The sequence below is a fragment of the Pseudomonas sp. B21-035 genome, from assembly GCF_024748945.1.
In the GTDB taxonomy this organism is placed as follows: domain Bacteria; phylum Pseudomonadota; class Gammaproteobacteria; order Pseudomonadales; family Pseudomonadaceae; genus Aquipseudomonas.
Window position 1 is genome coordinate 5674364 of the sequence record NZ_CP087179.1, and the last position, 57252, is coordinate 5731615.

Genomic DNA, 57252 nt, shown 5'->3' on the forward strand with positions numbered 1-57252 from the left:
CCAGCGCCGTCGCCACCCTCAACCACCAGGGCCTGCACGGCGTACTGGCGATCGGTAGTCGCGACCCGCAGCATTACAAGAGCACGGTCGGTACCCTGTTCCTCAGCTACATCGCCGAAGTACTCGGCCGGGTCGTCCCGCGCCATACCCAGACCCTGCGTCCGGTGCGCTAGTGGAACGCCAGCTGGAGGCCTTCTGCGCGCACTTGCGCAACGAGCGCCAGGTGTCCGAACACACCCAGCTGGCCTACCGACGCGACCTCGAAAGCGTCCTGGCGTTCTGCACCAAGAGCGGCATCGACAGCTGGAACGCCCTGCAGATCCAGCACCTGCGCCAACTGATCGCCCGCCAGCATCACCAGGGCCAGTCCTCGCGCAGCCTTGCCCGCCTGCTCTCAGCGGTGCGCGGTTTCTACCGTTACCTCAACCGTGAAGGCCACTGCAGCCACGATCCGGCCAACGGCCTGTCGGCGCCCAAGGGCGAACGGCGCCTGCCCAAGACCCTCGACACCGATCGCGCCCTGCAACTGCTGGAAGGTGCGGTCGAGGATGAATTTCTCGCCCGCCGCGACCAGGCCATGCTCGAGCTGTTCTACTCCTCCGGCCTGCGCCTGTCGGAGTTGACCAGCCTCAACCTGGAGCAGCTCGACCTGCCCGGCGGCCTGGTGCAAGTCCACGGCAAGGGCAGCAAGACCCGCGTGCTGCCGGTCGGGCGCAAGGCCCGCGAGGCGCTGGAGCAATGGCTGGTGCTGCGCGCCGGCAGCGGCCCGCAGGACGGCGCGGTGTTCGTCAGCCAGCAGGGCCGGCGCCTGGGCCCACGGGCCATTCAACTGCGGGTGCAAGCCGCTGGCGCCCGCGAACTGGGCCAGAACCTGCACCCGCACATGTTGCGACACTCCTTCGCCAGCCACTTGCTGGAATCGTCCCAGGACCTGCGCGCCGTGCAAGAGATGCTCGGCCACGCCGACATCGCCACCACGCAGATCTACACTCACCTGGACTTCCAGCACCTGGCCGCCGTGTATGACAGCGCCCACCCCCGGGCCAAACGCAGTAAGGGCAGTGACTCATGAGCATCAAGCTGATCACCTTCGACCTCGACGACACCCTGTGGGACACCGCACCAGTGATCGTCAGCGCCGAGACCACCCTGCGCGACTGGCTGGCAGCCAATGCGCCAACCCTGGGCGCGGTTCCGGTCGAGCACCTGTATGCCATTCGCGAGCGCCTGGTGCAGGCAGAACCCGGGCTCAAGCACCGCATCAGCGCCCTGCGCCGGCGCGTACTGTTCCATGCCCTGGAAGAGGTCGGCTACAGCGAGAACAAGGCCCGTGAGCTGGCCAACGAAGGCTTTGAAGTGTTCCTCCACGCCCGCCACCAGATCGATATCTTCCCTGAGGTGCAGCCGGTGCTGGAGATCCTCCGTCACCACTACACCCTGGGCGTGGTCACCAATGGCAACGCCGATGTGCGCCGCCTGGGCCTGGCCGATTACTTCAAATTTGCCCTGTGCGCCGAAGACCTAGGCATCGGCAAACCCGACCCGCAACCCTTCCTCGAAGCCCTGCGCCAGGGCGAAGTCGAGGCGACTGCGGCGGTGCACATTGGCGATCACCCCGGCGATGACATTGCCGGGGCCCAGCGCGCCGGCCTGCGGGCGATCTGGTTCAACCCCCAGGGCAAGGCCTGGGAAGCCGAGAACCGCCCTGACGCGGAGATCCAGCGCCTGTCGCAGTTGCCTGAACTGCTCAACAGCTGGCGTTAAATCTGTGGGAGCGGCGGTGCGGCGACCCGACTTGACCCGCGATTGCGGACTGTCAGCGCACATCGCATCGCCGGGCAAGCCCGCTCCCACATTTCGGCGAACCAACCATTACAGACACAAAAAAGCCCGCAGCGACGGCGGGCTTTCTTGCTGACGGGGCCACTCAGATAGGGCGGCTACCGTACTTGTTGTCCGGCTTCTTGGGCGGATCGGCGACCACGTTGGCCTCCACTTCCTGCACCTTGCCACCACGGGAGAGAAACTCTTCCATGGCCTTGGCCAGGGCATCACGCTCCTTCTGCTTGGCTTCCATGCTCGGCATGTCTTCTACCGAGACTGCCGCCGACTTCGACTTGCCTTTGGCTACGGGAGCCGGGCTGTCGTCGCCGCTGTCGTCAGCCACATCATCGGCTGCCGCTTCGAGGCCTTCATCGCCTTCGTCTTCATCGCCTACTTCGAGGTCGTCATTTTCCAGATCGTCGTCGCTCATGTTCTACCTCATGACTTGCGAAAAGCAGATTAGTTATAGACCAGCAACGTCGAAAATCGACAGCTGCCAGAAAAAATTCAAGCGCCGCAGGCAGGCTGCGGGCCGTGGTTGCGCCACAACGAATGGCGAGAACCGGGCAAACCCCACGTCACGGGCGAGGTCTGTACAAATAAAGAGCGGGCGGCGGTAATGCGCCGACATACCCTGGCATGATCGACTCGCTTATTGGCAAGCCTAGCAAAGGGTACGGAAGTTTGCGGACAGCTCGTCAGCACCCTTCGGCGCGCATTCTAGCGTGCTCAGAGAAAAAGCAAAGTGCCTAAATTTCACTGAGCGCTGTAAGTTTTCTGCCCACGTCGCACGCAGCCATCTAAGCGCGGCAAGAAACCGTTTGCGCCTGAGAGAAGTGACAAAATCCGGACAAAAAAATGCCCGGCAAGCCGGGCAAGATTTTTTCGAGGACGTTACAGGTTGTAGCCGCGCTCGTTGTGTTGCGCCAGGTCGAGACCGACCGACTCTTCTTCTTCGTTGACCCGCAGGCCCATGACCAGATCCAGCACCTTGAGAATCACGTAGGTGACGATCGCGGTGTAGATCACGGTAAAGCCGACGCCCTTGGCCTGAATCCAGACTTGCGCGCCGATGTCTTCGACGGTGCCGAAGCCGCCCAGTGCCGGGGCTGCGAACACGCCGGTGAGGATCGCGCCGACGATACCGCCGATGCCGTGCACGCCGAAGGCATCCAGGGAGTCGTCGTAACCCAGCTTGCGCTTGAGGCTGGTGGCGCAGAAGTAGCAGATCACGCCCGCCACCAGGCCGATTACCAGGGCGCCCATCGGCCCGACAGTGCCGGCAGCCGGGGTGATGGCCACAAGACCTGCGACCACGCCCGAGGCGATGCCCAGTGCGCTTGGCTTACCGTGGGTCAGCCACTCGGCGAACATCCAGCCCAGGGCCGCTGCGGCGGTAGCGATCTGGGTCACCAGCATGGCCATGCCGGCGGTGCCGTTGGCGGCAGCGGCGGAGCCTGCGTTGAAGCCGAACCAGCCAATCCACAGCATGGCCGCGCCCATCAGCGTATAGCCGAGGTTGTGCGGCGCCATTGGCGTGGTCGGGAAGCCCTTGCGCTTGCCCAATACCAGGCAGGCCACCAGGCCGGCAATACCGGCGTTGATGTGCACCACGGTGCCGCCCGCGAAGTCGAGCACGCCCCAGTCCCACATCAGGCCGCCGTTACCGCTCCAGACCATGTGGGCGATGGGCGCGTAGACCAGGGTGAACCAGATGGCCATGAAGATCAGCATCGCCGAGAACTTCATGCGCTCGGCAAAGGCGCCGACGATCAGCGCCGGGGTGATGATCGCGAAGGTCATCTGGAAGGTGATGAACACCGCTTCAGGGAACAGCGCCGCCGAAGAGGTCAGGCTCGCCGGGGTCACGCCGGCGAGGAACGCCTTGGACAGACCGCCAACGAAGGAATTGAAGTTGACGACACCTTGCTCCATACCGGTGGTATCGAAGGCCAGGCTGTAGCCGTAAACCACCCACAGGACGCTGATCAGGCCGGTGATCGCAAAGCACTGCATCATCACCGACAGCACGTTCTTGGAACGCACCATGCCGCCGTAGAACAGGGCCAGACCAGGGATGGTCATGAACAGCACCAGGGCTGTAGCGGTCAACATCCAGGCGGTGTCGCCGGAGTTGAGCACGGGGGCTGCCGCCTCCTCTGCCAGGGCCAGGCCAGGCATTACGAGGGACAAAAGGGCTCCTAGCCCTGCGAACTGACGCAGAGTCATATTGTTATCTCCTGGGGCGTTGGGGTTTGGTGAGGCTTTTTTTAGATCGCGTCGGTATCGGTTTCGCCGGTACGGATGCGAATCGCCTGCTCCAGATTGACCACGAAAATCTTGCCGTCACCGATCTTGCCGGTGTTGGCCGCCTTGGTGATCGCCTCGATGACCCGGTCCAGATCCTTGTCGTCGATGGCGACGTCGATCTTCACCTTGGGCAGAAAATCGACCACATACTCAGCGCCGCGATACAGCTCGGTGTGACCTTTCTGCCGGCCGAAACCTTTGACTTCAGTGACAGTAATGCCCTGCACGCCGATTTCGGACAGCGACTCGCGCACGTCGTCCAACTTGAACGGCTTGATGATGGCAGTGACTAGCTTCATGAAACTCTCTCCCGAATTGGTGGACTTGCCCCAGGAAAACAAACCCGACTCAAGTCTAAGCGCAGTGCCTGGCTTTGTAACGCGTCGTCATGGTGACTGCATCAGTGCATGGGTCATGAAGGACATAGCAGAAACCTTGCCAGAATGGTTAAAGCCCAGAATTACAGGGACTTAGGTTGCACAACCCGACTTGGCCAGTCGCCAGCACGGGTTTGCTGCACAACAACGGTGCGCGGCGTTTCGCCGCCATGCGCGAAAAGCGTGCAGCATTGGGGCGCTGAGGCTGCGTGTTACACTGGCGCCCCATTGCATACTGTGGACAGCCGAACATGCTCGCGCCCAAAGCCTTTCTTGATGCCCTGAGCGACCAGGCCTCGCGCCTGTTCAGCGGCGACACCTCGCAGCCTCGCAGCGAAATCGAAAGCCAGTTCAAAGCCCTGCTGCAAAGCGGCTTCAGCAAACTCGAGCTGGTCAGCCGGGAAGAATTCGACAGCCAGATGGTCGTCCTGGCCCGCACCCGCGCCCGTCTTGAGGCGCTCGAAGCCAAGGTCGCGGAAATGGAAGCACGCCTGAACCCGCCTGCTGCCGAGTGAGCTTGCGATGACGCCTTCTACTGAGTACCCGGTGCTGTTGTTCTCCTATGGCACCCTGCAGGACAAAGCTGTGCAGTTGGCCAACTTCGGCCGTGAACTGGTCGGCCAGGAGGACCAGATGCTCGGTTACAGCCAGGCCTGGGTGGAAATCACCGACCCGCAAGTCCTGGCCACCAGCGGCAAGACCCACCACCCGATCGTCACCCCCAGCAGCAATGCCGACGACAGCGTACCCGGCATGGTCTTGCAGATCAGCGAAGCCGAACTTGCCGCGGCGGATGCCTATGAAGTGTCCGACTACAAGCGGGTTGCGGTGACCCTGGCCTCTGGTCTGACGGCCTGGGTTTACGTGCGCGCCTGAGCGACGCGGTAGTGGTCAAGGCGTCGCACATAACGCTCGGCGTGGCTGGCTGTACTGGCCTCATCGCGGGTCAAGCCCGCTCCTACAAGCCTGAGAACAGTGCTGAACCTGTCGGAGCTGGCTTGCCGGCGATCGAGTGCGCAGCGCTCGCACTAGTGGTCCTGTAAAAACCAGACTCACTCTTCCCCGCCCCGATCCGCTCCACCCCACTACGCTTGCAGAGCCGCAGGACGCGGCTTTGTCTAGATCATGGAGCGTTCATGTCCCTCGCCCTTGTCCACAGCCGTGCCCAGGTCGGTGTTTCGGCCCCGGCGGTCAGTGTTGAAGCGCATCTGGCCAATGGTCTGCCGGCACTGACCCTGGTTGGCCTGCCGGAAGCGACCGTGAAAGAAAGCAAGGATCGGGTGCGCAGCGCGATCCTCAATTCCGGCCTGGAATTCCCCGCCCGGCGCATCACCCTTAACCTTGCTCCCGCGGATTTACCCAAGGATGGCGGACGCTTTGACCTCGCCATCGCCCTGGGGATCCTTGCCGCCAACGGCCAGTTCCCGATTGCAGCGCTTGGCGAGGTGGAATGCCTGGGTGAACTGGCGCTGTCCGGGGCAATCCGCTCGGTGCAAGGCGTACTGCCCGCTGCCTTGGCGGCACGAGAAGCCGGCCGGGCCTTGGTGGTGCCGCAAGAGAATGCCGAAGAAGCCTGTTTAGCATCGGGCCTGGTAGTGTTTGCAGTCAGTAACCTGCTGGAACTGGTCGCCCACTTCAACGGCCAGAGCCCGCTCAATCCCTACGCTGCCAACGGCCTGTTGCTGCAGATCCGCCCCTACCCCGACCTCAACGAAGTACAGGGCCAGCAAGCCGCCAAGCGCGCACTGCTGGTTGCCGCCGCCGGTGCGCACAACCTGCTGTTCAGCGGCCCACCGGGCACCGGCAAGACCCTGCTCGCCAGCCGCCTGCCCGGCCTGTTGCCACCGCTGGATGAACGCGAAGCGCTGGAGGTGGCGGCGATACAGTCGGTGGCCAGCCATGTGCCGCTGAGCAGTTGGCCGCAGCGGCCGTTTCGCCATCCGCATCACTCGGCCTCCGGTGCTGCGCTGGTCGGCGGTTGTAAAACACATCAAAGAATGATTTTCTACATCAAAAAATGATAACTTCACATTTTTCTGTGATAGTGGATTCGATACTGAATGGGGGTGCCGTTTTTTGAAGAGCTATCCGAAGGGGCAAGACCGTGGCAAATCCTAGGCGCTCGCAACCTGCTGATCGACCATGATCAAGGAAGAATACAGGTAGAGATTTTCTGCTTTTCACCACCCGTTGATCACATTTCTCCGAAATATCGGCGCAAAATCAAAGCATTCAAAGCCCCACTCAGCGCTCTCAGGCACCTCGCCGCAGGTTCAGTGTGGCGTGAGGGAGTCAGAGTACGCAATCAGTTCTGGATTCATCATGTAGCCGACATTATTGTTCGCAAGTGCGAGTTAATCTCGAGCGACAGTTGCGAATCCACAGAAGAGTTGCTTGCTAAGCTTAGAAAATCTAAAAACCCGCATGCAACATTTTTGAAGTCCATAAATTATTTACGCTATGAACATAGGCGAAACTATATTTACATCCCTTGCTCAGAGGTATTAAGAAATTTCCTAGCGCCCACATCCCGTGTCCTTAAAATGATAGTGACAGGCAATGTAGAGAATCTGCTGAATCCAAATAAATGCGCCAAATTAGCGCCATTACTAGATGTAGAACGGCGCGCCATTGAACTTTACCGATCCAGCGAAGCCGGGTTGTCGGCTGCTCGACACCCTTACAAGTCAATAAAACTTACACACCTAGCTAATGTCAGACTCAAACGTCACGCCCCTTTTTTGCTGAGTGCAAAATTACCATTTTTAGGAATTCACGCACTTTGGACGTACAGGTCAATGACTGTCGAACTGGAAGGAAAAATGGAGGGAGTGATGCTAGCGTTACTAGAGAATGAACCCCAAGGTAAGAGGGCAAGCGCTTATCGAGAAATTTACCAAAAAAGCTGGGACTTAGGACCTCATCAAATACATCCGAGTGACATTTTGTGGCCACTCGCCCCAAAGAGAACAGTCCTAATGCCACTTACTGAAGAGAGTATAGAGTCGCAAGCCCAAGCAGAGTTTTAACTTGCAAAAATTTCCGCCCTATAATCCCGAATTAAAAACTTTCAAAGCAGCTTTAGATACAATTTTAACCTTAACGGAACCATCACTGATGGACGACAGGCAACAGCGCTGCCCATGTCTGTTTTTAACCAGTAGCTGTTCACTCTAGACCTGAAGATCGAAAGCCATTGATCCAGGCACATGAACAGATGGCCAGGTCAAGGTGCCCCAAAATTTCGGGATAGTCGGCCTTGGGCGCTTCCCGACGACGGCCCAAAATGCCGGCTTTGATACACCCGACGGACACAGGGGCCGGCTACCGAGACCGGAAAGCCTACCTGGACAGGCAGCTAAGGCCCGGCTCGATATCCATGCTCGAGGTCGTAATGCAGAAGCTCACTCCAGTGGTCCTCTACCCCGATGCAGGAACCACAGCAAATGGGTGGCTCTACGGCGCTTACTTGACCCACACCTCGCCTATCCGCTGTAACTGATCAATGCGCTTGTAGGTCTCGTAGAGCGAGATCATGTCGCCTTGCGACATGATCTCCAAGGGAGAGCGGCCCTCGAAGAATTCATTCTGGTTTTTGAAACCAAGAAATCCTTGAACATTCATCTGATTGGTAAATACGCTCCGCAGCGCGGCATGAATCCCCAGCACCAACCCAATACGCTGATGCTGATCCAGGTCCAGCCTTCCACCGGCTCCACTACCCTGAGAAACCCGACGGTAGGTGGAGCGTGAGATCCGCAAAATTTTGCACGCTTGAGCAGCTGAGGCCTGCCATCCTCCGATGATCCGAAGCGCCGTTCTCAGGCCGATCGCGGACTGTTCTTGAGTGAGGCGTTGATCAGCCATCATGCTGCATACTCCCTCTGTCTCTGAACAGTTTACCTCTGGCAGCCAGATGGTATAGCTCATCACGCTGGGTTGCCTTGAGCCTTTACCGTCGACAGGTACGAGTGTGTGCCTCTGCCGCTAGCGGTTACTGCGGCAGTGGGCGCCCCCCCCGTGGTCGCCCACTGCCGCGATCCCTATTGCGTGCTCTCTGTTGAAGCCGTAGCAATCCTTCGGTCGAGTGGCCGGGATGCGGAGCGCTTGGCTGGCGGTATTTCTGACTGGATCGCCGCAGGACAAAAGGTGGATGTCGCGCGATAAGCCCGAGATCACGGCTACTCGCTTCCGAGTTTGAGCTCCAACTTTATAATAAAATTAGAGGCTACCAATTCCGCCCCACTAACTATCTGGACTTGAATGTTCGCTTAAATTACAAACAAGAACATACCTGAAATCCCGTCCGATATCGGCCACGCTAGTGCTCGCAATATCAGCCGATAAGAATTTCCACATAAGGCATCCTCGAAAATTTTCGCCATTAGCGAAAAAATAAACAGGAAAGCCTCGGGAATACCAGGCCTCCTGCAATAACTCTCTACCAAATATTTTACGTCAAAAATCGGACGAAGTGATTATAATATTCTCCGGCCTTCCCAGTTGAACAAACAACATCGAATCTAGGAATTGGAAATTATTTTTCCAGAGCAAACTACCTTGTTCCTGATCGTATCCCAGAGCTTCGCAAATGGAAGACTTAAATTCCTCAAACCAGCCTCCATCCTCATTCATATTGATCGACATATTAGCATCAACATGAATTCTATAATATTCCTCTTCAGACAGCAGTCGCATTTCGTTCTTTAATAAATCTAGAACATCTCTGACGTATGACATGCGCAGCAACCCAGTCACTACTTCTCGCCAATTATAATTACGTCTAGCAAGGACTAAAGGAAGATAGGTTGCAACACGCTCAAGAAGTCTGACTACGAACACTGTGGCATGAGCAGAATCAACTGGGGCGAATGTTCCAATCACGCTTTCCGCACCAGATTCGAGGAAGCCATTTGCAACCGAAGCATGTGATCCCTCAACCGGATGCGTACTGCACGCCGCCAAAACAACAATCGGAGGGACCCTAGCCTCCTGATAGATATGCCAAATGTCTAAACGCTCTCCTCCGACCTCCAGCCAGGCAATATCTTCTTCCCCACCATGATTACCATGGCAATCGAAGATAACCATCAGCCCCTTAAACTTGTTGAGCGCACCAACCAACTCTTCCCGACTATTTATATCAACGATACTAACCCGCAACCCTTCAAGCTTACCTTGCTCAACCATATAGTTAACGGCAGACGTTAAGTGATCGCGAATGGGATCGCCGCCTGTAAAAGAGCGCAAAATTAAAATGTCACACAAAGCAGCGTATGGATATACCTTTTTGGTTCGAGACAAAAGCGTACTAATCGCCACATTACCCGGAGTGGACGGGACCCTTGATATCTCGTGAGAGTACATTATAGGGAGATTATCAATGGCGACCCACTCCACAGGCAGATCACATACGCAAAGCACTTTACTTTTATTTGCAAAGCTCACTTGCATAAGCTCTATGCCAGCATCATCTTTTACAGACCTACTATACTCCTCGAACTGCAGGTTAAGCTTCTGACGACGCTTTTTATTATTAGAATTAATGAGCTGACCTATTGCACGCAGCTTTGCGTGGTGCAGCATAACTGAATTGGGCAGCCGCAAGGCTGGTATACACTGGATTGCTGAAGCCAGCCCGATTACGGTCGTAAACAGCTTAAGCTCGCTCTGCTTTTCGTGCAGCAAGGGTCCCAATACTTTATCAGCATACGGATTGAATATTTCCCCACCGGACTGCATACCAATATTGCCATAGCCTCTATTTCGTACAATCGCGTTTTTTAAGAAGTTTCTCTTAACATTATCAAGCTTCCTATTGAGCTTGTTCCAGAGCGCGCCATCGGCTCGATAGAGATATGTGTAAGATGACGGACAGTATACTAATGAGTCGTTATTTCTTAGAGGCGATTCGCGCCATTGTTTTGGCCTCAACTCATCAATTTCATGAGCCAACTCAGCCATACCAAGAACATGTTCTTCAATTGAGTCCGATGGTTTTACCGGTGTCATTTTTATCTGATACCCACAGCTCGCGAGAACACGCATCATGGGTTCAGTACAGTTATGCCCCCTGGCCTCAAAAACTGGATTAGATCTTGGACCGGACCTTAAGCGCTCTAAGAGCTCCTTAGCCTGTCGAATCTCATCATTATGTTTTGCCGCTTTAGAAAGCATGGTAGACGCTAAGTCATCAATAGTTTTCTTATCAAGGTCATAGATGCATATAGCGTCATCGATTTTCGCGATTGAAATATGAACAGGCTTATCGGCCACTCCTTCCATGGCCTCACTGACCTGACGTGCCGTCAGCTCACTACTCCACAAGACCAGGTTGCTTTCCGTTGATATTCTTAAATAACCAGAAAGCAAATCAGCTCGTAAAAATTGAATATTGGAACCACCACCTAGGAGCCTTGCAAGAACATATTGTTCACTAGGCAACAATGGATCTATCAAGTCATGCGGAAAAAATGTCAAGGCATGAAGAATTTGAGCATATTCAGGAAACCAAAAGTCTGAAAAGCCCTGGAAAAAAGTTGTCCGACGCTCACGCGTGTCGTCTGGAACAACCACCATATGCGTAATCATACTCGTTGCCAAAGCCGCCTCCTGCAGAATTTTTTGTTCACCAGCATTAACGAATGTAGCCGACGCCATACCTGCCTACTAACGCTTTAGAAGAAGCCACGCTATCTTGCGATAGTATCATAGCTAGATCAACCACACTGCCAACGCGATTTCCGCCTTTTTGCAAACGAGATCCCCGCCGCAGCTTAAGACAGGTCTACTGCCAAAGTTGCCCTATAAAGTTATTGCCATAGACCGCTGGAACCGTTGGGCCGAATGACTAATCCTGGACGAGACCTGTAGACTTGCACAACGCAGCAGTTAAATGGCTCGTGTACCCTATACTCAACCACAGAGTGTGACTAGGGAAGCCATGCATTGCCTCGTCCACGCCTCCATATGACCATTAAACTTATAACGTCGCAGCAAAAATATTCCTTCAAGCCTTGCCTAATCTGGAGGCGAAAGCTTTATATATCACGCAGAGAGATTTCACTGAAAAGTTATCTTCTGCTAACTTTTTTCGGTGAAGAAATTTTGGATAGGCTTGCTCATGCACGCTCAGGCCTTGAAAGAGCTCCGCTTCACCGACCTTTGGTACTACATTTTTTGCCGTCTTTTTAGGCAGCTTTTTTCTGTCCATATAATACAGGCGCCCTAGATTACCTTGCTGACCACTGGCCCTTTGATGAGCGACAAAGCAGGTCAGACCGAAAGGACGCTCGAAGCTGAGCGTCCTATTTAGTCGTTAAGACTCTTAAACGCGGGCGTTGATCCAGTCCCAGACGGCTTTGTCTAACCATCCTTGATGAGTGCCGGGCGCTACTTGAGTGACAAAAACCCGGTCATTGCGATCAAGTTTGGATGCCAGATCTTCATAGACTTGCCCAGCAGTATTCGTGCTGCTGATCCAGCGTACTGACTCCAGACCAGCATCCTTGACATTGGTATACCGCTCCAAATGATCAATGAATGCCTTGCGAGCTTGCGAGTAGTTTGAACGCTCATTATTCAAGTTCCACGTAACCAAAAATACAGACATCTACGACTCCTTGTTGTGCCGACTATTGGAGCAATGAGCTTAACTGAAGATCTTTTAATTATCCACGCCAGGCTAGGCCACTCTCAACTCTGGTCTAAGCGCTGGCTTATTGGCGACAAAATAACAGCATCCACCTAGATGTAGTTATCATTGGCAATCTCCAAGCAATGTTGCTCTCCGCATCCAAAAGAATCGTTGTCACTCTGCGGCTAGAAGCAACTCAGAAGTAATTTGATACAAAGTCATAGCGGCGTTAGATCGTTGCTTGGGAAGCACCACTCCGTCTCCAAACTCTTACCCTGCTGCAGGTCTGCGTCTCTCAACAATCGTCTTTCGAAACGGATCGGGCAGAGGCCTTAGGGAAACAATTAGTGGCCGACTACGAGGGTGCGATCCTTCTCGCACGCATCTATCAAGACCCCAGTTTGATTGATGGGGTTACTGCTCGCACAGTCGAGTTGATTTCGAACGCTACCTAAGGTTCTCATTCGACCGCTTGGTCTTCCTTGGGAACGAACTGGCATCAGGTGACTCATAGCTTGATGCCATTCCGTAAATCGATAGAGCGTACCTTCCTTCTTCAAAGATGACTTCGAAGGAGAGTGAAATCCGTTGAAACCTTGGTAACTTTCTTACTGCTGAAATCAAAAGTCAGATGGTGCAGAGTCGAAAGCTAGCAACAAATTCGAGGCCAAGAATAGAATCACCCCCGTGAGTTCCTCAGTCGGTCTTCCTATTGGTAAACCCAGCTACAACTAACCCCATCATGAAAGCACCCAAAAATGCTTCAACCCCGCATATCATTCGCAGTAGAGTGGTCTTCGGGAGTATGTCTCCATACCCTAACGTTGTGAAGGTAACCATAGAAAAATATAGATAATCAAAGAAAGATGAAGGCGCTGGATCTGCTTGTAATTGATCACCCAGCGTGCGATACAGGATAGCAAAGATCAGAATAAAGAATGATGATGAAAAAGCTAATCTATGAAGTTTGACACCATGCCCCCAAAGCGCCCAATCTAAAAGCGAATAAAACCACTGCAATTTATGCTCAGCATAGACTGCCAGATATTTGGGCCTTGAAAAATAACTAACTAGGTATTTCACCTTGCTTTTCAAAAAATCAACTTTCTGCTTGCCTTTGCGATACTTTATGAAATTCGACCATTTTCCAGGATTTCCACGCGGATATAAGTCAGAATACTTGAAATAAGTTCGTGCCCTAAACAGATTTCGCCGATGCGCCAGCTGCTCCTGATACAAATATGTAGCAGCGAATTTTTTTTGCCCGGCTATATTGTATGCGTTTTTTAGGAGCCTGTAAGCATCCTCACTGAAAGTTTCATTCCTCTCCGGACTATATACAATAAGATCCTTTAGATCACAGTTATCAATGAACGGTAAAACCCTACATCTTGCAAAGGACAACCTGAAAAACGTAGAGCTTTCTGCGTAAAAGTTTCCGACCTCGCATTTTTCAAAGTAAAAGTCTTGAATCTTGGAATTTAATATTTTCGTATCTTTAAATCTACAGTACTTGAACCGGTAAAAAGCTTGCTCCGTGTTTTCTATGGTGAGATTTGCAAGGCTTGAGTAACTTATAACATTGAACCCGCCGTATATTACCCCAGCAATCCTAAGGCCATCGAGATCAGCAAAATCCAAATTCATCTCTGATAGAACTGTACAGTCTGGGACTGTTACCTCGCCCAGCTTAAGCAGCTCAGGGCTTCGCCAAATGGAGGTGCGACTATTAGGCCGGACATTCCTCCACGCGCCCATAGAAAAGCGATTAGTATGACCTAAGCCTACGCGAGTCAAATCTACAGGTAGCTCTTTACCTGTTTTAATTTTTATCCACTCAAAATAAGGAGTAAAAAATGCAAGCTTTTCATTTTTTTCGCAATGGCTCTCACGAACGGAGTCCCATTGGGAACTGGATGAATCGCTTTTACTGATGCAAAAGTACTGAGGTGTTCGATATGAAGTAGTTTTTTTTATTACAACATGCTCTCCCTCTCCATTGAAGCAGCACCCAAGTGGCAAACATAGCATTATCTCGTACTCGGAAATCCCGATAGTAGCTAACCAAACATCAAAGTCAGGCAAGGTCTCTCTAAAGTACTCAAATATGACCGGCAGGTCATTTTTAGCTCGCCACTCGTTAAATTGGCCAGGCGACAACTTCCAAAGTATCTCAGCACTAATGTAGTTCGTCATGTCTACCTAAACATCATAATAATCAAGGTGCGCTGTTCCTGCGCTGCGTCGCGCTGGAAAAGGTTAGAAATGGGCACCGCCAGTCAGCGGAAATCGCGATCAGCTGGTGACTCCTCAAAATTGTCGCTAGTGCTATCGAATGCCCCAAAGATCAAACACGCTAAATGACCGGGCATCGATGACCGTCCTATTAGCAACGCTATCGGCAGCTCCAAAACTCTACACACCTCCACGACGAGCAGAGTATGGGCTACTTAATTCAAAGGTTGATAACGTTGACAGGGACGCGCAGAGGCAGGGGAGTGTTGATCCAGTTGCTCTGCGCGAGCGCGCGCATACCAGCAGCCCGCACGCGCAGGTCGCCAGCCAGCGAACGCACGGTGACGATGATGTGCACCGGTAACGCTTCGGTAAGCGCGGGTTCGTAGGCACGCAAAAGCGCAGACGCCTGAAGCCCCCAAACATTTCCGGCTACACCACGCGTGAAGGCTTTGCGATGAACCTTCACCGGAGACCATTTACTCCCGCTGGAGATCTGCGCGCTTTCGTAGCCGCTTTGACCTTCTTCGCTTTCCATCGGCACTTTGCCGGTGATGTTGTCGCCTTCGATTGTCCCGAAGCTCAACTCCACGTTTGCCCTTACGTACTCACTGCCGGCGTTAGGATCCAGGGGGGGAGCATAAACGGCTGTCATGATAATTTCGCCTCGGAATTTACCGTCCTCAATCAGTACATCGGGCATCGGATAGGGCGACTTTCTCCAGCGCATGTTGCCAGGAACCAAGTTCGCTTGGAAAACCAGGGTGAAGCAATCATCTGAATCGTAGAGCGCCCTCAACACGTCATCAGGGCGGCCAGCACCTAAGTAGCGACGCTGGTACGAGTCATAATCAGGTGACGCCAGTTGCGCCGAGTGGATCATGAGCGCTTTGACCAACGACGGCGAGGGGCTCGGGTTGGGACGACCTGCCAGAGCCTGCCAGGCATGTGCAGCCATGCATGAGGCAAGTGGGGCCGCATAGCTTGTGCCGAACGATGGGTACAAGTGGCCCTGCGGGGCCAATACTTTGAGGCTGGACGTACCTGCGGCCCATGGAGCATGGACGCCTCCGCCAACATGGGTAATGTCCGGTTTTGGCGTGAACACAGGACCCGGCCCGCAGCGTGAATAGGGTGCAGGGTGACCCGCTGCGGCGAGGCCATCGGTAGCGTCAATGTGCGCTACCGAAGCCACTGTCAGCGACCGCACAGACTCGCCAGGGGTGGAGATCCTGTCTTTGAGCGCCGCTGGTGTCGGCCAGTTACGACGCGGGAGGTCGTTGTAATTTCCCGCCGCCACGACGAAAAGCACCTGGTACTTGTCGCTTAACTCATCAAGCGTCATCGACAGGTCGCTGAAGTTGCTCTCGTCGCATGGGTCTCCGCCCACGGACAGGTTCCAGATCTTCACCTCCGGTTTTCGTCGCACGGCCTCCTGTAGGCGCAGCTCCAGATCACTCATGTGGGAGCCAGCTGCCTCAAGCGCGCAGACGTCATGTATGAACGCCGGCGTCGCCGGAATCCATGAATGTTTGTCGTTATAGAAAGAGCCCGCAGCGATCAGCGATGCCACCGCAGTGCCATGCTCGTAGTTGGTGTCTGGCGGGAGGACGTAGGTGTCGCGTGACTTCACGAACGACGCAATCGGAGATCGGTCTTTGCTGACGCCAGTGTCGAACACCGCCACGGTCGGCAACGCTACTTCCTGAGCAGAAGCGTGAGTAGCACTTGTACCGCTTTGGGGGACAACGACCGTGTTCCGCGGATGATAGAACGGCTCGGCGTAGATGGTACGAATGCCCGGCAAGTCAAGCAGCACATCAAGCCCGCTGTCGCCGACACCATCTAGGTCCTGAACGCCAATGATGGGCAGGCCGCGGCCTTGAGCGATCTCGATAAACGGAAGCGAAAGCGACTTCAGCACGACCAAAATGGACTGATAGTTGAGCTCGTTCAGGCTGTCGTGCTGATACTGAAACAGCCTCATGACAGCTCGGCCGTGTTCAAGCAACTGCTGGCTACCTTCAGGGTTTCGACGCTTACGATCCCAGGGTTCGATCGACTCAATCGCGCTTAGATTGCAGCGGATGGCCTGGGTATTCCGCTTGAGAATCACTCGATTGAATTGGGTCAAGCTGTTGGCAGAAGCACCGACTAGCATCTCATCGATCCTGGCATGACCAGCCGGTTCCAGTTCAGCCTCTTGGGCAAGCTGAACAGGCCGGTGGCTTTTGGCGATGCCAGTATCTCGTAGCTTGAGAACTAGGTGCGAGAGTGCTTGGGGATGAAGCGTCTGCTCGTGAGAAAGTGCAGTTGAGGCTTGAATCAGAGCTTTCGAAAGAGCCGCGCGGTATGCGTCATCGACGACTACGAGCTCTTTGCCGCCGCCTCCACCAGTCCGCTCAATCGAAGAGAGGTCTTTTGCCTGAAACGGAATGTGTATGAAAGGGTTCTCAACCCTCGCATTCAACGACTCCCGAGCGGGTACATTCTTGCGAGCCACTGCCGATCTCCTCCTTGAGGATCTTTCTTATTTGCCTAGTCGACAGGTCGTACAATCTTCCAAGCGTCCTCAGAGAGAAGTACCTGGGCGCCCATCCATTAAGCCACCGAATTTCTGACTCGACAGTAGATAGCACTCGGCCAGCACCTAACGCAAGATTCAAACCCAGGCGCCGAAGAAGTTCGTCCTCGTCAATGGCTGACTGATTCGAAAGAACGACCGCTCGCTTAGTGTCGAGGCATACCTGCTCAATATTAGCCCCGGTTATCCCCTTCGAGACCTTGGCTAGGTTGTCCAGATCCAGAGTTTCCGAACTGAACGGCTCCAAGTATTGCTTCCAAAGCAATTTGCGCAGGTACCCATCCGGCTCAGCCATGGGAATGCGGAAGCTGAAGCGACGCCAGATAGCAGGATCGAGTAGCTGGTCATGGTTGGTAGCCGCCACGATGATGGTGCTCTCCGGGACCGCATCGATGTTCTGCAACAACGAGATCACCACACGCTGCAGCTCACCGACATCCCTCTCATTGCCGCGGGCACCGGCTAACGCATCGAACTCATCCAGGAAGAGGACGCATGGCTGCTGCTGCGAATATTCGAACACCCGCCGCAGATTTCGGCTGGTCTGGCCAAGGAGGCTGCTCACCAAGGTGTCACAACGCACGGTCAGCAAAGGCAGCTCCAAGTGCGCAGCGACATACCGTGCAAGCCTGGTTTTTCCAGTGCCAGGTGGGCCATAAGTCAGAAGGCGGCTGGCCGTGGCAGCTCCCACACGCGCCAAATCGTCAAACCGGCGAATATTGGCCAGAAACTCATCCACTCGGCTCGCCACCGCGCTCGAAAGCAGCAGCGACTCCTTGTCCAGCGCGGGGCGACTCACATCCACCGTGTGCATATGACTTTCGCCATCGGTGGGCAAGCTGGAGAAGCTGAAACCATTGGCGGCATCCTGGGCGGTTGCAAGCGCAGTGGGTGCACGTGCCAGTCGCTCTCTAATCATGCGCGCCTGGCGTTTGTCGCCATCGCTTTCAAGCTTGTCGGCCAGAAGGCCGGCATAGTTCGAAGCCATGCTGGCATTCGCCTTGAGGGCCCCATCTAGGATCTTCAAGATTTCAGAGAGGTATTCCACGGAATGATTCGCTCACGGGGTAAACTGTTTCGGAATTGCGCGAGAGTGTAGCGCATTAGGCAGAAACCGTTACGCTTTTATGCGTTATTGATTCGCATAGATCCGGCCATTTTTAGCGTCCGATCCCGCTCTGTACCGTGAGGCCTCACGTACTGGAGCTTTGAACATTTGTACCTTTGGTGTACAGCGGCATACGGCGTTCATGACAATGCCGCGCCTCGCCAGTGACCGGCGCGGCATGACAGCGACTTCACATTGGACAGGCGAAAGGAACCCAGCCATGTACTACCTCATCGACGGCCAACCTGTTTATTGTCCCCAATGCGGCAAACCTATTGCCCCCCGGCTTAGTGGCTGGGAAGCCCAAGACCGGTTCCACAACGGCGATCACCCTTTCCCCTGTGACTGCAATGCACGCTATCTCATCGCCAAGCAAGCCGTGAATAGCGCATTCGATGATGGAGAGGCAGAAGACGGCAGCACAGACCGCCGTCGGAAAGCCGAAACAGAACTGCTCTCTGAGTTGTACGTCATCCTCGGCGCGCTGGATGCCCCGGCCACAGTGCTGGAACAGGTGTTGGCGGCGATCGACGGCGAAGATCTACCGCACCCGACATTAATTCCCTTTGAGAGAGACCAATGAACAGTATTCAGTGGTATGCAGTGTCCAACCCCGATGGAAAGCGCTATCCCGAATGGAGACGCTCATTTGGGGTGAGTGACATGGGAGTCGTGTTCGTCCCCGCGGCGATGGCTGGAGATGAAACCGAGATAAATGTGATGCTGTGTGCTTGCGGCGATGGACAGAGCACTGCGGTGCATCTGGATCGTCACTTTGTGCCAAGCGGTTGGCTGAAAACAGAGTTCCCCAAGCACGTTGAACTGATCGAGCTGATCGAAGGCTACGCGCGAGATCTCCCAGCCGAAATATCCAGGTAATAGGAACGATGGCTGCACGGGGCCAGGTGAGGCTGTTGCCTCGCGTTACACTCCTGGCCCTGGAGTGGCACTACTGAGCGGTCTCAACAGAATCATGCCATCGACCACTTCAATACTGAGCTCGTCGCCTACAACAGCACCGATTGCCTGGAGCATTTCGTCAGGGATATCGATGATAAGGTCGCCGGTGCCGTCTTTCGGGTCTTGGCATTTAACCGTCGTACGCTTGACGTAGGGCCTGCCTGCGCTTGGCATAATCACTTCTCCTGTCGGAAACCACTGGAATCGCGGGGAGCATGACATAGGGGCAGTGGTCCCGGACAAGCGCCTGGAGCTTCTGGCTGACATTCTTTCCACTGTACAAATACCCTGCGAGCGACATCCCTCTTCAAGCCTAGCAAAACACCGAGAGATGAGCCGGAGACGGCCATCCCAGCACCCTGCAGATAGCAAGCTGCAGATTCGACCTCCTCAGCGGGTGGTAGGTACGACCGGGTATCAAGATATTGATCGACCTCAATGCGCAACCAGTACGGCATTGTCGAGAATGAGTCCGTGAGGCGTGAGCGAGTGAGCTTCGCCTGGCTGCAAGTATCATAGAAGAGCGCTGGCCAATGGACCAAAAGGGCCGCTGCAGCGCGTAGCAAAGCGTATCGCACCTCCAGTGACTGATACTCAAAATCTAGATGGGCTACCGGGGCGACTTCCATCCCGATTATCCCGCTCAACACGGCGCGTAATCGTCGACCGTGTCTTCCGCATATCAGGCCTAGAAGTACTCGCAGGCCTGTAAAAAATGACAGACTCAGCGGCAGCCGTTGGATAAAGCCGTTCCAGTCTCCAAGCTGAACCGCACGGGTGATGGTGAGGAGCATCCGACCGGCCGCATTGTTTGCGCAGCCCGTGAGCTTGGGCTGAGTATCGCCTAATCTAAAATTGCATTTGCTACAGATGCTCAACGCACTTCCGGCGATTAGTTTTGAACGACCTATCCCGTGCTGGTGGAAGACTACCGGCGACCCACAGGAGGGGCACATCTGCTCCAGAAAGCAATCGTGCGCTGTGCACACAGTAGAGAGTGCTAAACGCCAGTGGCGCCGATAATACGGTGCCGGATCGAGCTTCAGGCAGATGGGACAGAACTGTATGCCCGCCCTGCGACGGGTGCGGTGATAAAGACCGGTGGGGAGCAGAAATGGGACATCTCCACTTACTACAAAATGTTCAAAAATGAATCCCTCGTAGCAGCCCAAGGTCAGACCTCTTAGCTCCTCGACCGGCCGCCCCGTCGCGGTGGATAAGCAGTCGAGCAGAGCTGACGGAGGATGGCGATCAGAATCGCGATTCCAGATAGGCGCCCTGTACCCCAGCAGATTGGAGTAAAAGGTGTGCAAGGAAAAACCATTAGCAAAAGCCAGCCGCACCATCCAAGAGGTCAGAAGCTCATCCGACAACGGCTGTGGATGGATTGGGAGCATATGCTAGATCCTCGATGCCATTTGCGTCCTATCACTGGGTGAGAGATACCCACACTCGTTCATTACCTCGGCTGTGATCCTTTCCTCACCAGACTCGATTGCGTACTCTGCCGCGGCGTTGAGCAACAGCGACAGCTCCCCTATGTAACCTTCACACATGGCCAAAGCCTTAGCTGCCAACGGCCGCTCATGTAACGCCGACTTCCTTCGCAATGGCAGTAATCGCTCAAAGGACATCAAGAGCTGTAGGAATTCCTTGTTCATTTCCCACTTCGGTAGAAACTCGGGAGGAAACCGGTTCTGGATCTGCGGATCGATGCTGACTGCACGGAGCAGATCGCCAGTGCCGCAACCTACTATGGAAATTTGAAGTTCGTTACCCAGATATTTCAACATGTTCAGAGATTGTTGCTGCCTTACGGACGTACCCGCAAGCATGTTGTGAAGATCATCAATAACAAGAACCTTTAGTTGAATTTCCCTCAAAACCTTTATAACGCGCATGCGCTTAGCATTGGTAGATGATGCAGGATCCTTCTCAAAAAGCCTCCCAAGTATTTCCGAATAGATACTTGCCTCGGTCGGGCTCGGAGGGGTTTCTATTTTGAGCACTGGACACACGATGTGCTCACCACTTGGATTTTCGTCGGGAAAATTGCGCCCTACGAACTTATCAACCAAGTTTGATTTACCGTTATTAGTGCTACCTACAATGAGCATGTTAGGCATGCGTGTTTGCCGCGGATGGACGAGCAACCGGTCGAGTTTTTTGAGGATGGCATTAGCTTGTGGATAACCGATCCATCGTCGGTTGGCAATCCATAGGCTTCGCGCCTCCGCATCCTGCTCAACGAGTTTGAGGGCTTCAGGGTGTAGATATTGATAGCTGGTCATGGATCACCCCAATTCTATGTCGTCAAACGGCGTGATTACTTCGTCAAACGGATCTAAGTCCTCCGGAACTTCGACATGGGAATCAACCTTAGATATCTGATGCACACCCAAAGACTGCCTGCGCCTTTGAGCATTCCGCAGACTCCTCTTTTCTCTGGTCCGTTGAGCCTTCGCTAACCGCGTACTTTCAATAGCATTTTCCTCAATTTTCCGCATCAGCGTAACCCCGTGAAAAATCTTGTCCTCATCGGGCTCGTTATTAGGGTCATTCTTTATACGCTTCAGCGCAGCCTTGAGTTCCCAATAACTGATCGCCGGCCGAGCACTATTCAGGTATGGGATCGGAACGTAGGTTTTTGTGTCTGGGTCCAAGAAGTAAACAACACTTATATCTCTCGGATCGTATGCAAAGATGAATTTTTTTGCTTTGTTTGTATTCTGATCTATCGCCTTGATCCATTTACGCAAAACCGGCGAATAATAATGGATGTAGTTAACCAACGCGCCAGTCTGCTGTATGGTTCTTTCGAGATATGGCGTAAAATCCAAGCGAAACGTCTCCTCATCCTCGACCCTAGCTGGTAGCCCAACCGCAAGCTGTGTGTCCGAGCCATACACAAGCTGAGCGAATTTCTTAATAGGCGGAATGCCACCATTACCTGAATGCTTAGCATTATGGTAGGAATAAACGAAGAAAGTTGTGAACCAAAGCTCCAACTCATCCAAGGTTAAGCACGCTTTCTGTTCCGAATTGTAATCGGCCTTGGCTTTGACGTTTGAAAAGGTCGTCCCTTCCAACGTATGACATTCCGTCATAAAGGTCCGAAAAGCACGCTCTACATGTGGACCATAATTCGGCTGATGCCTAGGCCTGTACTCTAAGACTATGTCATGCAGCGCACAGGCTCTTTGCAACATCGTACCACGAAATTCTTTTGCATTATCGACATGGATTTTTGCCATTTTCCCATGGATTGGCCATTCAGCGAGAATATCCCTCTTAGCTAGCCAATTAGACTTTTCTTGTACCGCATGGGCAATACACAGACCTGCCGAAAGCGCGCTGGGCGGCTCCAGCGTCAGACAAAATCCGGTCACCATCTTTGTAGCAACATCAATGGCAATCGTAAGGTATGGCCTACCTATGGGTAAGCGATGTTGTTCATCAACGATGATTACGTCTACGGGAGTGTGGTCAATTTGTACAACCGCGTTTGGGTATTCGCCACCTGGGAATTCACCCACCGTGGGCAGCATATTATCACGATAGAATTTTGAACCATAGCGCCTTTTGACTTTAAGACCAACCTCTATATTACTAACTCGCGCGTAAATAGTATTCAGATGCGGCTCCGGCAAGCCGCGGGATTTACAAACTTCTCGGATGCGCGTGTACAACTGAGTAACTTTTCGCCGTTCTTTTTTGAGGTAGTACGTCTCTATTTGTTCATCTATGACGCCTTGGACCTCTTTAGTTAAGCGCCCTTGACCTTTGTCGAAGCGAGCGGACTTGGATAGGGAAGATACAAGATTTGTTTTTTCAAATCGCTTCAGCCATCTATAGATGGTGGGAACACTCTTACCCGAGCGCTCCGCAGCATTCTTGACGTCCTCCACACTTCGACGCCCCTGCAATAGCGGTTTGATGATTGCAAACCGCTCAAGGGTCTCATCCCAAGCTGCTCGATCCTGGATTAAATGAGATGAATTTCTCACAGTTTCTACTTCGGGGCTTGATTTAAGGTCCGCACAGCGCACTACCTCGATCGAGGAGTCTTCAATTCTACGGATTACAGCCTCGATCAGACCTTTGAGCTCAATAACAATCGAAGCCGAATCTCTCCAGTAGACCAACTGCCCTGGCCTGATTGTTTTCATCCCACTACCTCCCCGATCGAGAGCACAGTCGTCATGCTTAACGGGATATTCAGGTCGCAACAAACGGCGCCATTGGCGATCAGATGCCACAAGGCAGGGATAAGCTCACCGCGTTCTTTGGGATCAGGCGCTAACATCCCAAGGAGCTTGCTCAGACTGACCTCGTTGCAGCTTTCGAAAACACCCACGATCTGAGCGCGCTGAAACGGGCCAGGCAATCGGTCTCGAAACGGCCACAGAAATTTGACGTTATCCAGATACGGCGTGCGGATTTCTCGCTCCGTGTAGACCTCAAAACGCCACCCCCGCTGAGCGCAGTACGATTTTGCTGCACGAAACTTGGGCAACAGGTTTCGCCACTGCTCGCGAAAATTCGCTCGGTATTTGACTTCATAAAGGATTGGCGGCGGTGATGAAGCCGATTCCTGGAAGGTGATGAGGCCGTCGGGCGTGTACAACCTGTCTTCACCAGCATCGCCCTTGTATTCGATCTTAACGGGCTGAGGCAGGAAGCTGCTGACGCGGCGATCGAAGCGGACAAGCTCCATTAGGTCGCGCTCAAGGGTCGATTCGAACCGCCCCATCAGCGGTACGATGCCTGTGACGCTACGGCCGCTAACGCCGATGCTGCGGACCGGCAAAGTGGGCAGAGCTTTCTTCATTCTCATTGATCTCTAGAAGCTAGCCGTATTTTCTCATTTTACGATGTGTTTTACAGCGGTGGCAGCCGACCGCAACCAGGAGAGATAACCCTGGCCCATCACGGCGTGCTGTTCCTCGATGAGCTGCCGGAGTTCGAGCGGCGGGTACTGGAAGTACTGCGCGAACCGCTGGAATCCGGCGAAATCGTCATCGCCCGGGCCAAGGACAAAATCCGCTTTCCAGCGCGCTTCCAGCTGGTCGCCGCCATGAACCCCTGCCCCTGTGGATATCTTGGCGACCCCACCGGCCGCTGTCGCTGCAGCAGCGAACAGATCCAGCGCTACCGCAACAAACTCTCCGGGCCCCTGCTCGACCGTATCGACCTGCACCTGACCGTCGCCCGCGAAGCCACGGCACTGTCCACCAACAGCAGCCACGGCGAAAGCAGCGCCACCATTGCCGCGCAAGTCGCCGCCGCCCGCGACATCCAGCAACAGCGCCAGGGCTGTGCCAACGCCTTCCTCGACCTGCCCGGCCTGCGCCATTACTGCGGGTTATCCACAGCCGACCAGAGCTGGCTGGAAAGCGCCTGCGAACGCCTGACCCTGTCCTTGCGCGCCGCCCATCGCCTGCTCAAGGTGGCGCGCACCCTGGCCGACCTGGAACAGGCTGAAAACATCGGACGCGGGCACCTGGCTGAAGCGCTGCACTATCGCCCGAGCAACCAGTAGTAATTGCCCGCATTCTGCTCTTAACTTGGCAACAGCCCACCGCACCGAGACCGGTATGTTCGCATTCGCCCAGAGTTACCCGCTGTTGCTCGGCATTACCCTGATCGTGCTCGACCTCACGCTCTGGCAACTGATACCCGTCAATCGCCGGCCCTGGCGCATCGCTGCGCGTTTGCTGGTGTTTTCGCTGTTCACCTGGGTGCTGATCAGCGCCGGGGTCAGCCCGCTACAACCTGCGCCCTGGGTCGAGGATGTGCCGCGTAATCTGCTCGCTACGGTGCTGGGGATTGCCTGGTGGCTGTTTGCGGCGCGTACCGCGACGGTGGTGATTGGCTTGGTGCTGGTGGCCCGTAGCGGCCACACCGGGCGCTTGCTGCAGGATGTGCTGGGGGCGGTGATTTTCCTGGTGGCCATTGTGGCTGCGGCGGCCTATGTGTTGCAGTTGCCGGTCAAAGGCCTGCTGGCAACCTCGGGGGTGATGGCGATCGTCATCGGCCTGGCGCTGCAGAGCACGCTCAGCGACGTGTTCTCCGGCATTGTGCTGAACACCACCCGCCCCTATCAGATCGGCGACTCGATCAGCATCGACGGCACCGAAGGCAAGGTCATCGAGATCGACTGGCGCGCCACCCGCTTGCTGACTGGCAACGGCAGCATGGCGGTGATTCCCAACTCGGTGGCGGCCAAGGCCAAGCTGCTTAATTTCAGCCAGCCCAGCGATGTGCATGGCGTCTCCATCAGCGTCGTGGTGCCGGCCAAGGTACGCCCGCGACGGGTGCTCGATGCCCTGGAAAAAACCCTGCAAGGCACACGTACCTTGCTGACCAGCCCGGCACCGAAAGCCACGATCAAGAGTTCGAGCCTGGAATCGGTGGAGTACGAGGCCAGCGGTTTTGTCAGTGCCATGAGCCAGAAGACCGAGGTGCGTAACCATATGTTCGACCTCGCCCACCGGCACCTGGAAGCCGCCGGCGTAGTGTGGAACAGCGACTCCCAGCAAGGCCAGGTGTGGAACCGTCAGCGCGCCCTGCTCGAAGACGTGCGCATCTTCCGTTCGCTCAGCAACGAGGAAAAAGACAACCTCAGCCAGCGCATGACCGCTGTGGAATACCTGGCCGACCAGGTGATCCTCGGCGTCGGCGACAGCTCGGATTACCTGCTGGTGATTGGCACCGGGGTAGTGTCGGTGGGTGTTAGTGATGGCGACAAGCAGCTCGAAGCCGGGCGCATGGGCCCGGGTGAGGTGCTGGGGGTGGAAGGCCTGCTCGAAGCGGAAGACTCCACTGCCGAGTTCCGCACCCTGACCAGCTGCATCCTCTACCGTATCGATAAGGACGAAGTACGCAGCTGCCTGGAACAACGCACCGAGGTCAAGACCGCTCTGATCAAGTTGCAACGCATCCGCCAGCAAACCCGCCAGTCACTGCTCGAGCAAAAACCTGCAGCCATCAAGAAAGGCGGCTTTCTCAGCTGGCTGCACAAGTAGCGGTCAGAGCACCACGCGCAAGCACTGCCCGGCGTGATACAGCGAGAACCCGGTTTCGTAGAAGCCGGTCCGCAGCGCCGGCGCCGACACCGGTTTCATCGCCGAGAACGGAATCGGCAAGGCATCGGGGTTATCGCACAACAGGTACTGGGCGAAGGCTTTGCCGATCACTGTGCCGGTGGTGTTGCCGCGGCCGTTGTAGCCGGTGACGGCGACGATGCCCGGCGCTGGCTCGAACAGGCGCATCAGGTGGTCCGGGGTGAAGTCGATGCAACCGGTCCAATGCATTTCCCACTCGACTTTGCCCAGTTGCGGGAAGTAATGGTTCTGGATGCGATCGGCCCAGCTGCGGATGAACCAGGCCGGCTTGTTGTCGACCCGCCCAAGGCTGCCGAGCAACAGCCGACCCTGATCATCGCGACGGATGCTGCTGAGCACCGTGCGCGTATCCCATGAACCCTGGCCGTGCTTGAGCACGTTGTCGGCAGCGGCGCCTTGCAGCGGTACCGAAGCGACCTGGTAGTAGTAACCGCGGAAGAACTGGCGTTGCAGGTTGGTCCAGTCGCCCTCGGTGTAGGCGCCGGTGGAGATCACCACCTTGTCGGCACTGACCGAACCCTGGGCGGTTTTCACTCGCCAATTGCTGCCTTCACGCTCCAGGCCTTGCACGGCGGACTGCTGGAAGATCTGCCCGCCCAGGCGCTCGACCGCAGCGGCCAGGCCCTGGGTATACCCCATGGGGTTGATGGTGCCGGCGCGGCGATCGAGCAGCGCGGCGGAAATCTTGTCAGTACCGCAATATTCTTCGCACTTTGCCCCGGTCAGCAGTTCGACATCGGCACCGCGACTGCTCCATTGCTGGTGACGGGCTTGGAGGTCGGCAACGCCGGTGGCGTTGTGGGCCATGTGCAGGGTGCCGCTGTTGTGCGCCTGGCAGTCGATACCCAGGCGTTCGATGGTGGCGAACACCTCGCCCGGCGCTTCGCCCAGCACCTTGTTCAGGCGGCTGCCTTGCTTCTGGCCCAGGGTCGTTTCGACGTCGTCCGGGCGAATCCAGGTGCCGGCGTTGACCAGGCCAACGTTGCGCCCGGAACCTCCGTGGCCGATTTTCCAGGCTTCGAGCAGGATGACTGACTTGCCCTGCTCAAGCAGGTGGATGGCTGCCGACAGGCCAGTGATGCCGCCGCCGATGATGCACACATCGGCCTTGAGTTCGGCGCTCAGCACACGGGATGGCGCGGCGGGCTGGGTGACGTGCTCCCAGAGGCATTGTTGACGCAGTTCTGGCATGGCCGGCTTCCTGTTTTATTCTTGTGCGGTGGTGTTCTGATCGCGGGTCAAGTCGAGACGTCGCACCGCCGCTCCTACACCGATTGGTGTGGGAGCGGCGGTGCGACGTCTCGACTTGACCCGCGATGGGCCCGTCAGTCGAAGACAATCCCCTGCGCCAACGGCAGCTCGCGGGAATAGTTCACGGTATTGGTCTGCCGGCGCATGTAGGCCTTCCACGAATCCGAGCCCGACTCACGGCCACCGCCGGTTTCCTTCTCACCGCCAAAGGCGCCGCCAATCTCCGCACCGCTGGTGCCAATGTTGACGTTGGCAATCCCGCAGTCACTGCCCGCGGCGCTCTGGAAGCGCTCGGCTTCGCGCAGGTCGGTGGTGAAGATGCACGACGACAAGCCTTGCGGCACTTCGTTGTTCAGGCGCAGGGCTTCTTCGAACTCGTCGTAGGCCAGCACGTAGAGGATCGGTGCAAAGGTTTCATGACGAACCACGGCGCTCTGGCCAGGCATCTCGACGATCGCCGGGGCCACGTAGTAGGCATTCGGGTACTGGTCCTGAATCTGCCGCTCACCGCCAAACACCTGGCCGCCTTCATCGCGGGCGCGCGCCAAAGCGTCCTGCATGCCTTCGAACGAAGCCTTGTCGATCAGCGGGCCGACCAGGTTGTCCTTGCGCGGGTCGCCGATACGAACCTTGGCGTAGGCGGCTTTGACCCGAGCAACCACTTCGTCCTTGATCGAGCGATGGACGATCAGCCGGCGCAAGGTGGTGCAGCGCTGGCCAGCAGTACCGACGGCGCTGAAGAGGATGCCGCGCACGGCCAGATCCAGGTCGGCACTCGGTGCAAGAATCATCGCGTTGTTGCCACCCAGTTCGAGGATGCTGCGGCCGAAACGTGCAGCCACCCGCGGGCCGACTTCACGGCCCATGCGGGTGCTGCCGGTGGCGCTGACCAGCGGCACGCGCGGATCGTCGACCAGCGCTTCGCCGGCCTCACGATCACCGATGATCAACTGGCTCAGGCCTTCTGGCGCATCACCAAAGGCTTTCAGGGCTTTTTCGAACAGCGCCTGGCAGGCCAGCGCGGTCAGCGGGGTTTTCTCCGACGGCTTCCAGACCACGGCGTTGCCGCACACCAATGCCAGGGTGGTGTTCCAGGCCCAGACCGCGACGGGGAAGTTGAAGGCGCTGATCACTCCAACCACGCCCAACGGGTGCCAGGTTTCACGCATATGGTGGCCCGGGCGCTCGGAGGCGATAGTCAGGCCATAGAGCTGACGCGACAGGCCGACGGCGAAGTCGCAGATGTCGATCATTTCCTGCACTTCGCCCAGGCCTTCCTGGGTGATCTTGCCGGCTTCGATCGACACCAGCTCGCCGAGCTCGGCCTTGTGCTTGCGCAATACTTCGCCGAACAGGCGGATCAACTCACCGCGGCGTGGGGCCGGGACGTTGCGCCAGGCCTGGAAGGCTTTTTCGGCCTGATCGATCTTGGCGGTTACCTGGGCTTTGCTTTCCAGGTGCACCGCGGCAATCGCGCTGCCATCGATAGGGGTGTGAACGGGATGGTTACCGTGGGTGTAGGCAGTGGCCGGGACACCGAGGCGGTCAAGCAGTCCATCAACCATTTTCTTCTCCTGCATGCGATGAGTGGTTGAAATAGTGATAGGGATCAGTATTAATCCGATCACTCTGGCGCAACAAACGACCTTTATTCTGCATATCATTCCGCCAGGTAATGATCTACTGGCTTAGAGACCGCTATGTCCAAACGTCTGGTGCCATCGATGGCCGCCCTGCAGTGTTTCGAAGCTGCCGCCCGGCACCTGAGCTTCACCCGCGCCGCCGAGGAGCTGCACCTGACCCAGAGCGCAGTGAGCAAGCAGGTGGCCCAGCTTGAAGAGATGCTCCGCCATCATTTGTTTCTGCGCATCCGCCGGCGCCTGCAGCTGACACCAGCAGGCGCGCTGTACCTGGCCGAGGTCAACAAGATTCTCATCCAGGTCGATATGTCCAGCCGTTACATCATGTCCTACGGCGAACAGACCGAAGTCCTCAAGGTAGCCACTCAACCGAGCTTTGGCGTGCGCTGGCTGATTCCGCACCTCAAGGGCTTCGGCAAGCAGCACCCGAACATCCACCTCGACATCCGCAACGAAATGGAACCCTTCGCCCTGTTGCAGGCGACCGCCGACGTGGTGTTCTTCTTTGGCCAGGGCACCTGGCCTGGCGCGACCTGCATCGAGCTGTTCGGTGAAGAAGTGCTGCCGGTGTGTGCGCCAGAGCTGTTGCAGGGGCGCACACTCAAGGACGCCAGCGAACTGGCCGAACTGGTGCTGCTGCAAAGCACCTCGCGCCCGGAGGCCTGGCATGAGTGGTTCCTGGAGCAAGGCCTGCACTCGGCCCACAGCTATCACGGGCCGCGCTTCGACACCTTCTATATGAGCCTCAGTGCTGCCCAGTCCGGCTGCGGCGTGGCCCTGGTACCGCGCTACCTGGTGGCCCAGGAGCTGGCCGAGGGCAAACTGGTGGTGCCCTGGCAGCACAGCATGCGCAGCAATGGCGCGCATTTCCTGGCGTTTTCCGAGCATGCCGCCGAGGTGCCGAAGGTGCGCGCCTTGGTCGACTGGATTCGCGCTGAGCTGGCTGGGCAAGATTGATAATTTTTGGAATGACGCATCGACTTTTTTTCGCTTGTGCAGGTACTGCATTCCTCGCTTTCATGTAAGGGTGCCCACTTACCAGGAAGCTTTCGATGCCCGCTCAAGATTTCGTCAGCCCGGACAGCATTCGCGCGCAGTTCTCGGCCGCCATGTCGCTCATGTACAAGCAAGAAGTGCCGCTGTACGGCACGCTGCTGTCGCTGGTGAGCGAAATTAATCAGCAGGTGATGGCTGAACAACCCGAAGTTGCCCAGGCCCTGCGCTGGACCGGCGAAATCGAGCGCCTCGATCAGGAACGCCACGGCGCCATTCGCGTCGGAACCGCCGAAGAGCTGACGACCATCGGCCGCCTGTTCGCGGTAATGGGCATGCAGCCGGTGGGCTACTACGACTTGAGCTGCGCCGGTGTACCGGTGCATTCCACCGCCTTTCGCGCCGTGCACGAGCAAGCGCTGCACATCAGCCCGTTCCGGGTCTTCACCTCCTTGCTGCGCCTGGAACTGATCGACAACCCGGCGCTGCGTGAACTGGCGCGCGAGATTCTTGCCCGGCGGCAGATCTTCACTCCGCGCGCGCTGCAACTGATCGAACAGTTCGAGCGTGCTGGCGGCCTGAATGCCGACGATGCCCAGGCGTTTGTCGACGAAGCCCTGCATACCTTCCGCTGGCACCGGGACGCCACGGTGACCGCCGAGCAGTACCAGCAACTGCACGACCAGCACCGCCTGATTGCCGATGTGGTGGCCTTCAAGGGCCCGCACATCAATCACCTGACCCCACGCACCCTGGACATCGATGCCATTCAGCTGGGCATGCCGGCCAAGGGCATTCCGCCCAAAGCCGTGATCGAAGGGCCGCCACCGCGCCGCTGCCCGATACTGCTGCGTCAAACCAGCTTCAAGGCGCTGCAGGAAAAGGTCGCGTTCACCGATCAGAACGGGGAAGGCAGCGGCAGCCATACCGCGCGCTTTGGCGAGATCGAACAACGGGGTGCGGCGTTGACGCCCAAAGGCCGCGAGCTTTACGACCAACTGCTCGATGGCGCCCGCGCGGCGCTAGGTGGTGTGCCGGCCGAGGCCAATGCCGAGCGCTACATGAGCCTGCTCAGCGACAGCTTCAAGGCCTTCCCCGATGACCTGGCGCAGATGCGCGAGCAGGGGCTGGCGTACTTCCGCTACTTTGCCACCGAGCGTGGCCTGGCAGCCCGCGGCGATGCTCAGCGGCCGACGTCACTGCAGGCGTTGATCGATGCCGGGCATATCCACTTTGAGGCCCTGGTGTACGAGGACTTTCTGCCGGTCAGTGCGGCGGGAATCTTCCAGTCGAATCTGGGTGATGATGCGCAGAGCGAGTACGGCAGCAACGCCAACCGCGACGCCTTCGAACAGGCGCTGGGCAAGCCGGTGCAGGATGAGTTGGCGTTGTATGCCGAAAGTGAGCGGCGCTCGCTGATGGCCTGTGCGCAGGCGCTGGATATGCCTGGGCTTTGAGGGCCTCATCGCGGGTCAAGCCCGCTCCTACAAAGGTCTGTGGGAGCGGCGGTGCGACGCCTCGACTTGACCCGCGATGGCGTCACCGCCCAACCCGAAACCTGTCCACTTCCTGCCGCAACTGCCCCGCCAACCCCTCAAGCTCACGCGCGGTAGCCGCCAGGTTAGTCGCCACCTCATGCTGCTCGCTGTTGGCCAGGGCAATGCTCTGCAGGTTGCGGCTGAGCACGTTCGCCGTGCTGCTCTGCTCCTGGGTAGCGGTGGTAATGGCGGCAAACTGCTCCCCCGCCGAGCGGCTGCGCTCATCGATCTGCGCCAGCGCTGCGGCAACCTTGGCATTGCGTTCCAGGCCTTCTTGCATCAGGCGGTTGCCCTGCTCCATGGTGCTGATGGCATTGCCGGTTTCCTGCTGGATGCTGCCGATCATCGCCGAGATTTCATCGGTGGCCTGACGGGTGCGCGAGGCCAGGTTGCGCACCTCGTCGGCAACCACGGCAAAGCCCCGGCCCTGCTCACCGGCCCGCGCCGCTTCGATGGCAGCGTTCAAGGCCAGCAGGTTGGTCTGCTCGGCAATCGAGGTGATCACGCCGACGATGCCGCCAATTTCTTCGGAGCGCAGGCCCAGGGTGTCGATCACCGTGGCGGTGCCGGCCAGGGCGCTGGCGATCTGCTCCAGGGACGATGACGCCTGGTCCATCGAGGCACGGCCAATGCGGGTTTGCTGGACGTTGTCCTGGGCCATGCGTTCGGTGCTGCCCATGTTCTCGGCGATGTTCATCGAGGTGGCGCTGAACTGCTCGACAGCGCCGGCCATGCTGGTGATTTCGCCAGACTGCTGCTCCATGCCCTCACAGGCCCCGGAGGACATGCCCGACAAGGCCTGGGCGCGGCTGCTGACTTGCTCCGCTGCTGCGCGAATGTGCTCGACCATGCTCGCCAGGGCTTCGCCCATCTGGTTGAAACTGTGCGCCAACTGGCCGATTTCGTCATCGCTCGATACCCGCAAGCGCGCCTGCAGGTCACCGGCGCCAAGGGCCTGCGCCTGCTGCAAGAGGTCAGCCAAGGGGCGCAGACGGCGGCGCAACAGCCACAGGGTGGCGGCGACCGCCAGCAACATCGCCAGCAAACTGCCGATGGCCAGGCGCGTGCCGACGCTCCAGGTCACTGCGCGGATTTCCGCCTTCGGCATGCTTGCCACCACCGTCCACGGCCCGCCGGCAAACGCCACGGTCACGCTGAACAGCTCTTCGACGCCGTCATGCCAGAAACGCCCTTCGCCCGCAGTGAACCCGGCAAGCGCCTGCGCCGCCTGACTGTCCGCACGCACACCTGCTGGCGGCACCAACCAGTGCTGCTTGTCGTCGAGCAAGGCCAGTGAACCGGTCTGGCCGATACGAAAACGTCCGAGGTTGGCAAACTGAGCCTTCTGCGCGTCGGTGTAGTCGAAACCGACAAACAGCACCGCAATCACCCGCCCGCTGCCGTCACGCACCGGGGTGTACTGGGTCATGTAGTCGCGCTCGAACAGGTTGGCCCGGCCAACGTAGGCTTGACCGGCTAGCAAGCGCGCGTAGGCCGGATGCTGGCGATCCAGCAGGGTGCCAATGGCGCGGCTGCCGTCCTGCTTGGTCAGCGAGGTGCTGATGCGAATGAAGTCGTCGCCGCTGCGCACGAACAAGGTGGCAACGCCTGCGGTCATCTGGCGAAAATCATCCACCTGGCGAAAGTCGTTGTTGAGCAGTTGCTCGCCCAGGTACAGCGCGGGCGTGGAAACCCCGGCAACCGTCACCGACTCCCCTGGATGCAGCTGCAAACCGGCAGCAAAGCGCTTCTCGAACAGCCCGCTGAGGCGCTGGGTGCTTTCGCGCAGGGTACTGTGGAAAGTGTCGAGCTGATCGGCGAGCAGGCGCGCTTCACTGGCCAGGTGTTCCTGGCGGGTATTCAGGTTGGCGTTGTCCAGCGAACGCAGGGCAAACAGGGTGCTACCGGTAATCACCACAGCAAGCACGATGGCAAGGGCGATACCGAGTTGCGAGGCAATCCGGGCACGGGGTTGAGACATGGAAGCTCCTGGCAAGAGGGGCCGGGATCGTCCTGATCACGCTGACCGTCCGCATCGATACGGGAATCGAACCATCTAGGCGTGGCTCTGATGCCTCTGCTTCGGCGGCCTGACGCAATACTTGAGCGTGCAACAGGGTTATCCTGCGCAAACGGTCAACTCGCTCCGATAGACGCTGATGTCCCCAGAATTTGAACCTTGGGCAGGTCCATCGAATCCGCCTCGCCCTGCAGGAAGTCGCTCAGACGCCGCAGCCGCTCGCCACCGGGGCGGGTTCGCGGCCAGACCAGGTAGTAATCCAGGCCGCTGGCAACCGCTGTCGGCCACGGCAGGCTCAGGCGGCCCTGGGCGACGTCTTCGGCAACCATCAGCAGGTCGCCCATGGACACTCCATAACCGCGAGCGGCGGCGATCATGCCCAGCTCCAGGGTATCGAATACCTGGCCGCCCTTGAGCGACACCTTGTCGGTGAGGTCCATGCGCGCCAGCCAGCTGCGCCAGTCGCGCTTGTCGGGGGTTGGATGCAGCAGCTCGACACCGGCCAGGCGCCGCTCGTCCCACTGCCCTTCCTTGAGCAGCTCGGGCGCGCCTACCGGGATCAGCAGCTCGGAAAACAGCCGCTTGACCTCCCAGTCCGGCGGAAAGTGACCGTCGCTGAGCAATACCGCGCAGTCGAAAGGCTCATGGTTGAAATCGACATGATCGACATCCATCCAGGCGCTGGTCAGTTGCACTTCGTTGCCCGGCTGCAGGTGGCGAAAGCGACTGAGGCGCGCCAGCAGCCAGCGCATGGTCAGGGTCGAAGGGGCTTTCATGCGCAGGATGTCGTCTTCACTGCGCAGGGTGTTGCAGGCCCGCTCCAGCGCGGCAAAGCCTTCGCGCACCCCTGGCAACAGCAAACGCGCCGCTTCGCTGAGTTGCAAGCTGCGGCCATTGCGCACGAACAAACGGCAGGCAAAGTGCTCTTCAAGGGTGCGGATGTGCCGGCTGACGGCACTCTGGGTTATCGATAACTCATCTGCGGCGCGGGTGAACGAGCTATGCCGGGCCGCCGCTTCGAAGGCCCGCAGTGCATACAGAGGCGGTAAACGGCGAGACATGGCGGCGGGCTCCGGGTTATCCACAGGCAATCGACTGGATCATACTCCCATGAGTTTTAATCATGCCAACCATCGCTATTATCCTTTTGTGGATAACCGCACCAAGCCTCAGACTTTCACGCTTTGAATCTATCGCGTAAGAAAAGGACGACTCCATGCAGGCTGCGCCTACCCAAGAACTCAAGGCTTTGCTGCGCCTGGCCGGGCCGCTGATTGCCTCGCAGTTGGCGCACATGCTGATGGTGCTCACCGACACTCTGATGATGGCCCGCATCAGCCCGCAGGCCCTGGCCGGTGGCGGCCTGGGCGCGGCGAGCTATTCGTTCGTGTCGATCTTTTGCCTGGGCGTGATCGCCGCCGTCGGCACCCTGGTGGCGATTCGCAAGGGTGCTGGCGACATCGCCGGCGCCACCCGCCTGACCCAGGCCGGGTTGTGGCTGGCCTGGGTCATGGCCCTGGTGGCGGCTTTGGCGCTGTGGAACCTGGAGCCGGTACTGCTATTGCTCGGCCAGAGCCCGAACAACGTCGAGGCGGCCGCGCAGTTCCTGCTGCTGCTGCCCTTCGCCCTGCCCGGCTACCTGAGTTTCATGGCCCTGCGCGGCTTTACCAGCGCCATTGGCCGCTCGACGCCGGTGATGGTCATCAGCCTGATCGGCACGGTGGCCAACTTCCTGCTCAACTATGCGCTGATCGAAGGCATGTTCGGCCTGCCGAAGCTGGGCCTGGTGGGCATCGGCCTGGTGACCGCAATCGTTGCCAACTGCATGGCCGTGGCCATGGCGCTGTATATCCGCTGGCACCCGGCCTATGCACCCTACCCGATTCGCCAGGGCCTGAGCCGCCCGTCATGGCCAGCCCTGCGTGAGCTGTGGCGCCTGGGCCTGCCGATTGGCGGCACCTACACCGTCGAGGTCGGCCTGTTCGCCTTCGCCGCGCTGTGCATGGGCGTGCTCGGCAGCACCGAGCTTGCCGCGCACCAGATCGCCCTGCAGATCGTCTCTACCGCATTCATGATTCCGGCCGGCCTGTCGTACGCCGTGACCATGCGTGTAGGGCTCTATTACGGCGCCGACAACCTGTTGGGGGCACGGCATGCCGGCCGCGTGGGTATCGGTTTTGGCGCGGCGATGATGCTGATGTTCGCCATCCTCTTCTGGCTGCTGCCAGACCCGCTGGTGGGGCTGTTCCTCGACCACGGTGACCCGGCCTTTGCCGACATCATCCAGCTGGCGGTAAGCCTGTTGATGGTCGCCGCCTGGTTCGAGCTGTTCGACGGCGTGCAGACCATTGCCATGGGCTCGATCCGAGGCCTCAAGGATGCCAAGACCACCTTCCTGGTCGGGCTGTTCTGTTACTGGGTGATCGGTGCACCGGCGGCCTGGCTGCTGGCCTTCAACCTCGGCCTGGGCGCGGTAGGCGTGTGGTGGGGGCTGGCGCTGGGCCTGGCGTGTGCGGCGGTGAGCCTGACCCTGGCATTCGAATGGCGGATGAAGCGCTTGCTGGGCAGTGCCGCTGGGGTGAACAAGGTGACTGCTTCAGTGGTTTGAAGGGCCCCATCGCGGGTCAAGCCCGCTCCTACATGACCCGCGATGCTGCTTGCTGCGCCGGCCCGCGCAGCAAATACTCCATCAACTCATCAATCGGCAATGGCCGGCTGATCAGAAACCCCTGCACCTGATCGCAATCGAAACTGCGCAGCAGGTCCATTTGCTCCGGGGTTTCCACGCCCTCGGCCACCACCTCGAGGTTGAGGTTGTGCGCCAGGTTGATCATCGCGTGCACCAGCTTGCGGTTCTCTTCACGCTGCTCCATGCCGCCGACAAAGCTGCGATCGACCTTGAGCAAGGTGATCGGCAGGCTGTTGAGGTGCACGAACGACGAAAAGCCGGTGCCGAAATCGTCCAGCGAGAAGCGCACGCCCAGGCGCCCAAGGGCGTCCATGGTCTGTTTGACCAGGTCATTGCGGCGCATCACGGCGGTTTCGGTCAGTTCGAATTCCAGCCAGCGGGCATCGACGCCGTGTTCGATGATCAGCCGGCTCAGGGTCGCCAACAGCTGGCTGTCCTGGAACTGGCGAAACGACAGGTTCACCGCCATGTGCAACGGCGCCAGGCTCTGCTCACGCAGCGCCTGCATGTCGCGCAGGGCCCGGGAGATGACCCAGTAGCCCAAAGGCACGATCAGCCCACTCTGCTCGGCCAGCGGTACGAACTCGCTGGGCGGCAGCAGCCCGCGTTCGGCATGGCGCCAGCGCACCAGGGCTTCGAGGCCGACAATGCGCCCGTCGGCCAGGTTCAGTCGCGGCTGGTAATGCAGCTCCAGCTCGTCGCGGCGCAGCGCCCGGCGCAGCTCGCTTTCCAGGTCGGCAAGGCTGCGGGCGTTGCGGTTGATGCGTTCGTTGAAGACGTGAAAGGTACAGCCCTGGGTGCTCTTGGCCTGCTGCATGGCGATGTGTGCATGCCACATCAGCGGGTCGGCGCCACCCTGGGCGCGGGCGTGGGCAACCCCCAGGCTGCAGCCGAGCAACAGGCTTTCGCTGTCGATCCAGTAAGGTTCGGCCAGGGCTTCGGTGATGCGTTCGGCCATCCATTCGGCGCGCTGCGGCTCGCGGCGGGTATCGATCAACAGGGCGAATTCGTCGCTGCCCAGACGTGCAACCTGGTCGCCGGCTTCAAGCTGGCTCTTCAGCCGGCCCACCACCTGCAGGATCAACCGGTCGCCGGCCTGGTGGCCGAGGGCGTCGTTGGCATGGCGAAAGTTGTCCAGGTCCAGGTGCCCGAGGGCGACGCCGCGCCCTTCGTTGTCGGCCAGGCGCGCAGCCAGCAGGGTCTGGAAACCCTGGCGGTTGGCGATGCCGGTCAGCGGGTCCTGTTCGGCCAGGCGTTGCAGGGTCGCTTCGAGGACGCCGCGCTCGCGGACATGGCGCAGGCTGCGGCGCAGGATATTGCTGGTCAGCTGGTCGCGAATCAGCCAGTCGCTGACACCCGGCGGCGGCACCTGCGGTTCATGCTCGAGCAGCAGCACCATCGGCAGCACGCAGCGCCCGGGCGCCGGCTGCAGTTGCGGGGTCGCCAGCACCAGCGCATTGCGGTCATTGGCAAACAGGCTGTCGACCGCCTCCCAGTTCGGAGCGGTCAGCAATACCGCCTGGCCCGCCATCGGCAGCAGACACTCGCGCAACACAATGGCCCATTCCGGCTCATCGGCCAGCAGGAGCAAACGCAAGGGTTCGACGGGCGTAGACAAGCTGGCTCCTTAGGACGTAGACACAGTCAAATGACGATGGGCAGCGAGAATGCGTATCCTAAACCATTAATGAAAATGATTTTCACTTAAAGTCATGCCATTCCATTGCCGACATCCCGCAGGTTTCGCCACGCATCCTGCGGGAAAGTATCAAATGCGGCAAATTTAGATCGCGTGGTACGTCACACTGTCAGACGGTCGCGGCAGAAACTTTCTACCCCTGCTAAAATGCCCGGCTATTTTTCTAGCGTCCCCGGTTTTCGTCATGTCCCGACTCAACCCCCGGCAACAAGAAGCCGTGAACTACGTCGGCGGCCCTCTTTTGGTGCTCGCCGGTGCAGGCTCCGGCAAAACCAGCGTGATCACCCGCAAGATCGCGCACTTGATCCAGAACTGTGGCATCCGTGCCCAGTACATCGTGGCCATGACCTTCACCAACAAGGCCGCGCGGGAGATGAAAGAGCGGGTCGGCACCCTGCTGCGCAAGGGCGAAGGCCGCGGCCTGACCGTGTCGACCTTCCACAACCTGGGCCTGAACATCATCCGCAAGGAGCATGAACGGCTGGGCTTCAAACCGGGCTTCTCGATTTTCGACGAGACCGATGTCAAAGCCCTGATGACCGACATCATGCAGAAGGAATACTCGGGCGACGACGGTGTCGACGAGATCAAGAACATGATCGGCGCCTGGAAGAACGACCTGATCCTGCCGCCCGAAGCCCTGGAAAACGCCCGCAACCCCAAGGAGCAGACCGCCGCGGTGGTCTATGCGCACTACCAGCGCACCCTGCGGGCGTTCAACGCGGTGGACTTCGACGACCTGATCCTGCTGCCGGTCAAGCTGTTCCAGGACAACCCCGATGTCCTCGAAAAGTGGCAGAACAAGGTCCGTTACCTGCTGGTCGACGAATACCAGGACACCAACGCCAGCCAGTACCTGCTGGTGAAGATGCTGATCGGCACGCGCAACCAGTTCACCGTGGTTGGCGACGACGACCAGTCGATCTACGCCTGGCGCGGCGCCCGGCCCGAGAACCTGATGCTGCTCAAGGACGACTACCCGTCGCTGAAAGTGGTGATGCTCGAGCAGAACTACCGCTCCACCAGCCGCATTTTGCGCTGCGCCAACGTGCTCATCTCGAACAACCCGCATGCCTTCGAAAAGCAGCTGTGGAGCGAGATGGGCCACGGCGACGAGATCCGCGTGATCCGCTGCAAGAACGAGGAAGCCGAGGCCGAACGGGTAGCCATGGAAATCCTCAGCCTGCACCTGCGCACCGACCGGCCCTACAGTGACTTCGCCATTCTTTACCGGGGCAACTACCAGGCCAAGCTGATCGAGCTGAAGCTGCAGCACCACCAGGTGCCGTATCGCCTGTCCGGCGGCAACAGCTTCTTCGGACGCCAGGAAGTTAAAGACCTGATGGCCTACTTCCGCCTGCTGGTAAATCCGGACGATGACAACGCCTACCTGCGGGTGATCAACGTACCGCGCCGGGAAATCGGCTCGACCACCCTGGAAAAACTCGGCAACTACGCCACCGAGCGCAAGGTTTCGATGTATGCCGCCAGCGAGGAGCTGGGCCTTGGCGAGCACCTGGACAGCCGTTATACCGACCGCCTGCAGCGCTTCAAGCGCTGGATGGACAAGGTCCGCGAACAGGTTGCCCTGGAAGACCCGATCGCTGCCCTGCGCAGCATGATCATGGACATCGACTACGAAAACTGGATTCGCACCAACAGCTCCAGCGACAAGGCTGCGGATTTTCGCATGAGCAACGTCTGGTTCCTGATCGAGGCGTTGAAAAACACCCTCGAGAAAGACGAAGACGGCGGCATGACCATCGAAGAGGCCATCGGCAAGCTGGTTTTGCGCGACATGCTCGAGCGCCAGCAGGAAGAGGAAGACGGCGCCGAAGGCGTGCAGATGATGACCCTGCACGCCTCCAAGGGCCTGGAGTTCCCCTACGTGTTCATCATGGGCATGGAGGAGGAAATCCTCCCGCACCGTTCCAGCATCGAAGCCGACACTATCGAAGAAGAACGGCGTCTGGCCTACGTCGGGATTACCCGCGCACGTCAGACCCTGGCCTTCACCTTTGCTGCCAAGCGCAAGCAGTACGGCGAGATCATCGATTGCTCGCCGAGCCGCTTCCTGGACGAGTTGCCCGACGACGACCTGGCCTGGGAGGGCCTGGACGACGCGCCAACCGAAGTGAAGGCCGCTCGCGGCAACAACGCACTGGCCGATATCCGTGCCATGCTCAAACGTTAGATAATCAACCTTTGCTGCGGCGTATTGCCGTGGCCACTCTTGCTACATCGAGGAAATACCACAGTGGAAGCACTGCACCAGAAGATTCGCGAAGAAGGCATCGTGCTTTCCGATCAGGTTCTCAAAGTCGATGCGTTTCTCAACCATCAGATCGACCCTGCGCTGATGCAACTGATTGGCGACGAGTTCGCCCGCCGGTTTGCCGATTCGGGCATCACCAAGATCGTCACCATCGAAGCCTCGGGCATTGCCCCGGCGGTGATGACCGGCCTGAAACTGGGCGTCCCGGTGATTTTCGCGCGCAAGCACCAGTCGCTGACCCTGACCGAAAACCTGCTGGTGGCTTCGGTGTATTCCTTCACCAAGCAGACTGAGAACACCGTGGCGATCTCCCCGCGCCACCTCAACAGCAGCGACCGCGTGCTGGTGATCGACGACTTCCTGGCCAACGGCAAAGCCTCCCAGGCGCTGATCTCGATCATCAAGCAAGCCGGCGCCACTGTTGCCGGCCTGGGTATCGTCATCGAGAAATCGTTCCAGGGCGGCCGCGCCGAACTGGACAGCCAGGGCTACCGCGTTGAATCGCTGGCCCGGGTCAAGTCGCTGAAAGATGGCGTGGTTACTTTCATCGAGTAATCAACGCCGACTTTTTCGCGGGGCAAGCCCGCTCCTACCAGCCTGTAGGAGCGGGCTTGCCCCGCGATCAGTTAAAAGCTGTCGCCTGCAACCCCGCCAGCAACAAGCGCTGATACAGATCTTCCTTCAGCCCCTGCGGCTGCGCCAGGTTCATCCGCGCCAACTGCGCAGGAAACGCCTCGGGTGCCGGTGCATCCAGCGCCGCCTTGCCCAGTTCCAGCACCTCACTCAACTTGAACTTGCTCTTGAGCCAGTTCAGCGCCCGCAGCAAATCGCGCTCCTCGGCGGTGAAATCACTGCCCAGCGGATACTCGGGGAACAACCGTGCGTGGCGGTCACGCAGCGCCTGCAAACGCTGCGGGGTGTTGTCGCTGAAGCGCTGATCCAGGCAAAAATCCTTCGGCAACTTGCCGGCCTTCTGCGCCCGCTCGATCAGTTCGGGCTGAAAGCGTGAGTCCGTGATCGCCAGCAAACGGGCAATCACCTCGGCATCGGTCTGCCCGCGCAGGTCGGCGATTCCGTATTCGGTGACGACGATATCGCGCAGGTGGCGGGGAATGGTGCAATGGCCGTATTCCCAGACCAGGTTGGAACTGACCTCGCCGCCTGACTCACGCCAGCTGCGCAGCAGCAGGATCGAACGCGCGCCTTCCAGGGCATGGCCCTGGGCAACGAAGTTGTACTGCCCGCCGACCCCGCTGAGCACCCGGCCGTCTTCCAGCTGGTCGGCGACCCCGGCGCCCATCAAGGTCATGGTGAACACTGTATTGATAAAGCGCGCATCCCGGCGCTGCAGGCGCTTGAGCGACTCCTGGCCATACAGCTCGTTGATGTAGCTGATGGCGCTCATGGCGAAGCGTTTGCGCTGGCTTGGCGGCATTTCCCGCAGGCGCTGGTAAAACGCCTGAGGGCCAAGAAAGAAGCCGCCATGCACTAGCACACCCTGGTCATCCAGCTCGCCGTTGTTGGCCGCCTGCTGGCGCGACTCGTCCGGGTACACCGGGCGGCGGATGATTCCAGCTTCGACCAGTGCCAGCAGGCCGTTGACGAACATTTCGCTGCAGCCGTACAGGCCGCGGGCAAAGGGCTGGAGGCCGCCTTCGCGTTCGATCAGGCTATGCCAGGGCGTCAGGTTGATATCTGCCAGCAATGCCTGGTACGCCTCGCTGTCAGCCTGTCGCGCCAGCAACCCTGCGGTCAGCGCATCGCCCATGGCACCAATGCCGATCTGCAGGGTGCCGCCATCGCGCACCAGGGTGCTGGCATGCAGGCCGATGAAATGGTCCTGGGTGGTCACCGGCATGTTCGGCGTGGAGAACAACCGGGTGTTTTCCGGGCGGTCGATCAGCAGGTCGAAGTCATTGCGGGGCAGCTCGGACGCGCCCGGCATGTACGGCAGTTCGGCATGCACCTGGCCGAGCATGAGGATGGTTTCGCCGGCTGCCCGGCGGCGGGCAATCATTGGCAGCAGGTCGAGGGTGATGTCCGGGTTGCAGCTCAGGCTCAACTGGCCGGGATGTGCCGGATCTTCGGCTACCAGCTGCGCCACCAGGTTCAAGCCCTTGGCGTTGATATCGCGGGCGGCATGGCTGTAGTTGCTGCTGATGTAGTCCTGCTGGGCCATGGTGCTGTGCAAAAGGCTGCCGGGTTGCATGAAGAACTGCTCGACACGGATGTTGGCCGGCAACTGGTCGCGGCGCAGGTCGTGCAGGTAGTCCAGCTCAAGGTAGTCGGCGAACACCCGCTCGATGAAGGGCTCAAGAAAGCGCCGCTGCAAGCCGTCGCCCAGGTCCGGGCGGCCCAGGCTCAAAGCGGTGTAAATGGTCAGTTGCCGCTCGGGCAACTGGCGGATTCGCGCATACAGGGCGTTGACGAAGCGGTTGGGCTTGCCCAGCCCCAGCGGCAGGCCCATGTGGATATGCGCGGGCAGGCGCGCCAGCACCTGGTCTACGGCATCGTCGATCGAACAGCTGTACGCCATCGCGGCCTCCTGTGGCATTCCTTGAACAGGTTGGACCGAGCATGCCGCCAGATTGCTGCGCTGGCCAGCGCTAAAAAGCACAAAGCCCGCACGCGGCGGGCTTTGTTGGGCAAGCGCTGGGCTTACAGGCCGGACATCTTCTTGATGGCGCCCATCAGGTCGTCATCCGAGCAGTCGGCGCAGGTGCCTTTCGGCGGCATGGCGTTGATGCCGGTAATGGCCTTGGCGAGGATGCCGTCCAGACCACCCTGGTGGTCGGAGCGCTCTTTCCAGGCGGCGGTATCGCCGATTTTCGGCGCGCCGAGCAGGCCACTGCCATGGCAAGCATTGCAGTGCTTGGCGATGATTTCATCCGGGGTCTTGGCACCGCCGCCAGCAGCAGAGGCTGCGACTTCCATTCCCTTGCATTCCTGCCCCTGAACACACACCTGGCCGACCGGTTCCAGTCGCTTGGCGATGTCGTCGTTGGTCGCAGCTTGAGCGCTGACTGCCCAAAGGGCCAATACGGCAGCTGGTACGGCCAGCATTTTCTTGATTAGATTCACGCGTACACCCTCATGGTGGCTAGTCACGCCCGCGGCCACGGTTTCGCAGGCGGCGCAAGTATAACGGGAACCCTGCCTCACCGAAACAACCCTAGTGTCCAAAGGGTCTTAGCCGCGACAATCCGCCGCGCAATACCCGCTAGAAGTTGGCCGGAGTCGCCGCGCTGATCAGCCGGGCCGGCTCATCGTAAGGATTGCGGAAACGGTGCGGCTTGGTACTTTCAAAATAGTAGCTGTCGCCCGCTTCGAGGATGAAAGTTTCCAGGCCTACTACCAGTTCGAGACGACCTTCAAGAAGGATGCCGGTTTCTTCGCCGTCGTGGGTGAGCATTTCTTCGCCGGTGTCGGCACCCGGTGGGTAAACCTCGTTGAGAAAGGCAATGGCCCGGCTCGGGTGCGCCTTGCCGACCAGTTTCATGGTCACCGCGCCGTCCGAAATGTCGATCAGCTCGTGAGCTTTGTAGACGATCTGGGTGGGGTTTTCCGGTTGCAGCTCTTCGGAAAAGAACTCGACCATGGACATCGGAATACCGCTCAACACCTTGCGCAACGAGCTGATGGAAGGGCTGACGCTGTTCTTCTCGATCATCGAGATGGTGCTGTTGGTGACGCCCGCACGTTTGGCGAGTTCACGCTGTGACAGGCCCTTGAGCTTGCGTATGGCTTGCAGTCGTTCACCGACGTCCAAAGCTGGAGCCCTCCTAAACGAACGAGTGGGGTCGAAATTGAACGTTATCATCGCAACAGCGTTCAGTATTTACAACACTTCGACCCGCAGCCTGTCCGCTTTGGCGCCTTAATCGCCGCTGTAGTCCAGCGGTACGCGCTTGAGGTTGCAGAAAATCTGGTAAGGGATGTTGCCAGCGTGCATGGCCACTTCGCTGGCCAGCACGTTTTTGCCCCACAGTTCCACCGGGCTGCCGAGGCCCGCTTCAGGCACGTCGGTGAGGTCAATGCAGAGCATGTCCATCGATACCCGGCCAATCAGCTGGGTACGTTTGCCGGCCACCAGCACCGGCGTACCGTTTGGCGCCTGGCGCGGGTAGCCATCGGCGTAACCCATGGCCACCACACCAACCCGGGTCGGCCGCGGGCTGACAAACTTGGCACCGTAGCCTACCGGCTCGCCGGCTGGCAGCTCACGCACGCTGATCACCCGTGATTGCACGGTCATCACCGGCTGCAGGCGCGCCGCTTGAGCCTGGGGCACTTCGAACGGCGTGGCGCCGTACAACATCAGGCCCGGGCGCACCCAGTCGCTGGGCATGTTCGGCCAACCGAGCACGGCCGGCGAGTTGCGCAGGCTGACCTCGGCGCTCAAGCCCTGGCGTGCGGCCTGGAATACCGCCAGTTGTTCGTTGCTGGCCTCGCTGTCGAGCTCATCGGCACGGGCGAAGTGGCTCATCAGCACGATGCGCGCAACCTTGCCGCTGGCCAGCAGGCGCTGGTACGCGGCCTGGTAGTCCTTGGCATGCAGGCCAACCCGGTGCATGCCCGAGTCGAGCTTGAGCCAGACTGTAATCGGCTTGCTCAGGTGCGCCTGTTCGATAGCCTCCAGTTGCCACAGCGAATGCACCACGCACCACAGGTCATGCTCGGCGATCAGTTGCAGTTCGCTGGCTTCAAAGAAGCCTTCGAGCAACAGCACCGGCGGCTTGATCCCGGCTGCGCGCAGCTCCAGCGCCTCTTCGATGCAGGCCACGGCAAAACCATCGGCGTGCTGCTCCAGGGCCAGGGCGCAACGCACGGCACCGTGACCATAGGCATCGGCCTTGATCACGGCCAGGGCTTTGGCTCCGGTCAGTTCGCGGGCAAGTTGATAGTTGTGACGCAGGGCTTGAAGATCGATCAGGGCACGGGCGGGACGCATGACGGCAGCCTTCTGGGCAGTCTGGTTAGAAGTAAAAAGCCCGGTGCTCGAAGGCAGCTGGTCGGCCGCCGGCGGCACCGGGTGAGGGATCGGGTATTACGGCAGTGCGGCGACCACCGACAGCTCGATAAGGATTTCCGGCTCGCACAGCTTGGCTTCAACGGTGGCACGGGCCGGGGCGACGCCTTTTGGCAGCCACTTGTCCCACACCGCGTTCATGCCCTGAAAATGCGCGTCGATGTCCTTGAGATAGATGGTCACCGAAAGCAGGCGGCTCTTGTCGGTGCCGGCCAGGTCCAGCAGGCGCTCGATGTTGGCCAGGGTCTCGCGGGTTTGCTGCTCGATCCCGGCGTTCATGTCGTCACCGACCTGGCCCGCGAGGTACACGGTGCCGTTGTGGGTAACGATCTGGCTCATGCGCTCATTGGTGAGCTGGCGCTGGACTGACATGCTTGGCAGGCTCCTGGTGTTTTCCGTAGCGAGAGATATCGAGGCCTTCAGCGCTGATTTGCGGCTTCTTGCGCGCAATCAGGTCGGCCAGCAGGCGACCGGAACCGCAGGCCATGGTCCAACCCAGGGTACCGTGACCGGTGTTGAGGAACAGGTTACGGAACGGGGTAGCACCGACGATCGGCGTACCGTCCGGGGTGGTCGGGCGCAGGCCGGTCCAGAAACTGGCCTGGCTCAGGTCGCCGCCACGAGGATAAAGGTCGTTGACGATCATCTCCAGGGTTTCGCGCCGACGCGGGTTCAGCGACAGGTCGAAACCTGCGATTTCAGCCATGCCGCCGACGCGGATGCGGTTGTCGAAACGGGTGATCGCGACCTTGTAGGTTTCGTCGAGAATGGTCGAGGTCGGGGCCATGGCCGGATCGGTGATCGGTACGGTCAGCGAGTAGCCTTTGAGCGGGTAGACCGGGGCCTTGATGCCCAACGGCTTGAGCAACTGCGGCGAGTAGCTGCCCAGGGCCAGCACGTAGCGGTCGGCGGTTTCCAGCTTGCCGTCGATCCATACACCGTTGATGCGATCACCGGCGTAGTCCAGGCGCTGAATGTCCTGGCCAAAGCGGAACTCGACACCAAGCTTGATCGCCATTTCCGCCAGGCGGGTAGTGAACAGCTGGCAGTCGCCAGTCTGGTCGTTGGGCAGGCGCAGGGCGCCGGCAAGGATATCGGTCACGTTGGCCAGGGCCGGCTCGACGCGGGCAATGCCTTCGCGGTCGAGGACTTCGTACGGCACGCCGGACTGCTCGAGGACGGCGATGTCCTTGGCGGCGTTGTCCAGTTGCGCCTGGGTGCGGAACAGCTGGGTAGTACCCAGGGTACGGCCTTCGTAGGCAATGCCGGTTTCGGCGCGCAGCTCGTCGAGGCAGTCACGGCTGTACTCGGACAGGCGCACCATGCGCTCCTTGTTCACCGCGTAACGGTTGGCGGTGCAGTTGCGCAGCATTTGCGCCATCCACAGGTACTGGTCGATGTCGGCGGTGGCCTTGATGGCCAGGGGCGCGTGGCGCTCCAGCAGCCACTTGATGGCCTTGAGCGGCACGCCCGGGGCAGCCCAGGGCGAAGCGTAACCAGGCGAGACCTGGCCGGCGTTGGCAAAGCTGGTTTCCATGGCGACTGCCGGTTGACGGTCGACCACGACGACTTCGAACCCTTGCCGTGCCAGATAGTAGGCACTGGCGGTTCCGATCACACCGCTACCAAGTACCAGAACTCGCATGTTTATTACCCTCGACGCAGCGTACCGCTGACATTTGTTGTTAATGGCGTAGATGCGCGCAGTATAGGAAGGTATGACCAGTGCTTTTCACTATATAAAAGCCTATATTTGGCGAGAATTCTCGGCAAGGTTGGCTTTTACGGAGGGGCATCCACTATGAGAACCCAGCACCAAAGCAAGCGTGAACTGGACAAGATCGACCGCAATATCCTGCGCATCCTGCAGGCCGATGGACGCATCTCGTTTACTGAACTGGGCGAAAAGGTCGGCCTGTCGACCACCCCCTGCACCGAGCGGGTCCGGCGCCTGGAGCGCGAAGGGATCATCATGGGCTACAACGCCCGGCTCAATCCGCAGCATTTGAAGGGCAGCCTGCTGGTGTTCGTCGAGATCAGCCTCGACTACAAGTCGGGCGACACTTTCGAAGAGTTCCGACGTGCCGTGCTGAAGTTGCCGCACGTGCTCGAGTGTCACCTGGTCTCGGGCGACTTCGATTACCTGGTCAAGGCGCGGATTTCCGAGATGGCCTCGTACCGCAAGCTGCTTGGCGACATCCTGCTCAAGCTGCCGCATGTGCGCGAGTCGAAGAGCTACATCGTCATGGAAGAGGTGAAGGAAAGCCTCAACCTGCCGATTCCGGACTGAGGTTCAGACCAGCACCTGGCGGGTGCTGGCGATGTACTGGTGGACCAGCTTCTCGGCCTGCGGATCGATCATCTCGGCCGGGCCGCGGCCATTGGGGCATGGCAGCTTCGGCGTGGTACCGAACAGGCGGCAGATCAGCGGCCGCTCTTCGTACACGGTGCAACCGTTGGGGCCCAGGTGCACGCAGTTCAGTTCCGCCAGCGCGGCTTCCTGCTCGGCGGCGCTCTTGCGCGGCAGGCGGGCCATTTCTTCTGACGAAGTGGTGACCGGCCCGCAACAGTCGTGACAGCCCGGCACACATTCAAACGACGGGATCTGCTCGCGCAGGAAGCGGATCTTGTGGCTGTTGCAACTCATGGCGGCCTGCGGCAAAGAAGTCTGGCGTTCTATTTTGCCCTACGGTTGCCCACCCCTGAAAGCGCAGCTTATCCTGCGTAAAATTTTCCAAACACTCAGAACCAGGACATCGCCATGAACGCCGGCGTTCAGCAGCCCGCCTCGCACACCGCTTCCTACTACGCTGCCAGCAGCGCCCCACAAGCGGATTATCCACAGCTGCAGGGCGAACTGAGTTGCGACGTCTGTATTGTCGGCGGTGGTTTTTCCGGGCTGAACACGGCGATCGAACTGGCCGAGCGCGGCCTCAATGTGATCCTGCTGGAAGCGCGCAAAATCGGCTGGGGCGCCAGTGGGCGTAACGGCGGGCAGCTTATTCGTGGCGTCGGCCACGGCCTTGAGCAGTTCACGTCGATCCTTGGTTGCGACGGCGTGCGCGAGCTCAAGCTGATGGGCCTGGAAGCGGTAGACATCGTCCGCGAGCGTATCGAGCGGCACAGCATAGAGTGCGACCTGACCTGGGGTTACTGCGACCTGGCCAACAAACCGCGCGACCTGCAAGGTTTCGCCGAGGATGCCGAAGAACTGCGCAACCTCGGTTACCGCCACGAGCTACGCCTGGTAGCGCCGGAGCAGATGCACAGCGTGGTCGGCTCGGACCGCTACGTTGGCGGCTTGATCGACATGGGCTCCGGGCATTTGCACCCGCTCAACCTGGCCCTGGGCGAGGCCGTGGTGGCTGGCAAGCTGGGCGTGCGCCTGTTCGAGCAGTCTGCGGTGACGCGCATCGACTATGGCCAGCAGGTGCGCGTGCACACCGCGCAAGGTTCGGTATTGGCCAGCACCCTGGTGCTCGGTTGCAACGCCTACCTTAACGACCTGAACCCCGAACTCGGTGGCAAGGTGCTGCCCGCCGGCAGCTACATCATCGCCACCGAGCCTCTGAGCGAAGCCCAGGCCAGCCAGTTGCTGCCGCAAAACATGGCCGTCTGCGACCAGCGCGTGGCCCTCGACTACTACCGTCTGTCGGCCGATCGCCGGCTGCTGTTTGGCGGTGCCTGTCATTACTCCGGACGCGATCCGCAAGACATCGCCGCCTACATGCGGCCGAAAATGCTCAAGGTGTTCCCGCAGCTCGCCGATGTGCGCATCGACTATCAATGGGGCGGAATGATCGGCATCGGTGCCAATCGCCTGCCGCAGATCGGCCGCCTACCCAACCAGCCCAACGTGTACTTCGCCCAGGCGTACTCCGGCCACGGCCTGAATGCCACGCACCTGGCCGGCAGGCTGCTCGGTGAAGCCATCAGTGGCCAGCACAGCGGGCGCTTCGACTTGTTCGCGCGGGTGCCGCACATCACCTTCCCGGGCGGTAAACACCTGCGCTCGCCGCTGCTGGCCCTGGGCATGCTCTGGCATCGGATGAAAGAGCTGGTCTAAGACCTCCAGAACGGCTTCAAGCCTTCCTCACGGGCCTGCTCAGGAGTCAGGCCGACGTCGCGCAGTTGCGCTGCGTCCAGCGCCAGTAGTGCCCTGCGGGTATGCCAACGGTGCGCCATCAGGCCCCAGCGACTGAGACCGGTGGGCGCACTGAACAGCTGGGTACGCTGCTCGCGGCTCAGTTCTTCGGCATACAGTTTCAGGCGCACATCGCTCATGCCGCTCATTGCTTGTTACCTCCAGGGTGTGTGAACCGTGGAGAAAGCATGCGCGTCAAGGCAAAACCATTACAGATCCAAAGACCGACTATTATTTCCATACAGAATTGGCAGATTTCCTACTGAATGCTGTATTTTTTCCTCATCTGTATTGGTCTGTTGCTGTAGTCGTTTTCCGGAGTATGCCATGACGTTGTACATCAACCTCGCCGAGCTGCTCGGTGCCCGTATCGAACAAGGCCTATACCGTCCCGGCGACCGCTTGCCTTCGGTACGCGCCCTGAGCATCGAACATGGTGTCAGCCTGAGCACGGTGCAGCAGGCCTATCGCCTGCTGGAAGACAACGGCCTGGCCGCACCACGGCCAAAATCCGGCTACTTCGTGCCCAACAACCGCAGCCTGCCCGCCCTCCCCGATGTCAGCCGCCCGGCACAACGGCCGGTGGATATTTCCCAATGGGAGCAGGTCATCGAGCTGATCCGCAGCGAGCCGAATAAAAACGTGGTGCAACTGGGCCGCGGCATGCCCGATATCGACAGCCCGACTCTCAAGCCGCTGCTGCGCAGCCTGGCCCAGCTCAGCCGGCGCCAGGACATGCCCGGCCTGTATTACGACACCATCTCTGGCACCCGCGCCCTGCGCGAGCAGATCGCCCGGCTGATGCTCGACTCCGGCTGCACTGTGAGCCCGGCCGACCTGGTGGTGACTACCGGTTGCCACGAAGCGCTGTCGAGCAGCATCCGCGCGGTGTGCCAGCCTGGCGATATCGTCGCGGTGGATTCGCCCAGCTTTCATGGCGCCATGCAAACCCTCAAGGGCCTGGGCATGAAGGCCCTGGAGATCCCCACCGACCCGCTCACCGGGATCAGCCTCGAAGCCCTGGAACTGGCCCTGGAGCAATGGCCGATCAAGCTCATCCAGATCACCCCGAACTGCAACAACCCGCTCGGCTACATCATGCCCGAGGCGCGCAAGAAGGCCTTGCTGACCCTGGCGCAACGCTTCGACGTAGCGATCCTGGAAGACGATGTGTATGGCGACCTTGCCTACACCTATCCCAGACCGCGGACCATCAAGTCGTTCGACGAGGACGGTCGAGTGCTGCTCTGCAGCTCGTTCTCCAAGACCCTGGCGCCAGGCCTGCGCATTGGCTGGGCGGCCCCGGGACGGTATCTGGAGCGGGTGCTGCACATGAAGTACATCAGCACCGGCTGCACCGCCACCCAGCCGCAACTGGCAATTGCCGACTTCATCGAAGGCGGCCACTACCAGCCGCACCTGCGGCGCATGCGCAGCCAGTACCAGCGCGGGCGCGACCAGATGAGCGACTGGGTTACCCGCTACTTTCCACCGGGCACCCGCGCCAGCCGGCCCCAGGGTGGTTTCATGCTGTGGGTGGAATTGCCGGAAAGTTTCGACACGCTGCGCCTGAACCGGGCTTTACTTGGGCAGGGCGTGCAGATTGCTGTCGGCAGTATTTTCTCGGCCTCGGGCAAGTACCGTAACTGCCTGCGGATGAACTTCGCCGCACGCCCCAGTGCCGAAATCGAAGCGGCAGTGCGCAAGGTTGGCGAAACCGCCATTCGTCTACTGGCCCAGGAGCACGGCGCCGGGTAACTTTGCGCCGCCGCTCGCGGTCCATATTCTTACGCCTCAGTTGTAACAGGACGATCTTTTTGAAAAGCCAGCGGGTGCTGCCACTACTGCTGTCGCTACTGCTCGGCCTGGGCGGCTGCGCCAGCGTCAGCCAGCCACGGGAAGTCAGCCAGGCGCTGCCGGCCAGTGACTCGGCCTTTGGCCGTTCAGTGCAGCGCCAGGCCTCGGCCTATGACGGGCGTTCCGGCTTTCGCCTGCTGCCCAACAGCAACGAAGCCTTCCGCGCCCGCGCCGAGCTGATTCGCAACGCCCAGTCGAGCATCGACCTGCAGTACTACATCGTCCACGACGGCCTCAGCACCCGCGCGCTGGTGCACGAGCTGCTGCAGGCCGCCGACCGCGGGGTGCGCGTGCGCATCCTGCTCGACGACACCACCAGCGATGGCCTCGACGAAATGATCGGCACCCTGGCCGCGCATCCGAACATTCACATCCGCGTGTTCAACCCCTTGCACCTGGGCCGCAGCACTGGCGTAACCCGGGCCATGGGCCGGCTGTTCAACCTGTCGTTGCAGCACCGGCGAATGCACAACAAGCTGTGGCTGGTGGACAACAGCATGGCCATTGTCGGGGGGCGCAACCTGGGCGATGAGTATTTCGATGCCGAACCCAACCTCAACTTTACTGACATCGACCTGCTCGGCGTCGGCCCGGTGGCCGAACAGCTGGGGCACAGTTTCGACCAGTACTGGAACAGCGCGCTGAGCAGGCCGATTGGCGATTTTCTGTTCACCCAACCCGATGCCGACGACCTGCGCAACAGCCGCCAGCGCCTTGAGGCGTCACTGGCCGATGCGCGGGTCAAGCGCAAGGCTCTGTATGAGCGGCTGATGGCCTATCAAGCCCGGCCGCGCCTCGACGTGTGGCGCAACGAGCTGATCTGGGCCCATAACCAGGCGCTCTGGGACGCGCCGAGCAAGGTACTGGCCCGTGACGAGCCGGACCCGCAACTGCTGATGACCCAACAGCTGGCACCGGACCTGAACAACGTCCAGCACGAGCTGATCCTGATCTCGGCCTATTTCGTGCCCCGCGAGTCCGGCCTGCTCTACCTGACCAGCCATGCCGACAAAGGCGTATCGGTAAAATTGCTGACCAATTCACTGGAAGCCACCGATGTGCCGGCGGTGCATGGCGGCTATGCACCCTATCGCAAGGCACTGCTAGAGCACGGCGTGCACCTGTATGAACTACGCCGCCAGCCAGGCGATCCGGGCTCGCGCCGCGGCTTGCGCTTTCATGGCAGCTCGGACTCGAGCCTGCACAGCAAGGCGATCGTCTTCGACCGCAAGAAGACCTTCATTGGCTCGTTCAACTTCGACCCACGCTCGGTGCTGTGGAACACCGAGGTCGGGGTGTTGGTCGACAGCCCTGAACTGGCCGAATACACCCGCGAGCTAGCCGCCCAGGGTATGGCCCCGGCGGTCAGCTACCAGCCACAATTGGTCGATGGCCAGCTGGTCTGGGTGACCGAGGACAACCACCGCCTGCACACCCTGACCACCGAGCCCGGCGGTCTGTGGCGGCGCTTCAACGCCTGGATCAGCAAGGCTGTGGGCCTGGAGAGGATGCTCTAGACCGGCGCCGGCTCAAAAGCATTGGGCCGCCGCGCGAGCAGCACCAGGCCAAAGGCCCCCACGGCCATGAACAGCGGCAGCGCATGCCCGCTGACCCATTGGCTGCCCGCCCCTGCCGCCAGCGGTCCGATCAGGCAACCGATGCCCCACAGCTGCGCAACATGAGCATTGGCGCGCACCAGTGCGTCGTCGCGGTAGCGTTCGCCAATCAGCACCAGCGACAAGGTGAACAGGCCGCCGGCACTGGCGCCGAACAACACCCACAAAGGCCAGATCAGCGGCGTTTGCAGCGCCAGCGGGATTGCCAGGCTCGAAGCCAGCAGCGTCAAGGCACAGCCACTGAACAGCGTGCGCCGCGACATGCGGTCGGCCAGTGCGCCGATCGGCAGTTGCAGCAGCGCATCACCGACCACCACGGTACTGACCATGAACAGGGCGATTTCGGTAGTGAACCCCTGCTGCAGGCAATAAACCGGCAGCAAGGTCAGGATCATCGCCTCGAAGGCAGCAAACAGGGCAATAGCCCAGGCGATCACCGGCAATCGCCGGCAGAAACCGAACAGGTCGGTGAAGGTCACGCTGCAGGCTTCGGCACTCGGTGCACCGTCGCGCCCGAGCAGCACCAATGGCGCGGCAATCAGCAGACCGGCACCGATCCAGAAGCCCAGGTCATCCTCCGAACCCACCACGCCAAGCAACAATGGCCCGGCCAACTGGCTCAAGGCATAACTGCTGCCATACAGCGCCACCAGACGCCCGCGCCATTGCTCGACCACCAGCTGGTTGATCCAGCTTTCGCCGAGGATGAACACGATAGTCAGGATGATCCCGATCAACAGGCGCAAGGCCAGCCACAACGGATAGCTCGGCAGCAACGCCAGCAAGCCGATAGACAACGCCCCTGCCCACAGGCACAGGCGCATCAGCCCCGGCGTACCAAAACGCGCGGCCAGACGGCTGGACAGGCTGGCACCGACCAGCACGCCAATGGCCGGCATCGCCGCCATCACACCAATGGCAAAGCTGCCGTAGCCCCAACCCTCCAGGCGCAACGACACCAGCGGCATACTGACGCCCAGGGCCAGGCCGACACTGAGCACGGCCGCCAGCACGGCGAAATAGGTTCCCCAACGCATCGGCGTCTTCCTCGCAAAAAAATCGCGGGGCAAGCCCGCTCCCACACTGTGGAAGAGGGCTTGCCCCGCGACAGGTCCGTCTGGATTTACAGCTTGATCCAGGTCGCCTTCAGCTCGGTGTACTTGTCCAGCGCGTGCAGCGACTTGTCACGGCCGTTGCCCGACTGCTTGAAGCCGCCGAACGGTGCGGTCATGTCGCCGCCATCGTACTGGTTGACCCACACGCTACCGGCACGCAGGGCCTTGGCGGTCAGGTGCGCCTTGGAGATGTCGGCGGTCCACACACCGGCAGCCAGGCCGTATGGGGTGTCGTTGGCGATGTTGATCGCCTCGATGGTGGTGTCGAAGGTGATCACCGACAGGACCGGGCCGAAGATCTCTTCCTGGGCGATCTTCATGGCGTTGGTCACGCCGTCGAAGATGGTCGGTTCGACATAGGTGCCGCCGGTTTCTTCGAGAATGCGCTTGCCGCCCACCAGCAGCTTGGCACCATCGCTGTGGCCAGCGTCAATGTAGGACAGCACGGTGTTCATCTGCTGGGTATCGACCAGAGCACCGACGGTGGTAGCTGGGTCAAGCGGGTTGCCCGGCTTCCAGGCCTTGAGTGCTTCGAGCACCAGCGGCAGGAACTTGTCCTTGATCGAGCGCTCGACCAGCAGGCGCGAACCTGCGGTGCAGACTTCGCCCTGGTTGAAGGCGATGGCGCTGGCGGCAGCTTCGGCGGCGGCGCTGAGGTCGGGGGCGTCAGCGAAGACGATGTTCGGGCTCTTGCCGCCGGCTTCCAGCCAGACGCGCTTCATGTTCGACTCACCCGCGTAAATCATCAGCTGCTTGGCGATCTTGGTCGAACCGGTGAACACCAGGGTATCGACGTCCATGTGCAGGGCCAGGGCCTTGCCAACGGTGTGGCCATAGCCTGGCAGCACGTTGAGTACGCCCGCCGGGATGCCGGCCTCGATCGCCAGTTGGGCGATACGGATGGCAGTCAGCGGTGATTTTTCCGAAGGCTTGAGCACCACCGAGTTACCGGTGGCCAGGGCCGGGCCGAGTTTCCAGCTGGCCATCAGCAGCGGGAAGTTCCACGGCACGATGGCGGCAACCACGCCCACCGGCTCGCGGGTCACCAGGCCGAGCTGGTCGTGCGGGGTAGCGGCGACTTCGTCGTAAATCTTGTCGATCGCTTCGCCGTTCCAGCTCAGGGCCTGGGCGGCGCCTGGCACGTCGATGTTCAGCGAGTCGCTGATCGGCTTGCCCATGTCCAGGGTTTCCAGCAGGGCCAGCTCTTCGACGTTCTGCTTGAGCAGCGCGGCGAAACGAATCATGGTGGCCTTACGCTTGGCCGGGGCCAGGCGCGACCAGACGCCAGAGGCGAAGGTGGCACGGGCGTTTTCAACGGCGCGGTTGGCGTCGGCCTCGTCACAGCTGGCGATCTGCGCCAGGAGGCGTCCGTCGACCGGGCTGAGGCACTCGAACGTGGCGCCGGAAACGGCAGCGGTGTATTCACCATTGATGAAAGCACGGCCTTCGATCTTCAGTTGCTGGGCACGCTGTTCCCAGTCCGCACGAGTCAGGGTGGTCATACGAAACTCCTCCTCTTGTTAAGGTGCAGTGCCGCGCGAGGGCTTGGGGGCACTGTCGAAAATTCTGGCTGGGCGACACAGGCGCACAGGCACCTGCCACCCTAAACCACCGACGCCCTAATTTTCAATATATTTGACATAATCACACCAAACACCTACTGATGTTCATTTTATTAAACAACAAAAAGGGGACCCGATCATGCGCATTGACCAGATCATCGACTTCGCCCAAGTGCTGACCGAGGCTGAACGCTACCGTCCTGCCGCGGAAAAGATACTCAAGGGCGAACCGGATCAAGCCGTCTATAACCACTATGCCAGCCCTTGCGGACAATTCGCCGCCGGCGTCTGGGAAGGCGAAGTCGGTCAATGGACCGTCAATTACACCGAACACGAGTATTGCGAGATCGTTCAAGGCGTCTCGGTGCTTCGCGACGAGGCAGGCGGGGCAAAAACCCTGCGCGCGGGCGACCGCTTCGTGATCCCGGCGGGCTTCAAGGGCACCTGGGAAGTGCTGGAGCCGTGCCGCAAGATCTATGTGATGTTCGAGCAGAAGTAAATAACTACCACTCGAGCTGGACCTGACCGACGGAGCATGGCGCTGCCCAATTGGGTATGTACTCAATGAAAGGAAGCAACGCCATGACCAACGAAGAAGCCCTGCAACACATCAATCACCTTGTCGGCACCCGCTATGTACCTAGTGCCAAGGCCTACATCAGCGAACTGACCGGCCGCGCTCGCGTGGTCGGTGCGGGTGAGTTCTCCACCCGCGAGTACGACCCGAGCCGTATCCAGGTGATTGCTAACGACGAAGGCATCATCCAGTCGTTTCATTTCAGCTAATTTCAAAGCGGCATAAAAAAAGGGCCCGTATCCTGAGATACGGGCCCTTTTTTCGTCAGCCGGATCAATTACTTGATCTTGGCTTCCTTGTAGATCACGTGCTTGCGAACAACCGGATCGAATTTTTTGATTTCGATTTTGTCCGGAGTGGTGCGCTTGTTCTTGTCGGTGGTGTAGAAGTGGCCGGTATTAGCGGTCGACACCAGACGGATCAATTCACGCATGATTCTCTCCCTTAGACCTTAGCGCCGTTACGGCGAATGTCGACCAGAACGGCATCAATGCCGCGCTTGTCGATGATACGCATGCCTTTGGCAGATACGCGCAGACGCACGAAACGCTTCTCGGACTCGACCCAGAAGCGATGATGCTGCAGGTTCGGCAGGAAACGACGACGGGTTTTGTTGTTTGCGTGGGAAATGTTATTCCCGGTTACCGGACCCTTACCGGTAACTTGACAGACTCTCGACATGCCTCAGCCCTCTAAAACCACATGCCCAACCCGGCATGGGTTGGCCGCTTAATCTCTCAGTCTTTGGCGCCAGGCGCCGTGTTTCTTCAGGGTCTTATCGACTCGGTCAGCAGATGCGACAAGCCGAGCCCCTAGAAAAGAGCGCTGCTTTATACCAGAAAGACCAGAGCACAACAACAGAAGATGTGCTTTGACTTGCTGTTCGACACGCCGGACCAGCATAACCACTGGCCCGGCCGGCTGTCGACCGCCCGTCGCTCGATCGGCAAAAAAGGATATGGTCATTTGTCTCACGGCACACTAGGGTAGGACTTTTCCAGACTGCACTGGCAGATGGGCCATCGATCAGCCAAGGAATCCCCATGCGTGCTGCCGCTCTACCCCTGTTGTTCGCCACCTTGCTCG

Annotated in this window: 52 protein-coding genes and 1 pseudogene (2 of these 53 only partly in view); 23 read left to right on the forward strand and 30 right to left on the reverse strand. The window is 59.1% G+C overall.

Annotated elements, in window-relative coordinates:
- The 3 genes in view from LOY22_RS26025 to LOY22_RS26035 are tightly spaced (each overlapping or abutting the next) and all read left to right on the forward strand, a layout consistent with a single transcriptional unit that may run on beyond the window.
- A protein-coding gene (locus LOY22_RS26025; RefSeq protein WP_045200976.1) for a DUF484 family protein crosses the window boundary here: on the forward strand, positions 1-173 show its end. It extends 565 nt beyond the left edge of the window; only the last 173 of its 738 coding nucleotides appear in the window; its start codon lies beyond the left edge, outside the window; it ends in the stop codon at positions 171-173.
- On the forward strand, positions 173-1072 hold the full coding sequence (gene xerC, locus LOY22_RS26030; RefSeq protein ID WP_213602900.1) for a tyrosine recombinase XerC: 900 nt from the start codon (positions 173-175) through the stop codon (positions 1070-1072). The genes LOY22_RS26025 and xerC overlap by 1 nt, the downstream gene beginning before the upstream one ends.
- Complete coding sequence (locus LOY22_RS26035) at positions 1069-1764, forward strand: HAD family hydrolase (RefSeq protein ID WP_045200972.1); 696 nt, start codon at positions 1069-1071, stop codon at positions 1762-1764. Before xerC ends, LOY22_RS26035 begins: the two co-directional genes overlap by 4 nt.
- Before the next feature lie 163 nt (positions 1765-1927).
- On the opposite strand, the gene sutA is transcribed toward LOY22_RS26035, so the two are convergent.
- From sutA to glnK, 3 genes are all read right to left on the reverse strand, one after another.
- On the reverse strand, positions 1928-2254 hold the full coding sequence (sutA, locus tag LOY22_RS26040) for a transcriptional regulator SutA (protein ID WP_093378113.1): 327 nt from the start codon (positions 2252-2254) through the stop codon (positions 1928-1930).
- Between the two features lie 464 nt (positions 2255-2718).
- A complete protein-coding gene (locus LOY22_RS26045; RefSeq protein ID WP_045200968.1) occupies positions 2719-4053 on the reverse strand; it encodes an ammonium transporter in 1335 nt (444 codons plus the stop codon).
- A 41-nt stretch (positions 4054-4094) separates the two neighbouring features.
- Complete coding sequence (gene glnK / locus LOY22_RS26050; RefSeq protein WP_002555808.1) at positions 4095-4433, reverse strand: P-II family nitrogen regulator; 339 nt, start codon at positions 4431-4433, stop codon at positions 4095-4097.
- Between the two features lie 329 nt (positions 4434-4762).
- On the opposite strand from glnK, the gene LOY22_RS26055 reads away from it, so the two are divergent.
- The 4 genes and pseudogenes from LOY22_RS26055 to LOY22_RS26070 all read left to right on the forward strand — a co-directional run bounded on the left by LOY22_RS26055 (position 4763) and on the right by LOY22_RS26070 (position 7540).
- A complete protein-coding gene (locus LOY22_RS26055; protein ID WP_010221117.1) occupies positions 4763-5026 on the forward strand; it encodes an accessory factor UbiK family protein in 264 nt (87 codons plus the stop codon).
- Positions 5027-5033: 7 nt separating this feature from the next.
- Entirely contained in the window at positions 5034-5387 is a 354-nt protein-coding gene (locus LOY22_RS26060; RefSeq protein ID WP_093378104.1) for a gamma-glutamylcyclotransferase family protein, read from the forward strand.
- A gap of 260 nt (positions 5388-5647) precedes the next feature.
- A pseudogene (locus LOY22_RS26065) lies at positions 5648-6490 on the forward strand (YifB family Mg chelatase-like AAA ATPase); the annotation flags it as partial.
- An 81-nt stretch (positions 6491-6571) separates the two neighbouring features.
- Positions 6572-7540 (forward strand): hypothetical protein, encoded by a 969-nt coding sequence (locus LOY22_RS26070; protein ID WP_258595443.1) that lies wholly within the window; start codon positions 6572-6574, stop codon positions 7538-7540.
- A 436-nt stretch (positions 7541-7976) separates the two neighbouring features.
- On the opposite strand, the gene LOY22_RS26075 is transcribed toward LOY22_RS26070, so the two are convergent.
- From LOY22_RS26075 to iteA, 6 genes are all read right to left on the reverse strand, one after another.
- The gene (locus tag LOY22_RS26075; protein ID WP_258595445.1) at positions 7977-8381 is read right to left on the reverse strand and encodes an antitoxin Xre-like helix-turn-helix domain-containing protein; all 405 of its coding nucleotides are present in this window, start codon (positions 8379-8381) and stop codon (positions 7977-7979) included.
- 588 nt (positions 8382-8969) lie between these two features.
- Positions 8970-11114 (reverse strand): CHAT domain-containing protein, encoded by a 2145-nt coding sequence (locus tag LOY22_RS26080; protein ID WP_258595447.1) that lies wholly within the window; start codon positions 11112-11114, stop codon positions 8970-8972.
- A gap of 724 nt (positions 11115-11838) precedes the next feature.
- Positions 11839-12123, reverse strand: coding sequence for a hypothetical protein (locus LOY22_RS26085; RefSeq protein WP_258595449.1), 285 nt, complete (start codon positions 12121-12123; stop codon positions 11839-11841).
- Positions 12124-12843: 720 nt separating this feature from the next.
- A complete protein-coding gene (locus tag LOY22_RS26090) occupies positions 12844-14343 on the reverse strand; it encodes a potassium channel family protein (RefSeq protein WP_258595451.1) in 1500 nt (499 codons plus the stop codon).
- Between the two features lie 259 nt (positions 14344-14602).
- The gene (iteS, locus tag LOY22_RS26095; RefSeq protein WP_258595453.1) at positions 14603-16885 is read right to left on the reverse strand and encodes a S8 family anti-phage peptidase IteS; all 2283 of its coding nucleotides are present in this window, start codon (positions 16883-16885) and stop codon (positions 14603-14605) included.
- Positions 16836-18014 carry an anti-phage ATPase IteA gene (gene iteA, locus LOY22_RS26100; protein ID WP_258595455.1) on the reverse strand — a complete coding sequence of 393 codons (1179 nt, stop codon included), beginning with the start codon at positions 18012-18014 and terminating at the stop codon, positions 16836-16838. The genes iteS and iteA overlap by 50 nt, the downstream gene beginning before the upstream one ends.
- A 280-nt stretch (positions 18015-18294) precedes the next feature.
- On the opposite strand from iteA, the gene LOY22_RS26105 reads away from it, so the two are divergent.
- Both LOY22_RS26105 and LOY22_RS26110 read left to right on the forward strand, forming a co-directional pair.
- Complete coding sequence (locus LOY22_RS26105; protein WP_258595457.1) at positions 18295-18657, forward strand: hypothetical protein; 363 nt, start codon at positions 18295-18297, stop codon at positions 18655-18657.
- Complete coding sequence (locus LOY22_RS26110) at positions 18654-18953, forward strand: hypothetical protein (RefSeq protein WP_258595459.1); 300 nt, start codon at positions 18654-18656, stop codon at positions 18951-18953. Before LOY22_RS26105 ends, LOY22_RS26110 begins: the two co-directional genes overlap by 4 nt.
- Before the next feature lie 257 nt (positions 18954-19210).
- Here the strand turns inward: LOY22_RS26110 and LOY22_RS27190 are convergent, their stop codons facing one another.
- From LOY22_RS27190 to LOY22_RS26125, 4 genes are read right to left on the reverse strand one after another with little or no spacing between them, the layout of a single operon-like run.
- Positions 19211-20431 (reverse strand): TniQ family protein, encoded by a 1221-nt coding sequence (locus LOY22_RS27190; RefSeq protein ID WP_408980932.1) that lies wholly within the window; start codon positions 20429-20431, stop codon positions 19211-19213.
- A 3-nt stretch (positions 20432-20434) separates the two neighbouring features.
- Positions 20435-21325 carry a TniB family NTP-binding protein gene (locus tag LOY22_RS26115; protein WP_258595468.1) on the reverse strand — a complete coding sequence of 297 codons (891 nt, stop codon included), beginning with the start codon at positions 21323-21325 and terminating at the stop codon, positions 20435-20437.
- 3 nt (positions 21326-21328) lie between these two features.
- Positions 21329-23203 carry a Mu transposase C-terminal domain-containing protein gene (locus LOY22_RS26120; RefSeq protein WP_258595470.1) on the reverse strand — a complete coding sequence of 625 codons (1875 nt, stop codon included), beginning with the start codon at positions 23201-23203 and terminating at the stop codon, positions 21329-21331.
- Entirely contained in the window at positions 23200-23865 is a 666-nt protein-coding gene (locus LOY22_RS26125) for a TnsA endonuclease N-terminal domain-containing protein (RefSeq protein ID WP_258595471.1), read from the reverse strand. The genes LOY22_RS26120 and LOY22_RS26125 overlap by 4 nt, the downstream gene beginning before the upstream one ends.
- A 27-nt stretch (positions 23866-23892) precedes the next feature.
- Here LOY22_RS26125 and LOY22_RS26130 point away from each other — a divergent pair, with 27 nt between their 5' ends.
- Positions 23893-24576 (forward strand): ATP-binding protein, encoded by a 684-nt coding sequence (locus tag LOY22_RS26130; RefSeq protein WP_258597846.1) that lies wholly within the window; start codon positions 23893-23895, stop codon positions 24574-24576.
- Positions 24577-24631: 55 nt separating this feature from the next.
- Complete coding sequence (locus tag LOY22_RS26135; protein WP_093378095.1) at positions 24632-26062, forward strand: mechanosensitive ion channel family protein; 1431 nt, start codon at positions 24632-24634, stop codon at positions 26060-26062.
- A 3-nt stretch (positions 26063-26065) separates the two neighbouring features.
- Here LOY22_RS26135 and LOY22_RS26140 read toward each other — a convergent pair whose 3' ends face one another.
- Positions 26066-27352, reverse strand: a complete 1287-nt coding sequence (locus LOY22_RS26140) for an FAD-binding oxidoreductase (RefSeq protein WP_258595473.1) — start codon at positions 27350-27352, stop codon at positions 26066-26068.
- A gap of 134 nt (positions 27353-27486) precedes the next feature.
- Positions 27487-28977, reverse strand: coding sequence for an aldehyde dehydrogenase family protein (locus LOY22_RS26145; protein ID WP_195885310.1), 1491 nt, complete (start codon positions 28975-28977; stop codon positions 27487-27489).
- A gap of 135 nt (positions 28978-29112) precedes the next feature.
- On the opposite strand from LOY22_RS26145, the gene LOY22_RS26150 reads away from it, so the two are divergent.
- Positions 29113-30009, forward strand: a complete 897-nt coding sequence (locus LOY22_RS26150; RefSeq protein WP_258595474.1) for a LysR family transcriptional regulator — start codon at positions 29113-29115, stop codon at positions 30007-30009.
- 95 nt (positions 30010-30104) lie between these two features.
- On the forward strand, positions 30105-31502 hold the full coding sequence (locus LOY22_RS26155) for a VOC family protein (RefSeq protein ID WP_213602894.1): 1398 nt from the start codon (positions 30105-30107) through the stop codon (positions 31500-31502).
- 82 nt (positions 31503-31584) lie between these two features.
- Here LOY22_RS26155 and LOY22_RS26160 read toward each other — a convergent pair whose 3' ends face one another.
- Positions 31585-33564 (reverse strand): methyl-accepting chemotaxis protein, encoded by a 1980-nt coding sequence (locus LOY22_RS26160; protein ID WP_093378075.1) that lies wholly within the window; start codon positions 33562-33564, stop codon positions 31585-31587.
- Positions 33565-33719: 155 nt separating this feature from the next.
- Positions 33720-34664, reverse strand: coding sequence for a LysR substrate-binding domain-containing protein (locus tag LOY22_RS26165; RefSeq protein WP_258595481.1), 945 nt, complete (start codon positions 34662-34664; stop codon positions 33720-33722).
- 155 nt (positions 34665-34819) lie between these two features.
- Here LOY22_RS26165 and LOY22_RS26170 point away from each other — a divergent pair, with 155 nt between their 5' ends.
- The gene (locus LOY22_RS26170; protein ID WP_093378066.1) at positions 34820-36211 is read left to right on the forward strand and encodes a NorM family multidrug efflux MATE transporter; all 1392 of its coding nucleotides are present in this window, start codon (positions 34820-34822) and stop codon (positions 36209-36211) included.
- A gap of 28 nt (positions 36212-36239) precedes the next feature.
- Here LOY22_RS26170 and LOY22_RS26175 read toward each other — a convergent pair whose 3' ends face one another.
- Positions 36240-37910, reverse strand: a complete 1671-nt coding sequence (locus LOY22_RS26175; RefSeq protein WP_258595483.1) for a bifunctional diguanylate cyclase/phosphodiesterase — start codon at positions 37908-37910, stop codon at positions 36240-36242.
- Positions 37911-38175: 265 nt separating this feature from the next.
- Here LOY22_RS26175 and rep point away from each other — a divergent pair, with 265 nt between their 5' ends.
- Together rep and LOY22_RS26185 are read left to right on the forward strand one after the other, a co-directional pair.
- On the forward strand, positions 38176-40185 hold the full coding sequence (gene rep, locus LOY22_RS26180; protein WP_038998055.1) for a DNA helicase Rep: 2010 nt from the start codon (positions 38176-38178) through the stop codon (positions 40183-40185).
- A 63-nt stretch (positions 40186-40248) separates the two neighbouring features.
- Positions 40249-40821, forward strand: coding sequence for a xanthine phosphoribosyltransferase (locus tag LOY22_RS26185; RefSeq protein ID WP_045199628.1), 573 nt, complete (start codon positions 40249-40251; stop codon positions 40819-40821).
- Between the two features lie 67 nt (positions 40822-40888).
- On the opposite strand, the gene LOY22_RS26190 is transcribed toward LOY22_RS26185, so the two are convergent.
- The 6 genes from LOY22_RS26190 to dadA all read right to left on the reverse strand — a co-directional run bounded on the left by LOY22_RS26190 (position 40889) and on the right by dadA (position 46940).
- Positions 40889-42802: an acetyl-CoA hydrolase/transferase C-terminal domain-containing protein gene (locus tag LOY22_RS26190; protein WP_258595492.1), complete on the reverse strand. Its 1914-nt coding sequence runs from the start codon at positions 42800-42802 to the stop codon at positions 40889-40891.
- Between the two features lie 122 nt (positions 42803-42924).
- On the reverse strand, positions 42925-43329 hold the full coding sequence (locus LOY22_RS26195) for a cytochrome c5 family protein (RefSeq protein WP_045199625.1): 405 nt from the start codon (positions 43327-43329) through the stop codon (positions 42925-42927).
- 157 nt (positions 43330-43486) lie between these two features.
- Positions 43487-44035, reverse strand: coding sequence for a cupin domain-containing protein (locus tag LOY22_RS26200; protein ID WP_010225839.1), 549 nt, complete (start codon positions 44033-44035; stop codon positions 43487-43489).
- Positions 44036-44143: 108 nt separating this feature from the next.
- The gene (gene alr, locus LOY22_RS26205; protein ID WP_093378051.1) at positions 44144-45217 is read right to left on the reverse strand and encodes an alanine racemase; all 1074 of its coding nucleotides are present in this window, start codon (positions 45215-45217) and stop codon (positions 44144-44146) included.
- Between the two features lie 96 nt (positions 45218-45313).
- Positions 45314-45667 carry a RidA family protein gene (locus LOY22_RS26210; RefSeq protein ID WP_010225843.1) on the reverse strand — a complete coding sequence of 118 codons (354 nt, stop codon included), beginning with the start codon at positions 45665-45667 and terminating at the stop codon, positions 45314-45316.
- Positions 45639-46940 carry a D-amino acid dehydrogenase gene (dadA, locus tag LOY22_RS26215; RefSeq protein ID WP_045199621.1) on the reverse strand — a complete coding sequence of 434 codons (1302 nt, stop codon included), beginning with the start codon at positions 46938-46940 and terminating at the stop codon, positions 45639-45641. The genes LOY22_RS26210 and dadA overlap by 29 nt, the downstream gene beginning before the upstream one ends.
- Before the next feature lie 156 nt (positions 46941-47096).
- On the opposite strand from dadA, the gene dadR reads away from it, so the two are divergent.
- Positions 47097-47585: a transcriptional regulator DadR gene (gene dadR / locus LOY22_RS26220; protein ID WP_008366790.1), complete on the forward strand. Its 489-nt coding sequence runs from the start codon at positions 47097-47099 to the stop codon at positions 47583-47585.
- A gap of 3 nt (positions 47586-47588) precedes the next feature.
- Here dadR and LOY22_RS26225 read toward each other — a convergent pair whose 3' ends face one another.
- Positions 47589-47942 carry a YkgJ family cysteine cluster protein gene (locus tag LOY22_RS26225; RefSeq protein WP_038998046.1) on the reverse strand — a complete coding sequence of 118 codons (354 nt, stop codon included), beginning with the start codon at positions 47940-47942 and terminating at the stop codon, positions 47589-47591.
- Positions 47943-48056: 114 nt separating this feature from the next.
- Between LOY22_RS26225 and LOY22_RS26230 the strand changes: the two genes are divergently transcribed.
- Entirely contained in the window at positions 48057-49361 is a 1305-nt protein-coding gene (locus LOY22_RS26230) for an FAD-binding oxidoreductase (RefSeq protein ID WP_213602890.1), read from the forward strand.
- On the opposite strand, the gene LOY22_RS26235 is transcribed toward LOY22_RS26230, so the two are convergent.
- A complete protein-coding gene (locus LOY22_RS26235) occupies positions 49358-49588 on the reverse strand; it encodes a DUF1127 domain-containing protein (RefSeq protein WP_045199613.1) in 231 nt (76 codons plus the stop codon). The genes LOY22_RS26230 and LOY22_RS26235 overlap by 4 nt on opposite strands.
- A gap of 178 nt (positions 49589-49766) precedes the next feature.
- On the opposite strand from LOY22_RS26235, the gene LOY22_RS26240 reads away from it, so the two are divergent.
- Together LOY22_RS26240 and LOY22_RS26245 are read left to right on the forward strand one after the other, a co-directional pair.
- Positions 49767-51197 (forward strand): PLP-dependent aminotransferase family protein, encoded by a 1431-nt coding sequence (locus tag LOY22_RS26240; protein ID WP_093378042.1) that lies wholly within the window; start codon positions 49767-49769, stop codon positions 51195-51197.
- 59 nt (positions 51198-51256) lie between these two features.
- The gene (locus tag LOY22_RS26245; protein WP_258595503.1) at positions 51257-52813 is read left to right on the forward strand and encodes a phospholipase D family protein; all 1557 of its coding nucleotides are present in this window, start codon (positions 51257-51259) and stop codon (positions 52811-52813) included.
- Here the strand turns inward: LOY22_RS26245 and LOY22_RS26250 are convergent.
- Positions 52810-53949 carry an MFS transporter gene (locus tag LOY22_RS26250; protein ID WP_045199607.1) on the reverse strand — a complete coding sequence of 380 codons (1140 nt, stop codon included), beginning with the start codon at positions 53947-53949 and terminating at the stop codon, positions 52810-52812. The genes LOY22_RS26245 and LOY22_RS26250 overlap by 4 nt on opposite strands.
- An 86-nt stretch (positions 53950-54035) precedes the next feature.
- A complete protein-coding gene (locus LOY22_RS26255) occupies positions 54036-55529 on the reverse strand; it encodes an aldehyde dehydrogenase (RefSeq protein ID WP_258595505.1) in 1494 nt (497 codons plus the stop codon).
- Between the two features lie 199 nt (positions 55530-55728).
- Between LOY22_RS26255 and LOY22_RS26260 the strand changes: the two genes are divergently transcribed.
- Positions 55729-56088, forward strand: a complete 360-nt coding sequence (locus tag LOY22_RS26260) for a cupin domain-containing protein (protein WP_045199603.1) — start codon at positions 55729-55731, stop codon at positions 56086-56088.
- A gap of 83 nt (positions 56089-56171) precedes the next feature.
- On the forward strand, positions 56172-56375 hold the full coding sequence (locus tag LOY22_RS26265) for an I78 family peptidase inhibitor (RefSeq protein ID WP_195885316.1): 204 nt from the start codon (positions 56172-56174) through the stop codon (positions 56373-56375).
- Positions 56376-56443: 68 nt separating this feature from the next.
- Here LOY22_RS26265 and rpmG read toward each other — a convergent pair whose 3' ends face one another.
- Together rpmG and rpmB are read right to left on the reverse strand one after the other, a co-directional pair.
- Positions 56444-56599, reverse strand: coding sequence for a 50S ribosomal protein L33 (gene rpmG, locus LOY22_RS26270; RefSeq protein WP_010225867.1), 156 nt, complete (start codon positions 56597-56599; stop codon positions 56444-56446).
- Positions 56600-56610: 11 nt separating this feature from the next.
- The gene (gene rpmB / locus LOY22_RS26275) at positions 56611-56847 is read right to left on the reverse strand and encodes a 50S ribosomal protein L28 (RefSeq protein WP_010225868.1); all 237 of its coding nucleotides are present in this window, start codon (positions 56845-56847) and stop codon (positions 56611-56613) included.
- 362 nt (positions 56848-57209) lie between these two features.
- On the opposite strand from rpmB, the gene LOY22_RS26280 reads away from it, so the two are divergent.
- Positions 57210-57252, forward strand: partial view of an ABC transporter substrate-binding protein gene (locus tag LOY22_RS26280; RefSeq protein WP_258595508.1) — the start only. It continues 1547 nt past the right edge of the window; only the first 43 of its 1590 coding nucleotides appear in the window; it begins with the start codon at positions 57210-57212; its stop codon lies beyond the right edge, outside the window.

Bases quoted from the DNA above. Each gene is read 5' to 3' on its own strand.
- LOY22_RS26035 (WP_045200972.1), top strand. From the start codon at position 1,069: ATGAGCATCAAGCTGATCACCTTCGACCTCGACGACACCCTGTGGGAC.
- sutA (WP_093378113.1), bottom strand. From the start codon at position 2,254: ATGAGCGACGACGATCTGGAAAATGACGACCTCGAAGTAGGCGATGAA.
- LOY22_RS26045 (WP_045200968.1), bottom strand. From the start codon at position 4,053: ATGACTCTGCGTCAGTTCGCAGGGCTAGGAGCCCTTTTGTCCCTCGTA.
- glnK (WP_002555808.1), bottom strand. From the start codon at position 4,433: ATGAAGCTAGTCACTGCCATCATCAAGCCGTTCAAGTTGGACGACGTG.
- LOY22_RS26055 (WP_010221117.1), top strand. From the start codon at position 4,763: ATGCTCGCGCCCAAAGCCTTTCTTGATGCCCTGAGCGACCAGGCCTCG.
- LOY22_RS26060 (WP_093378104.1), top strand. From the start codon at position 5,034: ATGACGCCTTCTACTGAGTACCCGGTGCTGTTGTTCTCCTATGGCACC.
- LOY22_RS26070 (WP_258595443.1), top strand. From the start codon at position 6,572: ATGGGGGTGCCGTTTTTTGAAGAGCTATCCGAAGGGGCAAGACCGTGG.
- LOY22_RS26075 (WP_258595445.1), bottom strand. From the start codon at position 8,381: ATGATGGCTGATCAACGCCTCACTCAAGAACAGTCCGCGATCGGCCTG.
- LOY22_RS26085 (WP_258595449.1), bottom strand. From the start codon at position 12,123: ATGTCTGTATTTTTGGTTACGTGGAACTTGAATAATGAGCGTTCAAAC.
- LOY22_RS26090 (WP_258595451.1), bottom strand. From the start codon at position 14,343: ATGACGAACTACATTAGTGCTGAGATACTTTGGAAGTTGTCGCCTGGC.
- LOY22_RS26105 (WP_258595457.1), top strand. From the start codon at position 18,295: ATGTACTACCTCATCGACGGCCAACCTGTTTATTGTCCCCAATGCGGC.
- LOY22_RS26110 (WP_258595459.1), top strand. From the start codon at position 18,654: ATGAACAGTATTCAGTGGTATGCAGTGTCCAACCCCGATGGAAAGCGC.
- LOY22_RS27190 (WP_408980932.1), bottom strand. From the start codon at position 20,431: ATGCTCCCAATCCATCCACAGCCGTTGTCGGATGAGCTTCTGACCTCT.
- LOY22_RS26115 (WP_258595468.1), bottom strand. From the start codon at position 21,325: ATGACCAGCTATCAATATCTACACCCTGAAGCCCTCAAACTCGTTGAG.
- LOY22_RS26120 (WP_258595470.1), bottom strand. From the start codon at position 23,203: ATGAAAACAATCAGGCCAGGGCAGTTGGTCTACTGGAGAGATTCGGCT.
- LOY22_RS26125 (WP_258595471.1), bottom strand. From the start codon at position 23,865: ATGAAGAAAGCTCTGCCCACTTTGCCGGTCCGCAGCATCGGCGTTAGC.
- LOY22_RS26135 (WP_093378095.1), top strand. From the start codon at position 24,632: ATGTTCGCATTCGCCCAGAGTTACCCGCTGTTGCTCGGCATTACCCTG.
- LOY22_RS26140 (WP_258595473.1), bottom strand. From the start codon at position 27,352: ATGCCAGAACTGCGTCAACAATGCCTCTGGGAGCACGTCACCCAGCCC.
- LOY22_RS26145 (WP_195885310.1), bottom strand. From the start codon at position 28,977: ATGGTTGATGGACTGCTTGACCGCCTCGGTGTCCCGGCCACTGCCTAC.
- LOY22_RS26150 (WP_258595474.1), top strand. From the start codon at position 29,113: ATGTCCAAACGTCTGGTGCCATCGATGGCCGCCCTGCAGTGTTTCGAA.
- LOY22_RS26155 (WP_213602894.1), top strand. From the start codon at position 30,105: ATGCCCGCTCAAGATTTCGTCAGCCCGGACAGCATTCGCGCGCAGTTC.
- LOY22_RS26160 (WP_093378075.1), bottom strand. From the start codon at position 33,564: ATGTCTCAACCCCGTGCCCGGATTGCCTCGCAACTCGGTATCGCCCTT.
- LOY22_RS26165 (WP_258595481.1), bottom strand. From the start codon at position 34,664: ATGTCTCGCCGTTTACCGCCTCTGTATGCACTGCGGGCCTTCGAAGCG.
- LOY22_RS26170 (WP_093378066.1), top strand. From the start codon at position 34,820: ATGCAGGCTGCGCCTACCCAAGAACTCAAGGCTTTGCTGCGCCTGGCC.
- rep (WP_038998055.1), top strand. From the start codon at position 38,176: ATGTCCCGACTCAACCCCCGGCAACAAGAAGCCGTGAACTACGTCGGC.
- LOY22_RS26190 (WP_258595492.1), bottom strand. From the start codon at position 42,802: ATGGCGTACAGCTGTTCGATCGACGATGCCGTAGACCAGGTGCTGGCG.
- LOY22_RS26195 (WP_045199625.1), bottom strand. From the start codon at position 43,329: ATGCTGGCCGTACCAGCTGCCGTATTGGCCCTTTGGGCAGTCAGCGCT.
- alr (WP_093378051.1), bottom strand. From the start codon at position 45,217: ATGCGTCCCGCCCGTGCCCTGATCGATCTTCAAGCCCTGCGTCACAAC.
- LOY22_RS26210 (WP_010225843.1), bottom strand. From the start codon at position 45,667: ATGTCAGTCCAGCGCCAGCTCACCAATGAGCGCATGAGCCAGATCGTT.
- dadA (WP_045199621.1), bottom strand. From the start codon at position 46,940: ATGCGAGTTCTGGTACTTGGTAGCGGTGTGATCGGAACCGCCAGTGCC.
- dadR (WP_008366790.1), top strand. From the start codon at position 47,097: ATGAGAACCCAGCACCAAAGCAAGCGTGAACTGGACAAGATCGACCGC.
- LOY22_RS26225 (WP_038998046.1), bottom strand. From the start codon at position 47,942: ATGAGTTGCAACAGCCACAAGATCCGCTTCCTGCGCGAGCAGATCCCG.
- LOY22_RS26230 (WP_213602890.1), top strand. From the start codon at position 48,057: ATGAACGCCGGCGTTCAGCAGCCCGCCTCGCACACCGCTTCCTACTAC.
- LOY22_RS26235 (WP_045199613.1), bottom strand. From the start codon at position 49,588: ATGAGCGGCATGAGCGATGTGCGCCTGAAACTGTATGCCGAAGAACTG.
- LOY22_RS26240 (WP_093378042.1), top strand. From the start codon at position 49,767: ATGACGTTGTACATCAACCTCGCCGAGCTGCTCGGTGCCCGTATCGAA.
- LOY22_RS26250 (WP_045199607.1), bottom strand. From the start codon at position 53,949: ATGCGTTGGGGAACCTATTTCGCCGTGCTGGCGGCCGTGCTCAGTGTC.
- LOY22_RS26255 (WP_258595505.1), bottom strand. From the start codon at position 55,529: ATGACCACCCTGACTCGTGCGGACTGGGAACAGCGTGCCCAGCAACTG.
- LOY22_RS26260 (WP_045199603.1), top strand. From the start codon at position 55,729: ATGCGCATTGACCAGATCATCGACTTCGCCCAAGTGCTGACCGAGGCT.
- LOY22_RS26265 (WP_195885316.1), top strand. From the start codon at position 56,172: ATGACCAACGAAGAAGCCCTGCAACACATCAATCACCTTGTCGGCACC.
- rpmG (WP_010225867.1), bottom strand. From the start codon at position 56,599: ATGCGTGAATTGATCCGTCTGGTGTCGACCGCTAATACCGGCCACTTC.
- rpmB (WP_010225868.1), bottom strand. From the start codon at position 56,847: ATGTCGAGAGTCTGTCAAGTTACCGGTAAGGGTCCGGTAACCGGGAAT.